The sequence below is a fragment of the Microbispora sp. CSR-4 genome, from assembly GCF_008033685.1.
Classification (GTDB): Bacteria; Actinomycetota; Actinomycetes; order Streptosporangiales; family Streptosporangiaceae; genus Microbispora.
In genome coordinates, this window is record NZ_VJVX01000001.1 from 453,161 (window position 1) to 508,173 (window position 55,013).

At 71.9% G+C, this 55,013-nt stretch carries 58 protein-coding genes and 1 riboswitch (2 of these 59 running past the window's edge); of the genes, 26 read left to right on the forward strand and 32 right to left on the reverse strand.

Annotated features, from left to right (window positions below):
* Positions 1-255 carry the 3' portion of a hypothetical protein gene (locus FLV34_RS02120; protein ID WP_142644922.1) on the forward strand. The gene continues 243 nt to the left of window position 1, outside the view, so only the last 255 of its 498 coding nucleotides appear in the window; the start codon falls outside the window, past its left edge; it ends in the stop codon at positions 253-255.
* Positions 256-351: 96 nt separating this feature from the next.
* Here FLV34_RS02120 and FLV34_RS02125 read toward each other — a convergent pair whose 3' ends face one another.
* The 7 genes from FLV34_RS02125 to FLV34_RS02155 all read right to left on the reverse strand — a co-directional run bounded on the left by FLV34_RS02125 (position 352) and on the right by FLV34_RS02155 (position 6,638).
* Positions 352-1,551 (reverse strand): hypothetical protein, encoded by a 1,200-nt coding sequence (locus FLV34_RS02125; protein WP_147942227.1) that lies wholly within the window; start codon positions 1,549-1,551, stop codon positions 352-354.
* A gap of 346 nt (positions 1,552-1,897) precedes the next feature.
* A complete protein-coding gene (locus tag FLV34_RS02130) occupies positions 1,898-2,674 on the reverse strand; it encodes an endonuclease/exonuclease/phosphatase family protein (RefSeq protein WP_147942228.1) in 777 nt (258 codons plus the stop codon).
* A gap of 4 nt (positions 2,675-2,678) precedes the next feature.
* Positions 2,679-3,623, reverse strand: a complete 945-nt coding sequence (locus FLV34_RS02135) for an ROK family glucokinase (RefSeq protein WP_142644919.1) — start codon at positions 3,621-3,623, stop codon at positions 2,679-2,681.
* Positions 3,624-3,818: 195 nt separating this feature from the next.
* Entirely contained in the window at positions 3,819-4,265 is a 447-nt protein-coding gene (locus FLV34_RS02140; RefSeq protein WP_142644918.1) for a DUF5304 family protein, read from the reverse strand.
* Complete coding sequence (locus tag FLV34_RS02145) at positions 4,262-5,422, reverse strand: ArsA family ATPase (RefSeq protein ID WP_142644917.1); 1,161 nt, start codon at positions 5,420-5,422, stop codon at positions 4,262-4,264. Before FLV34_RS02145 ends, FLV34_RS02140 begins: the two co-directional genes overlap by 4 nt.
* Positions 5,419-5,856, reverse strand: coding sequence for an SRPBCC family protein (locus FLV34_RS02150; protein WP_142644916.1), 438 nt, complete (start codon positions 5,854-5,856; stop codon positions 5,419-5,421). Before FLV34_RS02150 ends, FLV34_RS02145 begins: the two co-directional genes overlap by 4 nt.
* A gap of 14 nt (positions 5,857-5,870) precedes the next feature.
* Positions 5,871-6,638: a metallophosphoesterase gene (locus FLV34_RS02155; protein WP_147942229.1), complete on the reverse strand. Its 768-nt coding sequence runs from the start codon at positions 6,636-6,638 to the stop codon at positions 5,871-5,873.
* 239 nt (positions 6,639-6,877) lie between these two features.
* Here FLV34_RS02155 and FLV34_RS02160 point away from each other — a divergent pair, with 239 nt between their 5' ends.
* Positions 6,878-8,677 (forward strand): long-chain fatty acid--CoA ligase, encoded by a 1,800-nt coding sequence (locus FLV34_RS02160; RefSeq protein ID WP_142644914.1) that lies wholly within the window; start codon positions 6,878-6,880, stop codon positions 8,675-8,677.
* 306 nt (positions 8,678-8,983) lie between these two features.
* Positions 8,984-9,817 (forward strand): SAM-dependent methyltransferase, encoded by an 834-nt coding sequence (locus FLV34_RS02165; RefSeq protein ID WP_147942230.1) that lies wholly within the window; start codon positions 8,984-8,986, stop codon positions 9,815-9,817.
* A gap of 138 nt (positions 9,818-9,955) precedes the next feature.
* Here FLV34_RS02165 and FLV34_RS02170 read toward each other — a convergent pair whose 3' ends face one another.
* The 5 genes from FLV34_RS02170 to FLV34_RS02190 form a co-directional block, all read right to left on the reverse strand.
* Positions 9,956-11,065, reverse strand: coding sequence for a glycosyltransferase family 4 protein (locus FLV34_RS02170; RefSeq protein WP_142644912.1), 1,110 nt, complete (start codon positions 11,063-11,065; stop codon positions 9,956-9,958).
* 93 nt (positions 11,066-11,158) lie between these two features.
* Positions 11,159-12,067: a hypothetical protein gene (locus FLV34_RS02175; RefSeq protein WP_142644911.1), complete on the reverse strand. Its 909-nt coding sequence runs from the start codon at positions 12,065-12,067 to the stop codon at positions 11,159-11,161.
* 104 nt (positions 12,068-12,171) lie between these two features.
* Positions 12,172-12,792, reverse strand: a complete 621-nt coding sequence (locus FLV34_RS02180) for a C40 family peptidase (RefSeq protein ID WP_142644910.1) — start codon at positions 12,790-12,792, stop codon at positions 12,172-12,174.
* Between the two features lie 71 nt (positions 12,793-12,863).
* A riboswitch (cyclic di-AMP (ydaO/yuaA leader) is annotated at positions 12,864-13,018 on the reverse strand.
* Between the two features lie 313 nt (positions 13,019-13,331).
* On the reverse strand, positions 13,332-14,294 hold the full coding sequence (locus FLV34_RS02185) for a C40 family peptidase (protein ID WP_142644909.1): 963 nt from the start codon (positions 14,292-14,294) through the stop codon (positions 13,332-13,334).
* Positions 14,295-14,443: 149 nt separating this feature from the next.
* Entirely contained in the window at positions 14,444-15,760 is a 1,317-nt protein-coding gene (locus FLV34_RS02190) for an NYN domain-containing protein (RefSeq protein WP_147942231.1), read from the reverse strand.
* A 493-nt stretch (positions 15,761-16,253) separates the two neighbouring features.
* Here FLV34_RS02190 and FLV34_RS02200 point away from each other — a divergent pair, with 493 nt between their 5' ends.
* Both FLV34_RS02200 and FLV34_RS02205 read left to right on the forward strand, forming a co-directional pair.
* Entirely contained in the window at positions 16,254-17,975 is a 1,722-nt protein-coding gene (locus FLV34_RS02200) for a DEDD exonuclease domain-containing protein (RefSeq protein ID WP_147942233.1), read from the forward strand.
* Positions 17,976-18,042: 67 nt separating this feature from the next.
* The gene (locus FLV34_RS02205) at positions 18,043-18,330 is read left to right on the forward strand and encodes an Lrp/AsnC family transcriptional regulator (RefSeq protein ID WP_142616764.1); all 288 of its coding nucleotides are present in this window, start codon (positions 18,043-18,045) and stop codon (positions 18,328-18,330) included.
* A gap of 105 nt (positions 18,331-18,435) precedes the next feature.
* Here the strand turns inward: FLV34_RS02205 and trpD are convergent, their stop codons facing one another.
* The gene (trpD, locus tag FLV34_RS02210; RefSeq protein ID WP_142644906.1) at positions 18,436-19,485 is read right to left on the reverse strand and encodes an anthranilate phosphoribosyltransferase; all 1,050 of its coding nucleotides are present in this window, start codon (positions 19,483-19,485) and stop codon (positions 18,436-18,438) included.
* A 276-nt stretch (positions 19,486-19,761) separates the two neighbouring features.
* Positions 19,762-20,157 (reverse strand): response regulator transcription factor, encoded by a 396-nt coding sequence (locus tag FLV34_RS02215; RefSeq protein WP_142644905.1) that lies wholly within the window; start codon positions 20,155-20,157, stop codon positions 19,762-19,764.
* Positions 20,158-20,319: 162 nt separating this feature from the next.
* Between FLV34_RS02215 and FLV34_RS02220 the strand changes: the two genes are divergently transcribed.
* The 6 genes from FLV34_RS02220 (at position 20,320) to FLV34_RS02245 (ending at position 25,732) form a co-directional block, all read left to right on the forward strand.
* Complete coding sequence (locus tag FLV34_RS02220) at positions 20,320-20,937, forward strand: heme-copper oxidase subunit III (protein WP_142644904.1); 618 nt, start codon at positions 20,320-20,322, stop codon at positions 20,935-20,937.
* Between the two features lie 17 nt (positions 20,938-20,954).
* Positions 20,955-21,764, forward strand: coding sequence for a c-type cytochrome (locus FLV34_RS02225; RefSeq protein ID WP_142644903.1), 810 nt, complete (start codon positions 20,955-20,957; stop codon positions 21,762-21,764).
* Complete coding sequence (locus tag FLV34_RS02230; RefSeq protein ID WP_142644902.1) at positions 21,761-22,840, forward strand: ubiquinol-cytochrome c reductase iron-sulfur subunit; 1,080 nt, start codon at positions 21,761-21,763, stop codon at positions 22,838-22,840. Before FLV34_RS02225 ends, FLV34_RS02230 begins: the two co-directional genes overlap by 4 nt.
* Complete coding sequence (locus FLV34_RS02235) at positions 22,837-24,468, forward strand: ubiquinol-cytochrome c reductase cytochrome b subunit (protein WP_147942234.1); 1,632 nt, start codon at positions 22,837-22,839, stop codon at positions 24,466-24,468. Before FLV34_RS02230 ends, FLV34_RS02235 begins: the two co-directional genes overlap by 4 nt.
* 266 nt (positions 24,469-24,734) lie before the next feature.
* On the forward strand, positions 24,735-25,004 hold the full coding sequence (locus tag FLV34_RS02240; RefSeq protein WP_147942235.1) for a hypothetical protein: 270 nt from the start codon (positions 24,735-24,737) through the stop codon (positions 25,002-25,004).
* 299 nt (positions 25,005-25,303) lie between these two features.
* Positions 25,304-25,732, forward strand: coding sequence for a hypothetical protein (locus FLV34_RS02245; RefSeq protein ID WP_369074147.1), 429 nt, complete (start codon positions 25,304-25,306; stop codon positions 25,730-25,732).
* A gap of 2 nt (positions 25,733-25,734) precedes the next feature.
* Here FLV34_RS02245 and FLV34_RS02250 read toward each other — a convergent pair whose 3' ends face one another.
* The 4 genes from FLV34_RS02250 to coxB form a co-directional block, all read right to left on the reverse strand.
* Complete coding sequence (locus FLV34_RS02250) at positions 25,735-26,910, reverse strand: Ig-like domain-containing protein (protein ID WP_168065535.1); 1,176 nt, start codon at positions 26,908-26,910, stop codon at positions 25,735-25,737.
* Positions 26,911-27,044: 134 nt separating this feature from the next.
* Positions 27,045-27,440, reverse strand: coding sequence for a cytochrome c oxidase subunit 4 (locus tag FLV34_RS02255; protein ID WP_142644898.1), 396 nt, complete (start codon positions 27,438-27,440; stop codon positions 27,045-27,047).
* The gene (gene ctaD / locus FLV34_RS02260) at positions 27,437-29,101 is read right to left on the reverse strand and encodes a cytochrome c oxidase subunit I (protein WP_260617001.1); all 1,665 of its coding nucleotides are present in this window, start codon (positions 29,099-29,101) and stop codon (positions 27,437-27,439) included. Before ctaD ends, FLV34_RS02255 begins: the two co-directional genes overlap by 4 nt.
* Positions 29,098-29,793 carry a cytochrome c oxidase subunit II gene (gene coxB / locus FLV34_RS02265; RefSeq protein WP_240970787.1) on the reverse strand — a complete coding sequence of 232 codons (696 nt, stop codon included), beginning with the start codon at positions 29,791-29,793 and terminating at the stop codon, positions 29,098-29,100. The genes ctaD and coxB overlap by 4 nt, the downstream gene beginning before the upstream one ends.
* 322 nt (positions 29,794-30,115) lie before the next feature.
* Between coxB and FLV34_RS02270 the strand changes: the two genes are divergently transcribed.
* A complete protein-coding gene (locus FLV34_RS02270; protein ID WP_142644895.1) occupies positions 30,116-31,249 on the forward strand; it encodes a cysteine desulfurase family protein in 1,134 nt (377 codons plus the stop codon).
* Positions 31,249-31,563: a sulfurtransferase TusA family protein gene (locus FLV34_RS41255; protein ID WP_168065533.1), complete on the forward strand. Its 315-nt coding sequence runs from the start codon at positions 31,249-31,251 to the stop codon at positions 31,561-31,563. Before FLV34_RS02270 ends, FLV34_RS41255 begins: the two co-directional genes overlap by 1 nt.
* A 10-nt stretch (positions 31,564-31,573) precedes the next feature.
* Here FLV34_RS41255 and FLV34_RS02280 read toward each other — a convergent pair whose 3' ends face one another.
* Both FLV34_RS02280 and erpA read right to left on the reverse strand, forming a co-directional pair.
* Entirely contained in the window at positions 31,574-32,560 is a 987-nt protein-coding gene (locus FLV34_RS02280; protein ID WP_142644894.1) for a carbohydrate kinase family protein, read from the reverse strand.
* Between the two features lie 180 nt (positions 32,561-32,740).
* Entirely contained in the window at positions 32,741-33,094 is a 354-nt protein-coding gene (gene erpA / locus FLV34_RS02285) for an iron-sulfur cluster insertion protein ErpA (RefSeq protein WP_079313357.1), read from the reverse strand.
* A 195-nt stretch (positions 33,095-33,289) separates the two neighbouring features.
* On the opposite strand from erpA, the gene nadA reads away from it, so the two are divergent.
* The gene (nadA, locus tag FLV34_RS02290; protein ID WP_221889844.1) at positions 33,290-34,444 is read left to right on the forward strand and encodes a quinolinate synthase NadA; all 1,155 of its coding nucleotides are present in this window, start codon (positions 33,290-33,292) and stop codon (positions 34,442-34,444) included.
* Positions 34,445-34,606: 162 nt separating this feature from the next.
* Here nadA and FLV34_RS02295 read toward each other — a convergent pair whose 3' ends face one another.
* The 5 genes from FLV34_RS02295 to FLV34_RS02315 are packed head-to-tail and all read right to left on the reverse strand — an operon-like array spanning position 34,607 to position 37,981.
* Positions 34,607-35,425, reverse strand: coding sequence for a maleylpyruvate isomerase family mycothiol-dependent enzyme (locus tag FLV34_RS02295; RefSeq protein ID WP_147942237.1), 819 nt, complete (start codon positions 35,423-35,425; stop codon positions 34,607-34,609).
* Between the two features lie 16 nt (positions 35,426-35,441).
* On the reverse strand, positions 35,442-35,990 hold the full coding sequence (locus FLV34_RS02300; RefSeq protein ID WP_142644891.1) for a hypothetical protein: 549 nt from the start codon (positions 35,988-35,990) through the stop codon (positions 35,442-35,444).
* A gap of 13 nt (positions 35,991-36,003) precedes the next feature.
* Positions 36,004-36,894: a zinc metalloprotease HtpX gene (htpX, locus tag FLV34_RS02305; RefSeq protein WP_142644890.1), complete on the reverse strand. Its 891-nt coding sequence runs from the start codon at positions 36,892-36,894 to the stop codon at positions 36,004-36,006.
* Positions 36,894-37,172, reverse strand: a complete 279-nt coding sequence (locus tag FLV34_RS02310) for a hypothetical protein (protein WP_142616785.1) — start codon at positions 37,170-37,172, stop codon at positions 36,894-36,896. Before FLV34_RS02310 ends, htpX begins: the two co-directional genes overlap by 1 nt.
* Positions 37,169-37,981: a PspA/IM30 family protein gene (locus tag FLV34_RS02315; protein WP_142644889.1), complete on the reverse strand. Its 813-nt coding sequence runs from the start codon at positions 37,979-37,981 to the stop codon at positions 37,169-37,171. Before FLV34_RS02315 ends, FLV34_RS02310 begins: the two co-directional genes overlap by 4 nt.
* Positions 37,982-38,128: 147 nt before the next feature.
* On the opposite strand from FLV34_RS02315, the gene FLV34_RS02320 reads away from it, so the two are divergent.
* Positions 38,129-38,773, forward strand: a complete 645-nt coding sequence (locus tag FLV34_RS02320) for a DUF3043 domain-containing protein (protein ID WP_142644888.1) — start codon at positions 38,129-38,131, stop codon at positions 38,771-38,773.
* A 236-nt stretch (positions 38,774-39,009) separates the two neighbouring features.
* Here the strand turns inward: FLV34_RS02320 and FLV34_RS02325 are convergent, their stop codons facing one another.
* Entirely contained in the window at positions 39,010-40,221 is a 1,212-nt protein-coding gene (locus FLV34_RS02325) for a hypothetical protein (protein ID WP_142644887.1), read from the reverse strand.
* Between the two features lie 63 nt (positions 40,222-40,284).
* Between FLV34_RS02325 and FLV34_RS02330 the strand changes: the two genes are divergently transcribed.
* Positions 40,285-41,283 (forward strand): aldo/keto reductase family protein, encoded by a 999-nt coding sequence (locus tag FLV34_RS02330; protein ID WP_142644886.1) that lies wholly within the window; start codon positions 40,285-40,287, stop codon positions 41,281-41,283.
* A 79-nt stretch (positions 41,284-41,362) separates the two neighbouring features.
* Here the strand turns inward: FLV34_RS02330 and FLV34_RS02335 are convergent, their stop codons facing one another.
* Positions 41,363-41,569 (reverse strand): hypothetical protein, encoded by a 207-nt coding sequence (locus tag FLV34_RS02335; RefSeq protein ID WP_079313380.1) that lies wholly within the window; start codon positions 41,567-41,569, stop codon positions 41,363-41,365.
* Positions 41,570-41,733: 164 nt separating this feature from the next.
* Here FLV34_RS02335 and FLV34_RS02340 point away from each other — a divergent pair, with 164 nt between their 5' ends.
* Together FLV34_RS02340 and FLV34_RS02345 are read left to right on the forward strand one after the other, a co-directional pair.
* Complete coding sequence (locus FLV34_RS02340; RefSeq protein ID WP_142644885.1) at positions 41,734-42,780, forward strand: bifunctional adenosylcobinamide kinase/adenosylcobinamide-phosphate guanylyltransferase; 1,047 nt, start codon at positions 41,734-41,736, stop codon at positions 42,778-42,780.
* A gap of 18 nt (positions 42,781-42,798) precedes the next feature.
* On the forward strand, positions 42,799-43,752 hold the full coding sequence (locus FLV34_RS02345) for an adenosylcobinamide-GDP ribazoletransferase (protein ID WP_142644884.1): 954 nt from the start codon (positions 42,799-42,801) through the stop codon (positions 43,750-43,752).
* Between the two features lie 63 nt (positions 43,753-43,815).
* Here FLV34_RS02345 and FLV34_RS02350 read toward each other — a convergent pair whose 3' ends face one another.
* From FLV34_RS02350 to FLV34_RS02360, 3 genes are all read right to left on the reverse strand, one after another.
* Positions 43,816-44,793, reverse strand: coding sequence for a CPBP family intramembrane glutamic endopeptidase (locus FLV34_RS02350; RefSeq protein ID WP_187280516.1), 978 nt, complete (start codon positions 44,791-44,793; stop codon positions 43,816-43,818).
* A 64-nt stretch (positions 44,794-44,857) separates the two neighbouring features.
* Positions 44,858-45,865 (reverse strand): DUF1648 domain-containing protein, encoded by a 1,008-nt coding sequence (locus tag FLV34_RS02355; RefSeq protein ID WP_147942238.1) that lies wholly within the window; start codon positions 45,863-45,865, stop codon positions 44,858-44,860.
* The gene (locus tag FLV34_RS02360) at positions 45,862-46,221 is read right to left on the reverse strand and encodes a GntR family transcriptional regulator (RefSeq protein ID WP_142644882.1); all 360 of its coding nucleotides are present in this window, start codon (positions 46,219-46,221) and stop codon (positions 45,862-45,864) included. The genes FLV34_RS02355 and FLV34_RS02360 overlap by 4 nt, the downstream gene beginning before the upstream one ends.
* 136 nt (positions 46,222-46,357) lie before the next feature.
* On the opposite strand from FLV34_RS02360, the gene FLV34_RS02365 reads away from it, so the two are divergent.
* The 6 genes from FLV34_RS02365 to lipB all read left to right on the forward strand — a co-directional run bounded on the left by FLV34_RS02365 (position 46,358) and on the right by lipB (position 53,377).
* The gene (locus tag FLV34_RS02365) at positions 46,358-47,878 is read left to right on the forward strand and encodes a leucyl aminopeptidase (RefSeq protein ID WP_260616999.1); all 1,521 of its coding nucleotides are present in this window, start codon (positions 46,358-46,360) and stop codon (positions 47,876-47,878) included.
* Between the two features lie 154 nt (positions 47,879-48,032).
* Positions 48,033-49,412, forward strand: a complete 1,380-nt coding sequence (gene lpdA / locus FLV34_RS02370; protein WP_142644880.1) for a dihydrolipoyl dehydrogenase — start codon at positions 48,033-48,035, stop codon at positions 49,410-49,412.
* 33 nt (positions 49,413-49,445) lie between these two features.
* A complete protein-coding gene (gene sucB / locus FLV34_RS02375) occupies positions 49,446-50,930 on the forward strand; it encodes a 2-oxoglutarate dehydrogenase, E2 component, dihydrolipoamide succinyltransferase (protein WP_147942239.1) in 1,485 nt (494 codons plus the stop codon).
* A 108-nt stretch (positions 50,931-51,038) separates the two neighbouring features.
* Positions 51,039-51,929 carry a TIGR01777 family oxidoreductase gene (locus tag FLV34_RS02380; protein ID WP_147942240.1) on the forward strand — a complete coding sequence of 297 codons (891 nt, stop codon included), beginning with the start codon at positions 51,039-51,041 and terminating at the stop codon, positions 51,927-51,929.
* A gap of 33 nt (positions 51,930-51,962) precedes the next feature.
* Positions 51,963-52,703: a peptidase E gene (locus tag FLV34_RS02385; RefSeq protein WP_147942241.1), complete on the forward strand. Its 741-nt coding sequence runs from the start codon at positions 51,963-51,965 to the stop codon at positions 52,701-52,703.
* A gap of 2 nt (positions 52,704-52,705) precedes the next feature.
* Positions 52,706-53,377, forward strand: coding sequence for a lipoyl(octanoyl) transferase LipB (gene lipB, locus FLV34_RS02390; RefSeq protein WP_260616998.1), 672 nt, complete (start codon positions 52,706-52,708; stop codon positions 53,375-53,377).
* A gap of 3 nt (positions 53,378-53,380) precedes the next feature.
* Here the strand turns inward: lipB and FLV34_RS02395 are convergent, their stop codons facing one another.
* Entirely contained in the window at positions 53,381-53,668 is a 288-nt protein-coding gene (locus FLV34_RS02395; protein WP_260616997.1) for a DUF6204 family protein, read from the reverse strand.
* An 11-nt stretch (positions 53,669-53,679) separates the two neighbouring features.
* Entirely contained in the window at positions 53,680-54,318 is a 639-nt protein-coding gene (locus FLV34_RS02400) for a TetR/AcrR family transcriptional regulator (protein WP_142644876.1), read from the reverse strand.
* An 82-nt stretch (positions 54,319-54,400) separates the two neighbouring features.
* On the opposite strand from FLV34_RS02400, the gene FLV34_RS02405 reads away from it, so the two are divergent.
* Both FLV34_RS02405 and lipA read left to right on the forward strand, forming a co-directional pair.
* Complete coding sequence (locus FLV34_RS02405) at positions 54,401-54,751, forward strand: hypothetical protein (RefSeq protein WP_168065529.1); 351 nt, start codon at positions 54,401-54,403, stop codon at positions 54,749-54,751.
* Between the two features lie 135 nt (positions 54,752-54,886).
* Positions 54,887-55,013, forward strand: partial view of a lipoyl synthase gene (lipA, locus tag FLV34_RS02410; protein WP_142644874.1) — the 5' portion only. It continues 815 nt past the right edge of the window; 127 of the gene's 942 nt are visible here — the first part of the coding sequence; its start codon is at positions 54,887-54,889; its stop codon lies beyond the right edge, outside the window.

Sequence of the window (55,013 nt, forward strand, 5' to 3'; positions counted from 1 at the left end):
GGCGACGACGATCATTTCATCCCGCCGCCCCCTCCGCCGCTTCCGCACGGCGACACCCTCAGCCGGCTCTCCTGGCTGGCGCTGTTCGGCGGCCCCGCCTACCTGCTCCTGGCCGCTCTGCTTCAGTGGCCCATGGACGGCTGGATCGTGTTCGCCGCGGTGTCCGCGTTCATCGCGGGGTTCGTGATCCTCGTCGTACGCATGGGCGACGGCCCGCCCGCCGACTCCGGCTGGGACGACGGCGCGGTCGTCTGACCACGGCTCGGCCGTCTGACCGGGGCGAGGCCGTCTGCCGCGGCCGGTACGTCGGAGCACGCCCCGGGCCGGGCCCGGGCTCCGGGGTGCCCGTGTTCATTCGGTCTCGCCGGCCGCCTTCACCGTGTGGCCGTCGGCGGGAGGCGGGCCGAACCGCTCCACGAGGTCGGTGTAGCGGCCCTTGCCGTCCAGGACGTGACCGACCGCCATGGTGAGATCGCCGACGTGCGCGACCGCCTGCAGCCGCACCGTCCGATCGCCGGCCGGCTTCGGGCCTCGAAGCGTGGTCCAGTGCGATCCGTCGTATCGGAGCAGGAAGCCCTCGCCCTCGTGCTTCGGGTCGTACCCCGAGATCCAGAACCTGCCGTCGCTGTCCCCCGTGACGCCGTACAGCTCGGCGCGCCGCTCCGGCGGCGTCACGCGCTTCCACTGCTTGCCGTCCCAAGCGAGCACCAGCGGCGCGATGCCGCCGTCGCGCTGGTAGACGCCGCCGACCGCGACCGCACGCTTGCGGCCGTCGGCGTACACGTCCCGCAGGAAGCCACCCTTGATCGCCGGCAGGTCGGCCTGTTTCCACCCGCTGCCGGTCAGGTGCATGGCCAGCGGGCCGGAGCCGGTGTCGCCCACCGCCCAGCCGTCCGACCGGCCCGCGAACGCCACGCCGTACATCGCGCCCACGGGGCCCTGGACGGTCTTCCAGGTCGTGCCCTTGGCGGATCCGCCGCTGCTCAGCAGGAACGCCTTGCCGTCCCGGCTGCCGACCGCGACCACCCGCCCGGAGGAGGCCGCGACACCGCCGAGCCAGTCGCCGGTGCGCAGCTGCGGCACGCCGACGCGGTCGAACCCGTCACGCGAGCCCTTGGCGACGTACGGCAGGCCGTCGTGGCCGTCGCCGACGGCCCAGACCTCGGAGGCGGAGGCGGCGGCGACCGACCGAAGGTGGCCGGCGCCGGTGGCGTCGCCCCTGATCGGCACCTCGCTCCAGGAGGAGCCGTTCCAGTGGGTGATGATCCCCTGGTTGCGCCAGAAGTCCCAGGCGTTCTGCTGGCCCACGGCCCAGATGTCCGTGGCCGACAGGCCGGCCACGTCCGACAGCGAGCCGTCGGGCTGGAGCCGTCCGGTGGAGGAGCCCGCGTCCTGGGCGACCTCGTCCCCCGACGGGCCGCGCCCCACCTGGGCACGGACGATCCCTGCGTACGCGTGCGCGACCGATGTGGCGCACGGGAGGAGTCCGGCCAGCAGGCCGGCGGACAGCACACACAACGGCACCGCACGCCGTGTGAGGCGGCGGGTCATGAAACGATCGTACGGGTGACCGGGCACTCCCCGTCACACAGGTCGCGAATCCGGTCACCCCGAGATGCGGAAACGCGGCCCTGCCGGCGGTCTCCGCGCCCACCTGGAAGCCGCGGCACCCCGCCGGAATCCCCACCGCCCGAATCCCCACCGCCCGAATCCCCACCGCCCGAACCTCCACCACCCGAACCTCCACCGCCCGGCCCGCCGGGGCCGGTTCAGCCGTGGAGGCGCTCCCGGCCGCGTCAGGCCCCCGGCGGCCGCGACGCCCACCCGCGGCGGGTCCAGGCCCTGGCCGCAGTCGTGCGGGCGCTCCCGGCCGGGTCGGCCCCGGCGGACGGCCGCGTCAGGCCCCGGCGGACGGCGTCACGGCGATCTCGGCGACGACCGGCAGGTGGTCGCTCGCGGCGGACAGGTCCCCGGGCCGGACGTCCGCGCCGCCGTACGACACGACGGTCAGGCCGGGCCCCGCGAAGATCGCGTCGATGCGCACGCGGGGATCGCGGGCCGGGAACGTCGCGCCCGCCCGGCCGTCCTCTCCGTCCGTCCCGATCCGCGGCTCGGCGTCCCGCACGGCGGTGAAGCAGTCCGTGTAGCGTCCCGAGAGAAGACGCCAGACCGGGGAGCCGGGAACCTCGTTGAGGTCCCCGGCGAGCACCGGCGCGGCCCCGGACTGCCGGGCCGCGCGCTCCAGGATCGGCATGATCTGGGCGGCGTGGCGCAGCCGCGCCCCCGCCACGAGGTCGAGGTGGGCCGAGCACACGGCGTACCTCTCCCGGTCCTTCTCCACCGTCTTCTCCACGACCTTCTCTACGACCTTCTCTACGACGGCGAGCGCGACGGACCGCCACTCCAGCCCGGGAAACCACCGCAGGCGGTGCCCATGCCCGCGCAGGAGCCGTACGGCCGGGGAGATCAGCACGGCGGTCCCGCCCACGCGGCCTCCGGCGGCCACGGACAGGCCGGCCGCGCGGGCCAGCGCGCGCCGCTCCCGCCGCCAGCCGGGCAGGCGGGGCGCCTCCTGCAGGCACAGCACGTCGGGCCGCAGGGCCCTGATCACCCGGACCAGCGCCCTGCGGTCGTCCTTCAGCCCCCGGACGTTGTAGGTGGCGACCCGCAGCACGCCGTCAGCGGAGCCGGGCCAGGTCTCCGGCGCCCACCAGCCCCGCCGAGGGGCCCATCTCGGCCACCCTGATCTCGGCGAGCGGGCGGTGGCCCCGGCCGGTCAGCCGCGCGGCGAACTCCTCGCGCACCCGGTCGGCGAACAGGTCCGCCGCGCCGGAGACGCCGCCGCCGATGATGAAGCACCCGGGGTCGAGGACCGCCGCCATGTCGGCCAGCCCCTGGGCGAGCCACTGGGCGAGCGACTCGAAGGCGGCCAGCGCCGCCCTGTCGCCCTGGCGCGCGGCCTCGGTCACGTGCTCGCCCTGGATGCCCTCGGCCGTGCCGCCGCCGAGCCGCAGCAGGTGGGCGGCGCCCTCCGGGTCGGCCTGCGCGTTGTTGCGCGCGTCCATCAGCAGCGAGGTGCCGCTGGCGTACCGCTCCCAGCAGCCGTTGTTGCCGCAGCCGCAGGGGCGGCCGCCGGGCACCGCCTGCATGTGGCCCAGCTCGGCGCCCATCCCCCACCGGCCGCGGTAGAGCTGGCCGCCGAGCACGATGCCGCCGCCGATGCCGGTGCCCACGGTCACGCACACGACGTGGCTCTCGCCCCGGCCCGCGCCGAACCGGTATTCGCCCCAGGCCATCGCGTTGGCGTCGTTCTCGACGACGACCGGCAGGCCGACCAGGTCGGCCACCTTCTCGCGCAGCGGCTCCTCGCGCCAGGCGAGGTTGGGGGCGAAGCGGATGACCGAGCGGGTCTCGTCGACGAAGCCCGCCGCGCCGATGCCGACGGCCTCGACCTCGTGCCGGGCCGCGAGCTCGGTCACCGCATCGGCGATCGTGAGCGCCATCTTCTCGGGACTGCCCGCCGGGCTGTGCCGCAGGCCGCGCTCGATGATGGCGCCGTGCTCGTCGACGACACCATACGCGATCTTGGTACCGCCCACGTCCACGCCGATGGTCAGCGCCATTCGTCATCCTTCCACCCGGTCCGGTTCTCATCCGGATCCGCTTGTCGCCCGGACCCGCTTCGCGGCCACGTCCGCTTCGCGCCCGGGTCCGTTTCCGGCCCGGGCTGCTACGGCCCGAGCCTGCACGCCGCGCCGATTGAAGCCGATCAGACCGGGTTGTGGCAATCCCGCCGCCGTCCGCCCTCGACCGGCCCGTCAGCCCAGGTCGATGTGCTCGACCTTCGAGTCGCCGGGCCGCCGCTCCCCGTCCGGGCGTTCCTTACCGCCCGTCATGGGGCGTTGCAGGGCGTCGACCGCCTCCCGGAACGCCGCGAACAGCTCTCCGCCCGCCGCGATCAGGTGGCCGGTGACGTCGCCGCCGGACTCGCGGCGTGCCGCGATGACCCGGCACACCGGGCAGGCCCGGCAGACGTACTCGTCGTGGTCCTCCGCGACCGCCTCGCTCCAGACGTCGTCGCTCCGGCCGCCCGCCCCGGCGCCGCCGAAGGCGGATCCGAAGCCGCTCACACCGCCCTTCACGAGCGCCTTGCCGAACTCCCGGCCCATCCGCCGCTGCACGGCGTCCAGCAGCTTCATCGCCTCCTCCGCCGCCGACCCGAGCGGGTCCTGGCGGCGGGGAGTGGTGTCGTTGGAATCCGTCATTTCGCCCCTCCTGCCTGGAACCGTACCCGGAGCCGGCCGTCCCGGAGCACCGCCGAGGAGATCTCACGCCGGGCGAGGGCGGCGGGCAGGGTGATGACGCGCCGGTAGGACCCGGCGGTGACGATGATGTCGTCGCCCTTGCGGGCGAGATCGAGGTCGTCGCGGTCGGCCAGCGGCAGCGACAGCGTCAGCTCGTCGGTGGTGAACGTCAGCGGCGGCTCGACGCCGGGACGCGCGAAGGGGTCGCGGTCTCCGTACATCCGCGCGGCGAGGTCCGAGAGGGCGGCGGTGCCGACCGGCTCCGCCGGGAGATAGGGGACGGTGAGGACGGGCAGCGGCGCGAACGACTCGTGCACCGCGGCGAGCTGCCTGCTCTGGGCCTCCACCCATCCCAGCCGCCACTCGTCGGCGCCCTCCGCCGGGAAGACCCGGTTGGCGATCACCGCGTCGACGCGGTAGCCGTACAGGCTGAGCGAGGTGAGGGTGCGCCGGGCCTCGGCGACGACCACGGCCTCGGGGGTCAGCACGAGCCGCACGGACGCGTCGTCGCCGGTCAGCAGCGCGCGCACCTCCAGCAGGCCGCGGTGCAGCCGCTCCCCCGCCGAGACGACCTCGCCCTCGGGGACGCTCACCTTGGCGACGTGCCGGATGACCGGCGACAGCGCCCTGAGCATCCGCCTGCCCGTGGGGAGCAGGCGGTTGACGTGCCAGTCGAGCGCCTCCGGCAGCGCGAGCAGGCGCAGCGTCTCGGCGGTCGGCGCGCAGTCGACGACGATCACGTCCCAGCGGCCGGTGCGTGCCTGCTCGCGCAGTTCGAGCAGCGCGAGGATCTCCTCCGCGCCGGGCAGCACGGTGATCTCCTCGGCGGTGACCTCGTCGAGACCGAGCTCGGCCAGCACGTTGCCGGCGTAGTCGCGTAACTCTCCCCAGTGCCGTTCAAGCGACCTCTGGGTGTCCACCTGCTGCAGGTGCAGGCCGGGCGCGGCCTCGACCGGCTCCGACGAGGGCGGCACGCCGAGCGCGTCGGCGAGCGAGTGCGCGGTGTCGGTGGACACGACCAGCGTCTTGTTGCCCCGCCCGGCGGCGAGCGTGGCGGTCGCGGCGGCCGCCGTGGTCTTGCCGACCCCGCCCTTCCCCGTGAAGAGGAGGATTCTCATCGGCTCTCGACGCGCCGCTTGAGCCCTTTCAGCGCGGTGTCGACGATGACCTTCTCGGCCTTGCGCTTGATCATGCCGATCATCGGGACCTTCAGGTCCACCGCGAGGTCGTAGGTGACCTCGGTGCCGCCGCCGTTCTCGGTCAGGCGGTAGCTGCCGGTCAGGCCCGACAGCATCTTCCCGGCCTCGACCATCCGCCAGGTCACGCCCGCGTCCTCGTCCCAGTCGTACCCGAGGACGTAGTCGTCGCTGATCACGCCCGCGTCGAGGACGAAGCGGACCCGGGAGGCGCGGCCGTCCGCGCCCGTCTCCAGGACCTCCACCTTCTTCACCTGGCCGGCCCACTCCGGATAGGCGGGGAAGTCGGCGATGACGGCCATGATTGTCGACCGGCCGGCGCCGATCGTGATGCTCGACGAAGTGCGATCAGCCATGCGCCAACCGTACTTCACCATTCCAGGGCGAAAGGCGTGCCACGGCCGCGGAAATGGCCGACGTTGACGCATTCCGTGCGACCTATGCGGGTGCGGCCGACCAAGGGCTGGTGGACGTGGCCGAACAGCGCGAAGCGCGGCTGCGTCCTTTTGATCGCCTCCAGCGTGGCCTCGCTCCCCCGTTCGAACCGCCGGGCCACCACGTCGTACAGCAGGTCGGGGACTGCGGGCGGGATGTGGCAGCACAGCACGTCCACCTCGCCCACCGCCTCGACCTTGCGCGCGTACTCCTCGTCGTCGATCTCGTACGGCGTGCGGTATCTGGTGCGCAGGCCGCCGCCGACGAACCCGAAGGTCAGCCCGCCGATCTCGGCCACCTCGCCGTCGAGTACCCGCTGGCCGGGCCGCAGATGGTCGGCCCACAGGCGCGGCATGTCCACGTTGCCGTACGTGAGGTAGGCCGGAGTGGGCATGGCGGTGAAGATCTGCTCGTACTGGCGGCGGACCGCCGCCTCGATGTGGTCGCGGGGGTCGCCGTCGAGGGAGGCCCACAACCCGGACGACAGTTGCCGCGCCTCGTCGAAGCGGCCCGCCGTGCGCAGTCCCACGTACTCGCTCGCCTTCTCCGCGCCGAACAGGTCGGGGAAGATGCCCTGCGAGTGGTCGGCGTAGTCGATGAACAGGAGCAGGTCGCCGAGGCAGATCAGGGCGTCGGCCCCGTCACCCGCACGGGCGAGCGCGTCGGCCCGGCCGTGGACGTCGCTGACGACGTGGATGCGCATGCCGACATGGTAAACGGCCGCTTTACCTAGCATCCGCTTGGGTAACGGGAAGGTGTCGGGCCCACCGCGCGGGGGACACTGATAGCGTCCGCGTGCTCCCCCGGATAACGCCTGGGTGACGAACCTACCCATGCGTAACATCGCACGGTAGCGTCCGGTGAGACACGAAGAGTTATGCCCGCAACGCGGTCCCCGCCCTGCGCAGGGGGATCGCGCGGACGTGCGCGAAGGAGTGACCCGTGCGCGAGTTCAGCGTTCCCGTGCTGGTGGACGTGCCCCCGTCCGCCAATTGCACCGACGTGGTGTTCCAGCGCGGTGTGGACGAGCCGGACGCCGTCATCATCCGCCGCAAGGAGAGCGAGGACCCGGCCGCGCCGTGGACACCGGTCACCGCCGCGCAGTTCAGGGACCAGGTGGCGGCCGTCGCCAAGGGGCTGATCGCCGCCGGGATCGAGCCCGGCGACCGGGTCGGCCTGATGTCGCGCACCCGTTACGAGTGGACGGTCGCCGACTACGCCATCTGGGCGGCCGGCGCGGTCGGGGTGCCGATCTACGAGACCTCCTCCGCCGACCAGGTGAAGTGGATCCTGACCGACAGCGGCGCCAAGGCCGCGTTCGTGGAGACGGCCGCGCACGAGGAGACCGTACGCGAGGCCGTGCCCGAGCTGCCGCTGCTGTGGCGCATCGACGGCGGCGCGTTCGCCGAGCTGGAGCGCCTGGGCGCCGACGTGTCCAACGACACGCTCGCCGAGCGCAGGGCGAGCCGGGGCGGACGCGACCTCGCCACGATCATCTACACCTCGGGCACCACCGGCATGCCGAAGGGCTGCCGCCTGACCCACGACAACCTGCTGTTCACCGCGCGCAACGTCTCGCGCGGGCCGCTGGAGTCGATGTTCGACGTGGAGGGGCGGGCCGCGCTGCTCTTCCTCCCCCTGGCGCACAGCTTCGCCCGGATCATCCAGGTCGTCCTGATCGAGACCGGCACGGTGCTCGCGCACAGCCCGAACATGAAGAACGTGGCCCCCGACCTGCGGGAGTTCAAGCCCACGTTCCTGCTGGGCGTGCCGCGCGTGTTCGAGAAGGTCTACAACGCCGCCGAGCAGAAGGCCAACGCGGAGGGCAAGGGCAAGATCTTCCACGCCGCCGTACGGGCCGCGATCGAGTGGAGCAGGGCCGAGAGCTCCGGCGGTGCCGGCCTCGGCGCCCGGCTCAAGCACGCGGCCTTCGACAAGCTCGTGTACGGCAAGCTGCGGGCGGCCACGGGCGGCGCGCTGACGGCGGCCGTCTCCGGCGGCTCGGCCCTCGGCGAGCGGCTCGGCCACTTCTTCCGCGGCGTGGGCATCGAGGTGTTCGAGGGCTGGGGGCTCACCGAGACCAGCGCGCCCTCGACCGTCAACATCCCGGGCGCCAACAAGATCGGCACGGTCGGCAAGCCGTTCCCCGGCGTGAGCATCCGGATCGCCGACGACGGCGAGATCCTCGTGAAGGGCCGCCACGTCTTCGACGGCTACTGGAACAACGAGCGCGCCACCAAGGAGGCGATCGACCCGGAGGGCTGGTTCCACACCGGGGACGTCGGGCAGCTCGACGAACACGGCTACCTGAGCATCACCGGCCGCAAGAAGGAGATCCTCGTCACCGCGGGCGGCAAGAACGTCGCCCCTGCGCCGCTTGAGGACGCCATCCGGGCGCACCGCCTGATCAGCCAGGTCATGGTCGTCGGCGACGGCAGGCCGTTCATCGGGGCGATCGTCACCCTCGACCACGAGGCGATGGAGCAGTGGAAGGAGGCCAACAGCCGCTCCGGCGCGTCCATGGCCGAGCTGTGCTCCGACCCGGCCGTCATCGCCGAGGTGCAGCAGGCGGTGGACGACGCCAACCGGATGGTCTCCAAGGCCGAGCAGATCAAGAAGTTCAGCATCCTCGACATCGAGCTGAGCGAGGAGAGCGGCCACGTCACGCCGAAGCAGTCGATCAAGCGACACGTCGTGGCCCGCGACTTCGCCAAGCAGATCGACGAGCTGTACGGCGACTGAGCGGCGACCTGGACACCGCGGGTGCGCCGGGCGCGCCGACGGAACTCCTGAAAGTTTCATCGGCGTCGGCGCACCCTCCGGACGGCGCGGGCCGCGGTCGCGCGAGAGGACCGGGACGGCCGGGGACATGCGGTGATCAGCCCCCTATGGGAGTGGGTCTTCTTCGCCGCCGGTGACGGACGACCTGCGGCGACGCCGCGCCGGCCCTGTTGACCACCGGAAACATCGCAGCCGTCCCGCAGCAGCGCGTTTCGCTTGGTTATGCTCCAAGCGCATCCATGATCATTGTCTGGAGAGGGGCGGGCGATGAGCGACAGAGCCGGCAGATGGAACTGGACGCACCGCGATCCCGACTACCTCCCCCCGGAGATCGACACCACGAAGCCCAGCATCGCGCGGGTGTACGACGCGTTCCTCGGCGGCAAGGACAACTTCGCGGTGGACCGCGCGGTCGCCACGGAGGGCATGCGGCACTTCCCCGACCGCGGCGAGGGCGCCCGCAACAACCGGGCCATGCTGTTCCGCGGCGTGAAGTACATGGCCGAGCAGGGCATCGACCAGTTCCTCGACATCGGCTCGGGCCTGCCCACGATGGACAACACCCACTCGGTCGCGCAGCGGATCGATCCCGCCGCGAAGGTCGTCTACGTGGACAACGACCCCATCGTGCTGGCCCACGCGCGGGCGATCCTGCAGACCGACAAGCGCACCCGCGTGATCACCGCGGACATGCGCGAGCCCGAGGTGATCCTCGGCCACCCCGAGGTCGATGGCTTCCTCGACTTCTCCCGCCCCATCGGCCTGCTGCTGGTCGCCGTGGTCCACCACCTCGCCGACGAGGAGGACCCCGACGGCCTCGTGGACACCTACAAGGCCCGCCTGGCACCCGGCAGCTACATGCAGCTCACCCACTTCTGCTCCTGCGCGCCGGAGATGCGCGAGCTGGAGGCGGTGCTGCTGCAGATGCTGGGCACCGGCCGCGCCCGCGACATGCCCGAGATCGTGCGGTTCTTCGACGGCCTCGAACTGATCGAGCCCGGCGTGGTGCACGTGCCCGAGTGGCGTCCCGAGAAGCCCGTGAGCTACCCCCTCGACCTCGGCGGCATCTGCGTCGCCGGCGGCGTGGGCCGCAAGCCCTGACCGGCCGGAACGACCTCGCGGGCGTGCCCACGAGGCGGCCGCACAGCGGGCGTGCTCCCGGCTGAGGCAGCCACAAAGCGGGCATGCTCCCGGCTGAGGCAGCCATACAGCGGGCCGTGCCCACCGGCTGAGGCTGCCTCACAGCAGCGCGGCGAACCGGGCCGCGACGAGGTCCCAGCGCCACTCCTCCTCGATCCAGGCCCGGCCCCGCTCGCCCATCGCGCGGGCGCGGGCGGGGTCGGCCAGCAGATCGCCCACCGCGGCGGCCACCGCCGTGTGCGACGTGCCGTCGACCACCAGGCCCGTCTCGCCGTGCCGTACGGCGTCGGGGGCGCCCCCGGAGGAGCCCGCGACCACGGGCAGCCCGGTGGCCGACGCCTCCAGATAGACGATGCCGAGGCCCTCCACGTCGAGCCCGCCGAACCTGCTGCGGCAGGGCATGGCGAACACGTCGCCCGCGTCGTAGTAGGCCGGGAGGGACGCCCAGGGCACGGACCCGGTGACGACCACCGAGCCGCGCAGGCCGGCCCCCGCCGCCGTCCGTTCCAGCGACCGCCGCAGCGGGCCGCCGCCGACCAGCAGCAGGACCGCGCCGGGAACCCGCCGCAGAACGAGCGGCCAGGCCCGCAGCAGCACGTCCTGGCCCTTGCGCGGCACCAGCCGGGAGACGCACACGACCACCGGCCGGTCGCCCAGGCCGAGGGACGCGCGGATCCGGTCGCCGCCCGCCCCCGGACGATAGAGGGTCGTGTCCACGCCGGGCGCGAGCCGTACGAGCCGGGAGGCGGGCACGACCCGGGCGATCCGGCGGCGGGTGTACTCGCCGAGATAGGTCACGATGTCGGCCCCCGCCCCGATGCGGCGCAGCAGGGCGCGCGCGCCCGGCAGGCGGGCCCACGACGCCTCGTGCCCGTGGGTGAGCATGACGATGCGGCCCGCGCCCGCGGCGCGCAGGCCGGGAGCCAGCAGCCCCAGCGGCGCCGCCGCGCCGAAGACGACGGTCGCGCCGTCCTCCACCAGCGCCGCCGCCCGTCGCGCCACCGCGCGGGTCGGCAGCATCAGCGAGGAGGGATGCCGGACCACCTCGTACGGCTGGCGGGCGTCGAACTCCTCACACCCCTTCCAGCGCGGGGCGTACACGACCACGGAGCCGGGCGGCCTGCGCACGGCGAGGCCGTGCACGAACGCCTGGATGCCGCCCGGTCTGGGCGGGAAGTCGTTCGTGACGATCAGCGTCCGCTTCGTCATCCTCACCCCCGCTGCCGGCGTGATCACGCGGTCCCCCCGCGCCGCCCGAGAACGCATTGTCGCAGTCCCGGCCGGGTCGTCGCGGTCGGACGATCAGGTCCGGGCGAGCTGCTCGCGCGACCACGACCGCCAGGCGCGGGTCAGGTCGCCGGCGGTCAGCCCGAGCTCCTCCCGCAGGGCGGCGCCGATCTCCTCGCGCAGCGCGGCGCGATAGAGGGCGACCAGCCTCGGCTCGCCGAACCGGGCCGCGATGTAGCGGCAGGCGAGCCACGCCTCCTCGTACGCCTGGGCGGGCCTGGCGGCGAAGTCGGCGGGCCCCGGCAGGCCGCCGAGCGCCGCCCTCCCGGCCGCGACGTCGGCGGCCAGCTCGGCGGCGACCGTACGGACCGGCAGCCCGCTGTCCAGGTAGCCCACGTAGTCGGCGAAGCCCTCCATGAGCCACATCGGCACCGTGCGGCGGCCGGCGGTCGCGACGTGCGTCAGCTCGTGGGTCATGACGACCAGGCGGCCGGTCGCGGACAGGCGGGCGAACGCGGCCGGCTGCACGATCACCCGGTCGCCGGTGGCGACGGCCGCCAGGCCGTCCACCTTCGCCGGCGCGGCCAGCACGGCGGCCTGCTCCTCGGTGCGCGGCACCAGGACCACCGCGCCGCCGAGCCCGCCCCAGACCCTCGTGACCGTACTGCCCGCGCGGCCGGCCAGCGCGGCGATCTCGGCGACCAGCGGCCGGGGCGACCCGACGACGACGGCGCGCTCGCCGCGGGCGACCGAGGCGCCGGTCCACATGCCGGGATGCTCGCGTACGGCGGCGCGGGCGTCGAGCCGCAGGGCGCGCAGCGGGTCGGGCGGCGCCGCGGCGGCGGGCCCGGCCAGCAGCGCGGCCAGCGCGACGGCCACGGCCGCGATCCGGCGGGGAGTGGCCCCGGCGGGTCCGGGCCGGCTCCGGCCGGCTCCGGCACGCACGCCCGGCGCGCACGCGGGCACGCCGCTCGTGACAGTCACGCCGTGCATGGTAGCCAGCGCATGTCACGGCCCCGCCCACCTCGGCGAGGTGGACGGGGCCGTAAGGACGGCGCCGGTCGAGGGGGCTTGGTGACCGGTGCCCGTCAGACGCCCGGCCGGACGGCACCCACGAAGGTGCTCCTCCGGTAGGCGTCCAGCTTGTCGATCCTGACCCGCGTGCCGCTGTGCGGGGCGTGGATCATCCTGTTGTGCCCGACGTACATGCCGACGTGGCCGCCGCCGCTGGTGAAGATGAGGTCACCGGGCTCGAAGTGCCCCCAGGACACCTTCTTCCTGACCGCGCTGCGGATGGACCACGTCGTGCGCGGCAGCCGTACGCCGGCCTTGCGCCAGGCGTACTGGACCAGGCCCGAGCAGTCGAACGCGCCCGGTCCCGTGGCTCCGTAGCGGTAGGGGTCGCCGATCTGCTTCTCGGCGGCCTTCACCGCGCGCCGGGCCCTGGCCCGCTGGAGCGAGGCCCTGCTGATCTTCCGCTTGGCGGTGTGCCTCTTGGTCCGCTTCTTCGCGGCGGCGTTGCGGGCGGCGGTCTTCGCGCTCTCCTCGGCGCCCGTCTTCGTGGCCGTCTTCGTGGCCGTCTTGGTGGCCGTCTTCGTCGCCGTGGCCGTCGTGACGACCGTGACCGTCGCCGGGTCGGCCGCCGGGTCGGCCGCCGTGCCGGCTGCCGCCGCCGGATGTGCTCCAGCGACACCTACGGATGCCGTCAACGCGGCACCACTAACGGCAATTCGGGCAAGACGGGACAGACTGGGGGTGGTAGACAGGATCTCTCCTCGGGTCTTCCGCTCACGCCTACCGGGTTAGCTGACGGGTTCGGGCGGGGAAGTCGCCCTACGGCGCGCGATGCGCCGATTCACCCCGGACCTTCGCGTGAAGGTCGGTGGTTCCCCGGCTCCGTGCCTCCTGACTGCACGGACTCGGCTGGCCATCGGCGTCGGGGGGATCCCACGGGGGAGGGTGATGAAGGACGCCGATGCCGCTGGATGACTGCGACCGGCCGGCCGGACCGGGACGCACGGCGGCGAGGCGTGCTCGCCGCGGCCCAGAAGCTACCCAGGACTCGCGGCGTTCGGCAAAGCGCTCCAGCCGGATAAAGGTCGCATAACGAAGGCCGCGGAGAAGAAATCGCAGCTTACCCACACCGCGAATGCGCCAAATGTGACCCTGCCCACAATTTGCACAACAAGCGCCGATGGGGTCACATTTGCCGCGTCAGTCACAGATCGTCACGGAGACGGCGGGACCGTCAGGGGCGCACGGCTCCGATCGCGTGATACTCGGCGAGTGTGACGACTTTCACAACATCGCCGGTCTGCGGGGCATGAACGACCTTCCCGTCGCCGGCGTAGATGCCGACGTGCCCGTATCCGGCGTGCCAGAGCAGGTCGCCCGGCTGGAGGTCGTCGAGCGAGACCCGGCGGCTCGCGCCCCAGGCCCACTGCTCGTAGCTCGTCCGGGGCAGCCGGACGCCCGCCGCCGCCCACGCGGCCTGCACGAGCCCGGAGCAGTCCCAGGCGCCCGGTCCGGTGCCCCCGTAGCGGTAGGGCTTGCCGATCTGCTTGTAGGCGAACTGGAGGGCGGCCAGCGCGTTGCCGGACGCCGGCCCGTTGTAGACGACGCCGGCGCTGTTGGGGTTGCCGGGGTTGAACGTCCCGAGCGAGCGCAGCAGCTTCATCTGCTCCCGGACGAGCTTGTCGACCTTCTCCTTCTCGTCCGCCAGCTCGTCCTTGACGTCGGCGGCCTCCTTGTAGACCTGCTTGCTCTGGTTGCGGCGGTTCTTGAGGTCCTTGATGGCGCCCTCGTACGCCTTGAGCCGCCCGGCCCGCTCGGCCGACATGTGGTTGAGCGTGGCGAGGCCGCTGAGCATGGCGTCGGGGTTGGAGCTGTAGAAGACGCCGCCCCACGACCCCATGTCGCCGACCTGGTAGCTGCTGACGGCCATCGAGACCAGCCCGGAGCGTAACTCCTCGACCCGGGCGTTCTGCTTCTTGTAGTCCTCGTTGATCGTGAGGTACTTCTGCCGGGCCTTCTTCCACTTCTCGTTGGCCGCGTTATAACGGTCCACGAGCTGGTCGGCCTGCGCGTTGAGCTTGCTCAGCTTCGCTTTCACCTGCGCGACAGTGGGCTTCGGATCCGCCTGCGCGCCCGTCATCGGAGTGAGCAGGACCACGGCGGCCAGACCGGCGGCCACCGGCACACGCCCTCGCACTGAGCCCCCTTGAGGATAAACCTCTTTGATCGACGAAACCTGCGGCGCGACTCTATCTAGGCGATCTTGAAGCTTCAACCTATTCGCAGGTATTCGCGGCAGTCGTCACCTACTGTGACGTCGCAGGTCCGGGGCGTGCGCGGGACGCGTCAACCGCGGCCGAGACGGCGCAGCAGCAGGATCGAGGGCACCGGCCGGGCGCCCATGCGGCGCACCGACTCGGCCACCTCCCGGTCGGAGGAGACGACCGCGATGGCCCGCCCCGGCGGCTCCGCCCGCACCAGCGTGCGGATGAGGTCGTCGGCGATCTCCCCGGGCGCGCTGAACATCACCCGCACCCCGCGCGGCGCGGACACCTGGACGGGCCCGTTCAGCTCGGCGCCGTCGAACACGCACGTCACCTCCGCCCGCGTCTGCACGGCGAGCCCGCCGAGCCCGGTCAGCAGCCGGGCCCGCTGGTCGGCGAGGGTCAGCGACGGATAACCGGTCTTGGTCACGTTGTAACCGTCGACGATCAGATGCAGGTGAGGGATGGCCAGGAGCTGGTCGAGAAGCTGCGGGTCGTCGTTGGCCAGCGCCCGCGCGGGCACGGCCGTCACGCCCGGCTCGCCGGGCACCACCGCGTTCACGTAGTCGGCCGGCCTGCTGATCGTCGTGGGCAGGCCGAGCTCCTTGCGCAGCCCGGAGGCGGCGTCCTGGAGCGCGTCAAGCAGCACCCGCACCCGGGCGTCCTCGATGCTGCGGCCCTCGCGGGCGGCCCTGCGGCTGGCCTCGAGCTGGCGCTCGGCGTCCGCCAGGCGCTCCTTGAGCCGGCGCAGCTCGGTCTCGGCCGCGCCGTTGGCGCTCGCGGCCCTGGCACGCGCCTCGGCCGTCTCGGCCTCCAGCTCGGCCGCCCTGGTCTCGGCGGCCTTGACCCGCTCGCGGGCGTCGTGCAGCTTGCGCCGCAGGTCGGAGTTCTCCGCGCGGGCGGCCTTGAGCTGCTCGCGCACCCGGTCGATCTCCTCCTTGGCGGAGGCACGCTGCGCCGCGAGCTGCTCGCGCAGCCGCGTCTCCGCCTGCTCCCGCTGGGTGCCCGCGGCGGCGGCCTGCTCAAGGTCGGTCCGCGCCTGCTCGACCAGGTCCGGCCAGCCGGGCGGGCGGGTCAGGTAGGCCGCCGCCGCGACCAGCACCGGCTCGGCCGCCGGGGGCACCGTGCCCTCGGCCAGGCTCCCCACCAGCTCGGGCCAGGCGGTCTCCACCGCCTCGGCCACCCGCTCGCGGAACTCCTTGTCGTTTTCCAGCTGGGCCGCGATCGGCGCGCTGCCAAGACGGGCGCGCTTGCGCGGGTCGAACCTGGCGATGTTGCGCAACGGCGGCGGCACGGCCGCGGCGGGCATCGAGCCCAGCACCTGCGCGGCGACCTCCACCACGTGTAAACGGACCTGCTCGGGCAACGGACGAGACAGGCCTTCTCCGGCTGAACTCATCTCGTCGCTCCTCGGCCGTGTCCTACAGATCTTCTGCCCACTGGGGTCGCCCCGGCGGCGCCTCGCGGTGCTGTCGCCCCCGAATGCGAGAACGTCCCGATATCCGGCGTCCCCGAGGCGTGAGCCTCACGGCGCGCCCACCGGACCGCCCTCCCACGGCAAGATCTGCGAGACACTCCCATGTTCCTGTCTTCTTTTAAGGGTACGGCCGTCACACCGTGACCATGTCGCGTTCATGATCTGTCACGACGCCCGCCGGGGCCGGGACCCGGCGACGCACAACCCCTTCGCGGACGGCCCGATTCCCGTCCGTACGCTTTCGGCGGTGTTCACACGCTTCGCCGGGGCCTGGAGCGACGAGCTGGTCTACGCGATGCCGGCCCGCGAATGGCGCGCCGCAGCGGCCTGGGCGCAGCCGCCCGCCTGACCGTCGCTTGACCTCCGCATGGGGTGGGTGCGGCAATTGTCGGTCGGGACTTCTATGGTCTTGGGCGTGGATGCGGTACAGGGCACGCTGGACGAGCTCGGCACTCCCCTGCGGGAGGTCACGTTCGTCGTCTTCGACCTGGAGACCACCGGCGGGTCGTCCGCGGAGCACGCCATCACGGAGATCGGCGCGGTGAAGGTGCGCGGCGGCGAGGTGATCGGCGAGTTCGCCACGCTGGTCGACCCCGGTGGCCCGATCCCGCCGTTCATCTCCGTGCTGACCGGCATCACCGACGCGATGGTCGTGGCCGCGCCGAAGTTCTCCGAGGTGCTGCCGAGCTTCCTGGAGTTCATCGCGGGCGCCGCGCTGGTGGCGCACAACGCGCCGTTCGACATGTCGTTCCTGAAGGCGGCGTGCCAGGTCAACGGCTACCCGCCCCCGGCCAACCCGGTGGTGGACACCGCCGACCTCGCGCGCCGCGTGCTGACCCGCGACGAGACGCCCAACTGCAAGCTGGCCACCCTCGCGCGGGTCTTCCGCAGCTCCACCGAGCCCTGCCACCGGGCGCTGGCCGACGCGAAGGCCACGGTCGACGTGCTGCACGGCCTCATCGCCCGGGTCGGGTCGCTCGGCGTGCACACGCTGGAAGACCTGCGCGGCTTCGTGCGCGCTCCCACGCCGGAGCAGCAGCGCAAACGCCACCTCGCCGACGGGGTGCCCGGCGCGCCCGGCGTCTACATCTTCGAAGACGCCAACGGCGAGGCGCTCTACATCGGGAAGAGCTCCAACCTGCGCAACCGCGTGCGCAGCTACTTCACCGCGAGCGAGACCCGCTCCCGCATCCGCGAGATGGTCGGCATCGCCGAGCGGGTCAGGACGATCGTCTGCGCCACCGCGCTGGAGGCCGAGATCCGCGAGCTGCGGATGATCGGGGCCACCAAGCCGCGCTACAACAGGCGGTCCCGCTTCCCCGAGCGGGTGGTCTGGCTCAAGCTGACCGACGAGGCGTTCCCGCGGCTCAGCGTCGTGCGCGAGGTGAAGGACGACGGCGCGACCTATCTCGGCCCGTTCGGCAGCAGCCGCACCGCCGACGACGCGCGGACCGCCATGCACGAGGCGCTGCCGCTGCGCCAGTGCACCGAACGGCTGTCGCCCCGCGTGCGCCGCCCCGCCTGCGCGCTCGCCGAGATCGGCCGCTGCGGCGCGCCCTGCGAGGGCCGCGAGAGCGAGGAGAGCTACGCCCGCCACGTCCGCCGCGCCCGGCACGCGATGGAGCTCGACGCGGAGGCGGTCTTCTCGGCGATGGAGGCGCGCATGAGCCGCCTGTCGGCCGAGCAGCGCTATGAGGAGGCGGCCGTCGACCGGGACCGCCTCGCGGCCTACGTCAGGACCGCCGCGCGCATGCAGCGCCTGCGGTCCCTGACCGGCATCCCGCAGATGGTCGCGGCCAGCCCCGCCTTCGACGGCGGCTGGGACATCCACGTCATCCGGCACGGCAGGCTCGCCGCGGCCGGCGTGATGCCCAGGGGCGCCCACCCCACGCCGTACGTGGACGCGCTGGTCGCCACGGCGGAGACCGTCGTCCCCGGTCCCGGGCCCACCCCGGCCGCCAGCGCCGAGGAGACCGAGTGCGTGCTGCGCTGGCTCGACTCCCCCGGCGTGCGCCTCGTCCAGGTCGACGGCACCTGGAGCCTCCCCGCGTACGGCGCCGGGCGCCTGGTCGAGCGCATCGAGCGCGCCTACCGGCACCAGCGCGGCGACCGCCGTGAGGGACGGCCCCTGCGGTGAGGCCGCGGGGGTGGCACTAAGGTCGGGGGCGACAGACCCGAGCCGCGAGACAGCAGGAGAGACGCGCATGGTCACCGCGATCGTCCACATCAAGGCGGACGTCGACAGGATCCCCGAGGTCGCCCAGGCCATCGCCGAGATCGAGGGCGTCAGCGAGGTGTATTCGATCACCGGCGAGTTCGACCTGCTGGCCATGGTCAGGGTCGGCCGATACGACGAGGTGGCCGAGGTCGTGCCCGGCCGCGTCAACAAGGTGCCGGGCGTGCGGCACACCGAGACGCACATCGCCTTCCGCACCTACTCCCGTCACGACCTGGAGGCGGCCTTCTCCATCGGCCTCGCCGACGCCGACTGAGACCCCGCCCGGCGGCGCGGCGGTTCAGGCCGGACCCGGCACGTCCCCGTCACGGCGGACGGCCGGGCCCTCCCGCGGTGGAGGCGATCCCGATCGGGAGCGCGATCAGCCCTTTCCGCCGAGCGCGCTGCTGATCTCGATCCAGCGCTCCAGGGTCTGCGCGGCCCTGCCCGAGTCGACCGCCTCGGCCGCGCGGGCGTACGCCGCGCGCAGGTCGCCGGTCAGGTCGTCGCCCGGGCCGTCGTAGGCGACCAGGCCGGCCGCCGCGTTCAGCAGCACCGCGTCGCGCACCGGCCCCGTCTTGCCGCGCAGCAGGTCGCGCACCGCCGCCGCGTTGAACTCGACGTCGCCGCCGCGCAGGTCGCCCGGCTGGGAACGGGGGATGCCGAGGTCGGCCGGGTCGATCGTCGTCTGGGTCGCGGTGCCGTCGCGGACGACGAAGACAGTCGACGGGGCCGCGGTGGACAGCTCGTCGAGGCCGTCGTCGCCCCGGAAGACCAGCGCCGACACGCCGCGCTCGGCGAAGACCCCGGCCATGACCGGCAGCATGCGCGCGTCGAACACGCCGATCGCCTGGGCGGCGGGGCGCGCGGGGTTGGCCAGCGGCCCGAGGAAGTTGAACACCGTCGGCACGCCGATCTCCTTGCGCGGCGGGCCGGTGAAGCGCAGCGCCGGGTGGTAGACGGGCGCGAAGCAGAAGGCGATGCCGGCCTCCACGGCGACCCTGGCGGTGGTCTCCGGCGACAGGTCGAGGGCGACGCCCAGGTGTTCGAGCACGTCGGCCGCGCCGCACAGCGAGGAGGCCGCCCGGTTGCCGTGCTTGACGACCCGGGCCCCGGCCGCCGCCGCGACGATGGCGGCCATGGTCGAGACGTTGACGGTGTGCGCCCGGTCGCCGCCGGTGCCGACGATGTCGACCACCCGCCCTTCGACCGTGAGCGGGGTCGCGCGCTCGAACATGGTGCGGACAAGGCCCGTCACCTCGGCGACGGTCTCGCCCTTGGCCCGCAGGGCGACGGCGAAGGCGGCGATCTGCGCCGGGGTGGCCGACCCCGACATGATCTCCCCCATTACCCAGGCCGTCTCGTCGGCCGTGAGGTTCTCGCCCGCCAGCAGGGCGTTCAGCGTGGAGGGCCAGGTGGTGCGCGTGTCCATGGTGGGCTCCGCGGATTCGATGTGGAGTCGGGTCGGCGTGTCGGCTGTGCGGCGCGGCCGGAAGGCCGGGACGCGGGGCCGGGCGCGACCGCGCCCGGCGTCCAGGGTCAGGGTGTGCCCGGCGCCGGCGCCCCCGCTTGCGGGCCCGCCTGACGACGCGCCGGGGCTCCCGCGCCTTCGTTGGAGCGCCCGGTTCGGTGTGCCCCGCCCGGCGCGCCCGATTCGGCACGTCCGGCTGAGGGCACCCCTTCACGGGCGCGGCTCGGGGCGCGCGGCTCAGTGCGCCTTGGTGAGGCTGAGACGGCGCCGCATGAGGTCGGCCACGGCCTCGGCCAGGACGACGGGGTCGATGGGCTGCGCGACGACGGCGTCGGCGCGGGACCAGTTGGCCAGCCAGCGATCGTCCCTGCGGGCGATCAGCAGCAGGATCGGGGGGCAGTTGTGCACCTCGTCCTTGGCCTGCCGGCTGACCCCCATCCCGCCGGCCGGCTGCGCCTCGCCGTCAAGGATGGCGACGTCGATGTCGCCGGAGTCGAGGTGCTTGATCACGGCCGGCTGGGTCGCGCACTCGACGATCTCGACGAGGGGCACGTCCGCGGCGGGGCGCCGCCCGATGGCCAGCCGCACCTTCTCCCGGGTGCTTGCGTCGTCGCTGTAGACGAGAACCCTCATTTCACGCTCACTGTCGAATCGCGGGGTATGGTCATCGTGATGCTACCGGCGCGGCTGCAGGGCTCGCAGCCCCGGGGCGATTGCGATGACATGCCCGTTTCGTAGGCGCAGATGGACCCTAGCGGGGGGTCGTGGGGCGACCCGACCTGGGGAGCCGCAATAATGCTGGGCGTGGCGACAGCATCCGCAATTACTACGACGACGAGACCGCACGGGTCCAGCCGGCCGAACCTGGTTCAGGTCGGCACCATCGTGTGGTTGTCCTCTGAGCTCATGTTCTTCGCGGCGCTGTTCGCGATGTACTTCACCATCCGGTCGGTCAGCCTGGGGCAGGGCACTCACTGGCCCGAGGCGGACCTCAACGTCCCGTTCGCGACCTTCAACACGACCGTCCTGGTTCTGTCGAGCGTCACGTGCCAGCTGGGCGTGTGGGCCGTCGAGAAAGGCCAGGTCAAGAAGCTGCGATTCTGGTATGTCGTAAGCTTCCTGATGGGTGCGTTCTTCGTGGGCGGACAGCTCTGGGAGTACGGAAACCTGGCGAAGGAGGGTCACATCCTCTCGCACTCTCCGTACGACTCGGTGTTCTACCTGACCACGGGCTTCCATGGCTTGCACGTGACGGGTGGTCTGATCGCGTTCCTCTTCATCCTGGGACGCACGTACGCCGCGAAGCGCTTGACGTATGAGCAGCAGACCAGCGCGATCGTCGTGTCCTACTACTGGCACTTCGTCGACGTGGTCTGGATCGGCCTTTTCGCGACCATCTACATCATCAAATGATCGGAACGGGGATTTCGGTGAATTCCATCACCGCCCGACGGCGCCATCCCCTCGCGCGAGTCGCCGTCGTGGCGCTCGCGCTGGGCCTGCTCGGCGGCGGCTATGCGCTCGCGGCGCCGAACGGCAGCACCGCGGACGCCGCGATCGCGTCCGGCAAGGCCGACGACGTGGCGCAGGGCAAGAGCCTCTTCGTGGCGCACTGTGCGAGCTGCCACGGCATGAACGCCGAAGGCACCAAGAAGGCTCCGACGCTCATCGGCGTCGGAGCCGCCGCTGTGAACTTCCAGGTGAGCAGCGGCCGCATGCCGGCCGCCGACGCGGGTCCCCAGGCTCCGCGCAAGCCGCGCGCCGAGTGGGCGACCGACCAGGCCGTCGACCAGCTCGCGGCGTACGTCCAGTCGCTGGGCGGCGGCCCGACGGTGCCCAGCGCCGAGCAGGTCGACCCGGCCAAGGGCGACCCGGCCAAGGGCGGCGAGCTCTTCCGCGCCAACTGCATCCAGTGCCACAACTTCGTGGGCGCCGGCGGCGCGCTGACCTACGGCAAGTACGCGCCGCCGCTGAACCCGGCGACGCCGACGCAGATCTACGAGGCGATGGCCACCGGCCCGCAGGCGATGCCGGTGTTCAACGACTCGACGATCACGCCGGAGCAGAAGCGTGACATGATCGCGTACATCACCCACGTGCGGTCGCAGGTCGACCCGGGCGGTTCGGGTCTGGGCCGTATCGGTCCCGTCACCGAGGGCCTTGTAGCGTGGGTCGTGGGTCTCAGCCTCCTGATCCTGGCCTCCATCTGGATCACAGCGAAGAAGCGACGGGCGGCATGACAGAGCAGAACGAGTTCCCCGAGAGCGGCCGGGTGCCGACGCGCGTCCTCGGCACTCCGCCCGCGGACGCGCCGATCGTCGACACCGACCCGGTCCACGCGCCCGAGGGCGTTCCCGGCGTGATCCCGCAGGACCCGGTCAAGGCCCGCAAGGCCGAGCGCCTCGTCGCTCTGCTGTTCCTGGTCACCTTCCTGGCCGGGGCCGGCTTCATCGCCTCGTACGTGATCTTCCAGGTCGGCACGATCGACAGGACGGCCACGTCGAACCTCGCGCTCGGCGGCACCCTGGCCCTGGCCCTGCTCTCGCTGGCCGCGGGGCTCACGGTCTGGGTCCGGCGGATCATGCCGAAGTACAACCTCGTCCAGGAGCGCCACGAGATGCGCTCCGACGACGACACGCGTGAGTACGTCCAGGAGACCTTCCTCCAGGGCGCCGACGAGAGCGGTTTCGTCAAGCACAGGCTGCTGCGCCGCACGCTGCTGCTGGCCGCCGCTCCGCTGGGCCTGGCGCCGCTGGTGCTGCTGAAGGACCTCGGCCCGCTGCCGGGGACCTCGCTCAGGCACACCGTCTGGGGCGAGCCCACCAAGGACGGCAAGCCGCGCCGCCTCGTGGTCGAGGGCTCCGGCCAGCCGATCCGCGCGGCCGACTTCAACTCGCCCGGCGGCATCCTCTCCGTGGTCCCCGAGGGCTACGAGGAGGACCTGAACGCCCTGGCCAAGGCGACGCTGATCCTGCTCAAGTTCCGTCCGGAGGAGCTCAAGTCCGGCACGAACCTGAACTGGACGCACGACGGCATCGTCGCCTACTCCAAGATCTGCACCCACGTGGGCTGTCCGGCGGCGCTCTACGAGCAGACGACGCACCACATCCTGTGCCCGTGCCACCAGTCGACCTTCGACGCGGCGGACGGCGCGAAGGTCGTCTTCGGGCCCGCCGCGCGGCCACTGCCGCAGCTCCCCATCGGAATCGACGAGGAGGGCTACCTCGTCGCGAAGTCCGACTTCGACGTCCCGGTCGGTCCCAGCTTCTGGGAGCGCGGCGACGCCGAAGCCGAAGTTAGGGAGAAAGCATCATGAACGCTCCCCCGAAGGCCATCACAGGCGTCTCGACGTTCGTCGACGACCGCATCGGCGCGGGGAACTTCCTCAAGCGCAACCTGAGGAAGATCTTCCCCGACCACTGGTCGTTCCTCCTGGGGGAGATCGCTCTCTACTCGTTCATCATCCTGCTGCTGACCGGTACGTTCCTGACGTTCTGGTTCAAGCCGGGTATGGCCGAGACGACATACACGGGCAACTACGCCCCGCTGTACGGCGTGAAGATGTCGGAGGCCTACGCCTCGGCGCTGCACATCAGCTTCGACGTCCGCGGTGGTCTGCTCATGCGGCAGATCCACCACTGGGCGGCGCTGCTGTTCGTGGCCGGCATGACGGTGCACATGCTCCGTGTCTTCTTCACCGGCGCGTACCGCAAGCCGCGCGAGCTCAACTGGATCATCGGCATCCTGCTGCTCTCGCTGGCGCTCCTTGAGGGCCTCACCGGCTACTCCCTCCCCGACGACCTGCTCTCCGGCGCCGGTCTGCGGATCACCGAGGGCGTCATGCTGGCGATCCCGATCGTGGGCACCTACCTCCAGTTCTTCCTGTTCGGCGGCGAGTATCCGGGCCACGACGTCATCTCGCGGTTCTACTCGATCCACATCCTGCTGATCCCGGGCATCCTGCTCGCGCTCGTCACGGCCCACATGATCCTGATGTGGGTGCAGAAGCACACGCAGATGCCGGGCAAGGGCAGGACCGAGAAGAACGTGGTGGGCGCCCCGTTCTACCCGGCCTTCATGATCAAGGCGGGCGCGTTCTTCCTGTTCACGTTCGGCGTCATCGCGCTGCTCGGCACCTTCGCCCAGATCAACCCGATCTGGCTGTTCGGGCCGTACACGCCGGCGGACATCTCGGCCGGTTCCCAGCCCGACTGGTACATGGGCTTCCTGGAGGGCGCGCTGCGTCTCATGCCGGCCTGGGAGATCAACTTCCTCGGCCACACGGTGACGTTCAGCGTGCTGATCCCGGCGCTGGTGCCGCTGGGCATCGTCATGACGGGCCTGGCGCTCTATCCGTTCCTGGAGCAGTGGGTCACGGGCGACCGCCGCGAGCACCACGTCGCCGACCGGCCGCGCAACAACCCGCACCGTACGGCCATCGGCATCTCGGGCATGACCTTCTACGGCATCCTGTGGCTGCTGGGCGCCAACGACGAGATCTCGGCGAACTTCCACATCAGCCTGTACACGACGACCTGGTTCGGGCGGGTCGCGATCTTCGTCGGCCCGGCGATCGCGTACTGGATCACCTACCGGATGTGCATCGGCCTCCAGCGCAAGGACGCCGAGGTGCTGTCCCACGGCGTGGAGTCCGGCGTCATCAAGCGGATGCCGAACGGCCAGTACATCGAGATCCACACGCCGCCGGCGGAGGACATCGCCGAGCACATCCGCGGCAAGAAGGAGATCCCGGTGCTCGAAAGCGCCGAGGACGGCGAGGGCATCCCGCCCAAGAGCGCCCGCAGCGCCCTCGGCCGGCTCCGGGCCAAGCTGAGCGAGGCGTACGGCACCGACCACGTGCCGCTGACCGACGGCCACCACGAGGAGGGCCACGAGGGGGAGCACGCGGGCGTCGGCGCAGGCGACCGCAAGGAGCTCCACTGACGGGCACCTGACCTACCGGCACGAAGCGGCCCGGCTGGGGGAACCACTCCCCCGCCGGGCCGTTGCGTTTCTGTGTTTCCCGCGTCGCTCATCGGGGTGCTCGGACCCGCCGGTCGTGCCGGAGGCGCGCGATGAGTCGTGCCGGAGGCGCGCGATGAGTCGTGCCGGAGACGCGCGATGAACACAACCCTCGTCACGCTCTGGTCGCTCCGCTCCCGCGCGCTCCTCACTCCAGACACACCGGCGCGCCCCCTCCGGCTCGCTCGGTGTTTCCGCGTTTCGCCGATCACGGTCAGGACGAGGACCTGCGCGCCGCAGCCCTCGGTGATCAGCCGGGTGGCCTCGATCCCGTGCGCCTGCCCTTCGGCACGATCGGGCTCGGCGCGGACCCCATGGCCCCCGGGTTCGGCGCCCGGATCTTCGCCGCGGGCGACGGTGGTCACAGCGACTATCTGGACGACGGATCGCCCGCTCTGGCGAGCATCGCCCGGATCCTGCCGGGGCATGCTCCCACCGGGGTGAGCCATGCTCCGTGACCTCGTCCAGCGCGTCGAGGCGGCGACACCCGGCGGGCGCGACCGGGCCGTCGACGCGCTGCGCGCCGTCGCCATCGCCGGTGTGGTGGCGGGCCACTGGCTGGTGACCGCCCCCGTCGCCGACAGCGGCATGCTGCGCGTCACCAGCCCGTTGAAGTACATGCCGCGGCTCGCGCCCGCTTCCTGGCTGTTCCAGACCATGGCCGTGTTCTTCTTCGTGGGCGGGCGGGTGGCCGTCGAGAGCCACGGCCGCGCGCGGGCCAGGGGCGAGGGCCACGGGCCGGTGGGCCGCCGCCCGGATGGGCCGGCTGTTCCGCCCTGCGGTGCCCCTGGTGGGCGTGTGGAGCGCGGCGGCGGTCGCGATGCTCGCGTGGGGGGCCGATCCGGGCACCGTCCACGCGCTGGTCAAGCTGGTGTGGTCGCCGATGTGGTTCCTGCTGGTCTTCGCCGCGCTGACGGCGGCGACCCCGCTCGCCGCCCGGCTGCACCCGGTGTGGCCGCTCGCGGCCGTCGCCCTGGCCGACCTCGTCAGGTTCGGCCTGGACGGGCCGTCCTGGACGCACGGAGTGGGCTGGACCAACGTGGGGACCGGCTGGCTGGTGCCGTACTGTCTGGGCGTCCTGTGGGCGCGCGGGCGGCTGGACGGCCGCCTGACAGGGTGGGCGCTGCTGCTGGGGGGGGCCGCCGCCACCGCCGTTATCCGAGACGGGCCGCCCGTACGGCGGTGAGCTCACAGGCTCTCGGAGGGAGCGGCACGCAGGCTGCTCCGCTTGAGCCACTGCGGCCAGGAGTCCTGCCAGTAGCTCCAGCCGTTGGTGGCCTCCAGCCTGCGCGGCGTCCCGGTCACGATGATCGGGTCGCCGATCAGGGTGTTGTTCTTGAACCACTTGGCGTTCTCCGGGCTGACGTTCACGCAGCCGTGGCTGACGTTGGAGTTGCCCTGGTCGCCCACGGACCACGGAGCGCCGTGGACGTACTCGCCGGTGTTGGAGATGCGGACGCTGTTGTACACCGTCGTCTGGTAGTAGCCGGCCTGCCCGGGGCCCGCGTCCGGCGACGTCATGACCGTGACGTCCTCCCTGGACATCGCCACGTGGATGCCGCTGGTGGTGTGGTGGCGGAGCACGTCGCCCATGCCCGCGCTGATCGGCATGTTCTTGATCTGCTTGCCGTCCCGCTCGATCTTCATGTGGTGCGTCTGGGTGTTGGCGACGCTGATCTGCGAGCGGCCGATCTCGAAGTTCCTGACGTAGTCCTGCTTGCCGTACATGCCCTCGCCGCCCCTGACGCCGGCCAGGCGCGCGGTGACGCGGACCTTCGTGTACGTCGGCCAGTATTTCTCCGGGCGGAAGACCACGTTCTTGTCGTCGAGCCAGTGCCAGGCGCCCTCGATGGGCTTGGACGCCTGCACGATCAGGTTGCGCTCGACGGACACGCGGTCGGTGACCGGCTTGTCGAAGGTGATGATGATCGGCATGCCGACGCCGACCTTCAGGCCGGTGTCTTCCTTGTTGGGCAGCAGGGTGGAGATGCCGAAGATCTTGGCGGCCTGCTTCGTGGTGAAGCGGACGGTCCTGGTCGTCGAGCCGCCGGGCCCCGCCGCCGTCGCCTCGACGCTGTAGGACGTCCCCGGGGCCATGGAGCGCTCGCTGCGCCACTGGGTGCGGTCGGGGCTGAACACGCCCGCGACGGGCTTTCCCCCGGCCTGTACGGCCACGTGGGTGAGCGTGCCGCTCGCCGCACCGATGAGGATCGGCAGCTCGGGCGGCAGGCCCGCGGCGCCGTCGAGCGGGCTGATGCTGATCGCCGTCCGTGGGCCTTGGTCTTCATCCCGTCCGCTCGACGTGGAACATCCGGCAACCATCACGAGAAGGGCCAGCGCCCCCGCCCCAGCACGCACGTCCATCCCCCTAGCGTCGCTTTCCGGGGGTTATTCCCTGATGACGTACCGTTCGGGCAGTCCGGGGACCGCATGGCGGCAAAGAACACGACGGCCGGCCGGCGAGATCGCCGACCGGCCGTCAGAGGCCCTTCACCCGCTCAGTGCGAGAAGTTGCCCCGGTAGTACTGGAACACGAACCCGATCATGCTCATGACGGTGCAGAACAGGCCGATGAAGAACAGCCACCAGCCGACCGCGAAGCCGAAGAACGTCAGCGCGGCCGACAGGCAGACGAACAGCGGCCACCAGCTGTGCGGGCTGTAGAAGCCGATCTCACCCGCGCCGTCGCTGATCTCGGCCTCCTTGTTGTCCTCCGGCTGGTCGCCGATGCGGCGCGCCGTGAACAGCAGGTAGTAGCCGATCATGAGAGCCAGGCCGACGGAGATCGCCATGGCGGTGGTGCCGGTCGGCTCCTTGGACCAGAACCAGTAGACCACGTCCGCGGCGGCGAAGAAGACGCCGCAGAGCAGGAACATCCACCCCTGGATCTTCATCGGGACTCCTCCACCAGCTCAGGCTTGGCGGTGATGTGCGGGTACTTGAGGTCGAACGCCGGGCGCTCGGACCGGATCCGAGGCAGCGACGTGAAGTTGTGCCGCGGCGGCGGGCAGGAGGTCGCCCATTCGAGCGAGCCGCCGAAGCCCCACGGGTCGTCCACCGTGACCTTGGGCGCCTTACGCCACGTCACCCACACGTTGTAGAAGAACGGCAGGGTGGACAGGCCGAGCAGGAGCGCGCCGGCCGAGGAGACCATGTTCAGGTCGGTGAAGCCGTCGGTCGCCGAGTAGTCGGCGTAGCGCCGGGGGAAACCGATGACGCCCAGCCAGTGCTGCACCAGGAAGGTCAGGTGGAAGCCGAAGAACAGCAGCCAGAAGTGGAGCTTGCCGATCTTGTCGCTCAGCATCTTGCCGGTGAACTTGGGCCACCAGAAGTAGAAGCCCGCGAACATCGCGAACACCACGGTGCCGAAGACCACGTAGTGGAAGTGGGCCACGACGAAGTAGGTGTCGCTGATGTGGAAGTCCAGCGGGGGCGACGCCAGGATGACGCCGGTCAGACCGCCGAACAGGAAGGTCACCAGGAAGCCGACCGCGAACAGCATCGGCGCCTCGAACGACAGGTGTCCCCGCCACATGGTGCCGATCCAGTTGAAGAACTTCACACCGGTCGGCACGGCGATGAGGAACGTCATGAACGAGAAGAACGGCAGCAGCACCTGCCCGGTCACGAACATGTGGTGGGCCCACACGGTGACCGACAGGCCCGCGATGGCGATGGTCGCGCCGACCAGGCCGATGTAGCCGAAGATCGGCTTGCGGCTGAAGACCGGGAGGATCTCGGTGATGATGCCGAAGAACGGCAGCGCGATGATGTAGACCTCGGGGTGACCGAAGAACCAGAACAGGTGCTGCCACAGCATCGCCCCGCCCGTGGGCGAGTCGAAGATGTGCGCGCCCAGCTTGCGGTCGGCCTCGAGAGCGAGCAGCGCGGCCGCCAGGACCGGGAAGGCCAGCAGCACCAGGATGCTGGTCAGCAGGATGTTCCAGGTGAAGATCGGCATCCGGAACATCGTCATGCCGGGGGCCCGCATGGTCAGGATCGTGGTGATGAAGTTCACCGCGCCGAGGATCGTGCCCAGACCGGACATCGCCAGGCCCAGCACCCACATGTCGCTGCCGAGGCCCGGCGAGGTCACCGCGTTCGACAGCGGCGCGTACGCGGTCCAGCCGAACGACGCGGACCCGTTCGGGGTGAAGAAGCCGCCGACGGCGATCAGACTGCCGAACAGGTAGAGCCAGTAGCTCACCATGTTCAGCCGGGGGAACGCCACGTCGGGCGCGCCGATCTGCAGCGGCATCAGCTCGTTGGCGAAGCCGGCGAACAGCGGCGTCGCGAACATGAGCAGCATGATCGTGCCGTGCATCGTGAACAGCTGGTTGAACTGCTCGTTGGACACGAACTGCAGCCCCGGCTGCGCGAGCTCGGCCCGCATCACCAGCGCCATGAGGCCGCCGATGAGGAAGAACACGAACGACGTGATCAGGTAGAGGTGCCCGATCACCTTGTGGTCGGTCGAGGACAGCCACTTGGCGATGACCGTGCCCTTGCGGTACGGCCGCGCGGCGAGGCCGACCGGTTGCTGGATGGCGGTCACTGCGCACTCCCCGCCTGGCTCTTGATGTACTGGTCGAACTCGGCCTGCGGGACGAGCTTCACGGAGAACAGCATCCTGCTGTGGTCGGTGCCGCAGAGCTCGGCGCATCGGCCGACGAAGACGCCCGTCTTGTCGAGCGTCGTGATCTGGAACTTGTTGTGCACGTTGCCCGGGAAGACGTCCTGCTTGAACAGGAACGCCGGCACCCAGAACGAGTGGATGACGTCGGGCGAGTGCAGGTCGAACTGGACCTGGGTGTTGACCGGCAGCACGAGCTGCGGACCCTGCGGGTTCTCCGGGCTCTGCTTGCTGAGGTCGACCGGCACGCCCGCGACCACGGCCTTCTGGCCCTGGTATTCGGTCGTGAAGCGCCAGCTCCACTGGTAGCCCTCGACGGCCACCTTGACCGGGGCGTCGTTGCTGATCCGCGTGATCTCGGTCTCGTCACGTGCCGTGAAGTAGAAGAAGACCGCGACCATGATGACCGGGACCACCGTGTAGAGGATCTCGATCGGCAGGTTGTAGCGCACCTGCGGAGGCAGCTGATCGGGGCTGTTCTTCTTCTTGCGATGGAAGATGCACGCCCACAGGATCAGTCCCCAGACGACCACACCGGTGGCGAGAGCCGCGATCCAGCTCCCGTTCCAGAGCGTCTGGACGATGCCGGCCTGCTTGGTGACACCTTCCGGCATGCCCCCACGGGACCACTGATCGATCGCCTGGTTGCTACACGCCGTCCCGGACGCCACCAGCAGCGCCAGGGCGGCGGCTCCGGGCAACCGGCGGCGTGCCCACGGTCGCCGTGTCGTACGGCGGGTCGGACTCACGGATCGCCTACCCCACAGATGAAGCCCAAGAGTTCCTCTCCTGGGCGATTTTTCCAATTGACCATTGGGTGAGACCTGCGCCAACCTTGCGGCCGGTCTGCCCTTTACTTGGTTGAGTTCACGCTGGGGGACACATTAGCGCGGACCGGCGCCGCCCCTCTGAGCAGCCCCCGTTAATGTCCTAACTGTGGCCTACCTGGACGCGGCTTCGACCGAACCTCTCCATCCCGCGGCCCGTGACGCCCTGCTGGCGGCGATCGACGCCGGTTGGGCCGATCCCGCCCGCCTGTACGGCACGGCACGCCGGGCCCAGATGTTACTGGAGCGCGCGCGGGCAGAGGTAGCCGAACTGATCGGCGCCCGGCCCGACGAGGTGTCGTTCACCGCCTCGGGGACGCAGGCGGTGCACCTGGGCGTGCTCGGCACGCTGGCCGGCCGCCGCCGGGCCGGGAACCGCCTCGTGGCGGGCGCCGTCGAGCACTCCAGCGTCCTGCACGCGGGCGCCCTCCACGAGCGCGACGGCGGCGAGGTGGAGATCGTCGGCGTGAGCCGTACGGGCCGGGTGGACGCGGACGCGTTCGCCGAGGCCGTCGCGCGGCCCGGCACGGCCCTGGCGTGCCTGCAGACGGCCAACCACGAGGTGGGCACCCTCCAGCCGGTCGAGGAGGCGGCGCGGGCCTGCCGGGAGGCGGGCGTGCCGCTGCTGGTCGACGCCGCGCAGTCGGCGGGCCGCCTGCCGGTCCCGGAGGGCTGGTCGGTCCTGACCGCGAGCGCGCACAAGTGGGGCGGCCCGGCCGGGGTGGGCGTGCTGGCGGTGCGCAAGGGCGTGCGCTGGCGCTCGCCCTTGCCCGAGGACGAGCGCGAACGGCGGCGCGTGCCCGGGTTCGAGAACGTGCCCGCGATCGTGGCCGCCGCCGCGGCGCTGCGCGCCCGGGCCGAGGAGGCGGAGGCCGAGGGCCGGCGGCTGTCCGCCCTGGTCGACAGGATCCGCGCCGAGGTGCCCCGGCTGGTGCCCGACGTGGAGGTCGTCGGCGACCCCGTCCTGCGGCTGCCGCACATCGTCACCTTCTCCTGCCTGTACGTCGAGGGCGAGGCGCTGCTCACCGAGCTCGACAAGGCCGGTTTCGCCGTCTCGTCCGGGAGCTCCTGCACGGCGAGTACGCTTCGTCCATCGCATGTTCTGGAGGCGATGGGCGTGCTTACGCATGGGAATGTGCGGGTATCGCTGCCCCGTGGCGCGTCCGAGGACGACGTCGATCGTTTCCTCGCGGTGCTTCCGGACATCGTGCGGCGGATCCGGTCGAGCTTGGGGGTGCACTGATGTGGCGCAGACGGACGGGCGGCGCCCGACGGTCTCCTGAGGCGGCTGCGGCCGAGCCCGCCCCGCCGGTCCAGCCGGCGGAGCCGCCCGCGCTGACGATCGACGCGCTGGGCCGCAAGTGCCCGATCCCGATCATCATGCTGGCCGAGCGCATCAACCAGGTGGCGACGGGCGGCGTGGTCGCCGTGCTGGCCGACGACCCCGCCGCGTTCACCGACGTCCCGGCCTGGTGCCGGTTGAAGTCACACGAGCACGTGGGGAGCTACGAGCTGCCGCAGGGCGGCTGGTCCATCCACGTGCGCCGCAACTACTGAGCGCCCGCCGTCAGGCGTAGTGGCAGCGGGCGTGCTGCCCCACCTCTCCGGCCGCGTCGGCGCCGTACGCCGCGGCGAAGCGCTCCAGGAAGACGCGCTGGCTCAGCTCGTACTCCTGGCAGCCGACCTGCTCCAGCACGTGGGTGGCGGTGAGGTTGCCGATCTGGCCGCAGCGCTCCAGCGACAGCCCCCAGGCGAGGCCCGCGAGGAACCCGGCGCGGAAGGCGTCGCCGACGCCGGTCGGGTCGGCCTTGCCCAGCTCGGGAGCCGGCGAGATGTGCAGCGACGGCTCGCCCTTCCGGTCGATCCTGGCGCCCTTCGGCCCGAGGGTGGTCACCCGGACGCCGACCCGGTCGAGGATCTCCTCGCCCGACCAGCCGGTCTTCTGCTCGATCAGCCCGAGCTCGTAGTCGTTGCTGAACAGGTACGCCGCGCCCTCCACGAGCTGGCGGATCTCCTCGCCCGGCATGCGGGCGAGCTGCTGCGACGGGTCGGCGGCGAACGGGATGCCCCGCTGCCGCGCCTCGTCGGTGTGCCGCAGCATCGCCGCCGGGTCGTTGGGGCTGATCAGGACGAGGTCGAGCCCGCCGAGACGGTCGGCGATCGGGCCCAGCTCGATCTCCCGCGCCTCGGCCATCGCGCCGGTGTAGAACGAGGCGATCTGGTTGTGGTCCTCGTCGGTGGTGCACAGGAAGCGCGCCGTGTGGTGCAGCTCGGAGACGTGCACCGATTCGCAGTCGACGCCGTGGCGCTCCAGCCAGGAGCGGTAGTCGGCGAAGTCGGTGCCCACGGCGCCGACGAGGACCGGGGTGAGCCCGAGGCAGCCCATGCCGAACGCGATGTTGGCCGCGCATCCGCCACGGCGGATCTGCAGTTCGTCGACGAGGAACGACAACGACACCCGGTCGAGCTGCTCGGCGATGAGCTGGTCGCCGAAGCGGCCGGGGAACGTCATCAGATGGTCGGTGGCGATTGAGCCGGTGACGGCGATGCGCACGGGGTCATTCTCCTCGTTGTCAGCATCAGGGAGACAAGGGCGGGGACGTTGATCCCGCCGAACCTTCTGAGCGTACCGTCTCCGGCATGACGACGCCCCGTACGGAAGCGATCCGTACGGGGCGTTCGACCCACCCTTGAGCGCGGCGCGACCCGGCGCGCGCCGGGCACGCGCTCGCTGTCAGTTGAACGAGTCGCCGCAGGCGCACGACCCCGTCGCGTTGGGGTTGTCGATCGTGAAGCCCTGCTTCTCGATCGTGTCGACGAAGTCGACCGTGGCCCCGATGAGGTACGGCGCGCTCATCCGGTCGGTGACGACGTTCACGCCGCCGAAGGTGGAGACCACGTCGCCGTCCATCGACCGGTCGTCGAAGAAGAGCTGGTAACGCAGGCCGGAACAGCCACCCGGCTGGACGGCCACCCGGAGCTGCAGCCCTTCCTCGCCCTGCTGCTCGAGCAGGCTCTTGACCTTGGCCGCGGCCGCGTCAGTCAGGATCAGGCCCTGCTGCGTGGTCTCGCTGCTCTCAACCGTCATGTGCTGACTCCCGCGTCTGCGCCAACCGCCCTTCGGGGCGGTTCGATTGGTTCTGACGTCCTACTAGACGCTACCAACACCCGTGCAGCCCTACACATTCCAGATGCCCCACAGGCGACCGCGCGACGAACCAGGCGACGTGATGTGTAATGATTAGTCGTCAGTTAGACGATAAGTCCCCGAGGGGGTGTGGTCGTGACGATCACCGAGACCGGCCTTCCGCTCTTCATCCTCGGCCGGGGCACCGACCCGCACAGCGAACGCGGCGTCGACTGCCCGGGCGAGCTGCCTCCAGCGTCCGATCCGACCCTCGTGGAGCGCGCCCGCGTCGCCAAGGAACGGCTCGGCGACCGGTTGTTCGTGCTCGGTCACCACTACCAGCGTGACGAGGTCATCCAGTTCGCCGACGTGACCGGCGACTCGTTCAAGCTCGCCCGCGAGGCCGCCGCCCGCCCCGAGGCGGAGTACATCGTGTTCTGCGGTGTCCACTTCATGGCCGAGTCGGCCGACATCCTGACCAGTGACACCCAGAAGGTGGTGCTCCCCGACCTGGCCGCCGGCTGCTCGATGGCCGACATGGCGACCTTCACCCAGGTCGAGGACTGCTGGGACGCCCTGGAGGACGCCGGCATCGCCGACCAGGTGGTGCCGATCACGTACATGAACTCCAGCGCCGACATCAAGGCGTTCTGCGGACGGCACGGCGGCGCCGTGTGCACCTCCTCGAACGCCAGGCGAGCCCTCGACTGGGCCTTCGAGCAGGGCGAGAAGGTGCTGTTCCTGCCCGACCAGCACCTGGGCCGCAACACGGCCGTGCTGGAGATGGGGCTGTCGCTGGACGACTGCGTGGTCTACAACCCGCACCGCCCGAACGGCGGCCTCACCCGGGAGCAGCTGGAGAACGCGAAGATGATCCTGTGGAAGGGCCACTGCTCGGTCCACGGGCGCTTCTCCGCCGCATGCGTGGACGAGGTGCGCGAGCGCATCCCCGGGGTGAACGTGCTCGTGCACCCCGAGTGCCGCCACGAGGTCGTGACCAAGGCCGACTACGTCGGTTCGACCGAATACATCATCCGCAAGCTGGAGGAGGCCCCGGCCGGGTCCTCGTGGGCCGTCGGCACGGAGCTGAACCTGGTGCGCCGGCTGGCGAACCGGTTCCCCGACAAGACCATCACGTTCCTGGACCGGACCGTGTGCTATTGCTCCACCATGAACCGCATCGACCTGCCGCACCTGGTCTGGGCGCTGGAGTCGCTGGCCGACGGCGAGGTGGTCAACCAGATCACCGTCGACGAGGACACCACCCACTGGGCCAAGGTCGCCCTCGACCGCATGCTGGCCCTGCCGTAACCGTCGTAACAGCGGCCCCATGACGCAGGGCGCCCCCGGATCTCCCGGGGGCGCCCTGCGTTTCCGTGCTTCTCCATGTCGTCCGGGGTGTCCGGGGTGTCCGGGGGTTGTCCCGGCGTTCCACGGCCCCTGCCGCGGATCCGGTCCGTGCGGATCCCGGCCTCAGATCTTGGCGCGCTCGCGCCACCAGTCCAGCAGGGCCGTGTCGCCCTCGACCGCGCCGGGCTCGCGCCGTCCCCACAAGGTCAGCATCAGGTCGCCGGTCGTCTCCGCGCGCACGGTGACATTCGCGCTGACATTCGCGGTGACATCCGCGCTGACATCCGCGCTGACATCCGCGGTGCCATCCGCGGTGACCGCATCCGGCACGCCGAGCCGCTCGTACGCGAACCCCTGGGGCATGAGCCGTACGAGCCAGGCCCCGCCCGTCTCCGCCCGCCAGGAGATCGTCTCACCGTCGCCCTTCAGCTCGGCGATCTGGGAGCGCCACCGGGCGTGCGGAAGCGTGTCGAAGAACTCCGCGACCCCGTCGGCCGCGACGTCCTCGTCCACCTCCGGGGTGATCCCGAGGGCGATCTCGGCGTCGGCGCGGTGGACGACGGTCTCGTGGAGCTGGCGGCGCGACCAGAACCGGGCGGTGCGGTTCGGCGTCCAGTTCCACACCTCGGTCTCCGGGTCGCGGCTCTTCAGCGCCTCGGTGAGCCGTACGGCTCCCGCCTCCAGCCAGTCGGCGTGGCCGGCGAAGTCCTCGGGGAAGCCGTGGTCCATCGCCGCGCGGTCGTACCGGCGGACGGCGGCGTCGCGCACCATCGCGGCGGCCCACCGGTGGATGGCCCCCGTGTGCTCGACCAGCTCTCTGAGGTCCCATCCCGGGCAGGTCGGCACGGGTGTCGTCCCGTCCCGTCCCCGTACGGCCTCGGCCATCCGGCCGATCTCCGCGGCGGCGGCCTCGGTGTGCCGCAGGTGGGTCCACTCGGTCATGGGGGCTCCCAAGGAGTCAGAGGCCCGGGGCGCCCCAGACGGGAAACCAGCTCGCGAGTTCGGGTTCGATCGGGAGCTCGCGGTCCAGGACGCCGCGCACCTGCAGTTCCAGCGCGTTGTCGCGGCGCGGTTCGCCCATGGGGGCGAAGGGGTAGAACGTGCCGCGCTTGTAGAGATACACGATCGCCAGCTTCCGGTGGGAGGGGTCGGCGAAGGTGACGAGCGAGCACAGCAGCGAAGGGCCGAACCCGGCCGACTCCAGGGACGAGTTGGCGGCATGCAGGTCGGTCACGAGCCCGGCCACGTCGGGGTTGCGCACCTGCAGCCAGGTGTAGCCGTAGGAGTCCCGGGAGACCTCGACCCTGCCCATCAGGGCCTCGATGTCCTGTTCGAGCCGGGCGAAGGCGCCGCCCTCGGCGGCGCGGAAGCACACCGACCCGGTGCCCGCGGGGGCGAAGCCGGTGGCGGCCTGCAGCGTCACGGCGGCCGACGGCAGGGCGAACAGTGCGTCCAGGTCGGGCCTGGCGGGCTTGGAGCGGCCGAGCAGCGAGTCGAACCAGCCCATCAGCGTCCCCTCATCAGCGGCCCAGCGCGGCGGCGATCCTGGCGAGCTGGTCCAGCCGGCGCTCCAGCGGGGGGTGGGTCGACAGCAGCGAGGCGATGCTCTGGCCGGAAACGGCGGGCGCGAAGAAGAAGGCGTTGAACGGCTGCGCCTCGCGCAGGTCCCTGGTCGGGATCCTGCCGATCTCGCCGCTGATCTTGACCAAAGCGCTGGCCAGGGCGCTCGGCTGCTGCGTCAGCAGCGCGCCCGCGCGGTCGGCGGCCAGCTCGCGGTAACGCGACAGCGCCCGCGTCAGCAGGAAGCTGACGGCGTAGACCAGGCCCGAGACCGCGAAGATGATCAGCCCGATCGGGGGCCCGTTGTCGTTCCGCCGGCCGCCCAGACCGGTGTAGAGCGCGAAGCGCGTCATCAGACCGGCCACGACCCCCAGGAACGAGGCGATCGTCATCACCGCCACGTCGCGGTGGGCCACGTGCGACATCTCGTGGGCCAGCACGCCTTCGAGCTCCCGCGTGTCGAGCCTGCGCAGGATGCCGGTGGTCACGCAGACCACCGAGTTCTTCTGGTTGCGTCCGGTGGCGAACGCGTTGGGGAGATCCGAGTCGGCGATCGCCACGCGGGGCTTCGGCATCCCCGCCATCGCGCTCAGCCGGTCGATGATGCCGTGCAACTCGGGAGCCTCCTGCGGGGAGACCTCCCGCCCGTGCATCGCGAACAGCGCGATCTTGTCGGACAGGAAGTACTGCGCCAGCAGGAGGCCCCCGGCGATCACGAGCACGGTGACCGCACGTACGCCCACCGCGACCAGGACGGCCACGAACGCGACGTAGAGCAGGCCGAGCAGGAACATCGTCACGGTCATCCGGACGGTGAGGCCGCGATCTGGGGCGAAGCGCGTGGAGGCCATCAGCCAGGGATGAGCCCGGTGTCCCCGAGCATCTCCCGCACTTCCTCGATCGAGGCGTCGGCCGGCGGCAGGATCAGCTCGGACGGCTCCAGCGAGTCGTCCGGCAGGGCCTTGCCGACATGCCGCACCTTGTCGAGGAGCGCGTGCAGCTTGGTGCGGAACTCGGTCTCGTCGCCCGACTCGATCGCGGCTTCCAGCTCGCTGTCGAGCTCGTTGAGGACGTCGATGTCGGCGGCGCCGATCTCGACCTGTCCCTCGCCCATGATTCTGACGATCACAGTCCCTCCCCCGGCTGGCGCAGCTGCTGCGTGTGCTGCTGCTGGGTGGACGGGGCGGCCTGGCCCTGCTGGCCCGGCTGCCCCTGCTCGATCGCGCTCCTGGGCGCCGGGCCCTGGCCGAGCTCGGCCTTCATCCTGGCGAGCTCCAGCTCGATGTCCGAACCGGCGCCCATGCGGTCGAGCTCCGCCTGGATGTCGTCGCGCTGCCCGGTGAAGTCGTCGAGAGCGCCGCTGGCGAGCAGCTCGTCGATCGCGCCCGCGCGCGCCTGCATCTGCGCGGTCTTGTCCTCGGCCCGCTGGATGGCCAGACCGACGTCGCCCATCTCCTCCGAGATGCCGGAGAACGCCTCGTTGATCCGCGTCTGGGCCTCGGCCGCCGTGTAGGTGGCCTTGATGGTCTCCTTCTTCGTGCGGAAGGAGTCGACCTTGGCCTGGAGCCGCTGGCTGGCGAGGGTGAGCTTCTCCTCCTCGCCCTGGAGGTTGCTGTACTGGATGCGCAGGTCGGCGATCTGGGCGTTGAGACCGTTGCGGCGGGTCAGCGCCTCGCGGGCCAGATCCTCACGCCCGGCCGACAGGGCCTGCCTGCTCTGGTTCTCCAGCTTCGCGGCCTGCCCTTCGAGCTGGTTGATCTGCAGCTCCACCCGCTTGCGGCTGGTGGCCACGTCGGCCACGCCCCGGCGGACCTTCTGCAGCAGCTCAAGCTGGCGCTGATAGGAATAGTCCAGCGTCTCCCGCGGATCCTCCATCTTGTCCAGGGCCTTGTTGGCCTTGGACTTGAAGATCATGGAAAGTCTCTTCATCACGCTCATGCGCGTCGGCCGTCCCCTTCTCCAAGGTTGTGCATGGGTGACCCCAGCCGTCTCAAACCCCTTGTCAGGCGGCGCTGCCGCCTGGGTTCACCCTACGCATAACGCGCGAGGGCGTCACTAAGTTGCACTCCCGGTAGGCTGAGCGACGTGTTCCGACGTCGCACTCAGACCTCTGCGGAGGACTCCCCCGTCCCTGTAGAGGATCCTAAGCCCCACGGCACCCCGGGTAAGGGCCGTCCTACCCCGAAGCGGAGCGAGGCGCAGGGCCGCCGCCGCTCCCCGGTGACCGCTCCGGCCAACCGCAAGGAGGCCTACCGCCTGGCACGCGAGCGCGACAAGGCGCTGCGCGCCAAGCAGCGCGAGGCCATGCTGCGCGGCGACGAGCGCGCGCTCCCGGCACGCGACCGCGGCCCGGTGCGCAAGTTCGCGCGCGACTGGGTGGACTCGCGGCGGCTGCCGGGGCAGTACTTCCTGCCCGTCGTGTTCGTCATCATGCTGCTGTCGATGGTGCCGTTCCCGATCCCGGTGCGTTCGGCCGTCATGCTGCTCTACACGCTGTCCCTGCCGGTCGTGATGGTGCTCGTGCTGGCGAGCTCCTTCTACGTGGCCGGGAGGGTGAAGAAGGAGGCGGCGGCGAAGTTCCCGGGCGAGGACCTCAAGGGCGTGGGCTTCTACGCCGCGATGCGCTCGTCCCAGATGCGCCGCCTGCGCTTCCCGAAGCCGAACGTCCTGCCCGGCGGGCTGCCGGTCGCCGTCAAGAACACGACCGGCACGGCCGGCGCGAAGAAGTGACCCGCACGACCGCCTGAACCACACAGTCGGATTCGGGCCATCGGGTTCGGGCTGTCTTACCCGGGGTGCCCAGGTCGCCCGGGCCTGGGCCGCCCGGGTGATCCGGCCTGCCCAACGCGGGTTGTTCACCCTTCCCGCCCTGTTCGTCCGGGCCGCCCGGGTGATCCGGCCTGCCCAACGCGGGTTGTTCACCCTTCCCGCCCTGTTCGTCCGGGCCGCCTGGGTGTCCGGCCCGGTCAACGCGGCTGTCCGGCCCACTCCCAGTCGAGGACGCCCCCGCGCACCACGGGGGTCCACCCGCCCACCGGGCCGCCCTCCGCGAGGCCGTCCGCCGTGGCCTTGAGCAGCGCGTAGTACGACGGCCACTCGTTCTCGAAGTGGGGCGCATCCCGGTCCGCCGAGCCCACCCCGCCCGTGGCGGAGTCCGTCACGAGATAGTCGCCGTCGTCGGAGTTGCAGGCGAAGGGGATGCCCCCGCCCATCCGGCACGCCTCGGGCCAGGAGGAGACCAGCCCGCGGGCGCCCAAGAGTGCGTAAGAGGGCGAGAACCGGAACCCGGCCGTTCCCCGGGCTCCGTCGTGGCGCAGCAGCGAGGCCCGCAGCGAGTCGGGGATGCGCGTCCCCATCCGCGCCTCGGCCGTCGCCACCAGCCGCCGGGTGGCCGGGCCGTTCAGCGAGGCGTACGTCCTGGGCGCGTGCGCCTTCAGCCACCTCTCTATCCGGCGCCACTGCCGGTTCACCGCGGTCGTCACGCGCCGGGAGACCGGCCGTACGACGGGGGTCGCGGACGCCCTCCGGACCCCGCACTTGGGAGCGGGGGACGGCGCCTGTGACACGGCCTCCGCGCCCACGGGAGCGGTGGACGGCACGACGTTGCCGACCAGGCCGCACGTGTCCGCGAGGCAGGGCTCGGCGTGCTCCTCCACGTATCCCTCCCCCACCGTCTCACCACCGGAAGGCACGTGGTTCCCCGCCATCGTGCAACCGTCCGCGAGGCAGGGGCCGGCGGGGTCTCCCGCGTACGCGGTCGAGCCGGACGACGCCCCGGGCCGCGTGCCGAACACGGCGCTCTCCAGCGCCTGCGACGTGAGCACGAGCAGGCCGAGCGCGACGAGCCCGGCCGTCCAGCGGCGCGCCCTGCGCCCGTGCGGCCCCCGCAGCCGCGCCAGCCCGTCGAGGAGACGCGCGACCGGCGCGCCGGCCTCCGGCCGGTCGTACCTCGCGAGATCCTCGCTCGTGGGCCATCCGAGCACGGGCTCGGAGCCGCGCCCGGCCGGCTCTCCCGTCTCCTGCGGCGAGGCGGCCGGCCGCGCAGCCGGGACCGGGCGAGGAGCGGCCTGTACGGCGATACGGCGGCGGCGGACGGCGACGAACCCTATGGCGACACCGGCGACCAGCGCGACGGCCAGAGCCAGCCGCGCGGGGCGAGAAGCGATCAACCGGCGCACGCCGGGCACCCTACCGCCAACTACCCGGAAGAGTGACTCGGTGTCGTGATCTAAGGTCGGACCATGGAATACCGTCATCTTGGCCGCAGCGGCCTCATGGTCAGCGAGATCAGCTACGGCAACTGGATCACCCACGGGTCGCAGGTGGAGGAGGACGCCGCCGTCGAGTGCGTCCGCGCGGCTCTGGACGAGGGCATCACGACCTACGACACCGCCGACGTCTACGCCGGGACCAGGGCCGAGGAGGTCCTCGGCCGGGCGCTGAAGGGCATCCGCCGCGAGTCGCTGGAGATCTTCACCAAGGTCTACTGGCCGACCGGCGAGGGCAAGAACGACCGTGGCCTGTCCCGCAAGCACATCATGGAGTCGATCAACGGGTCGCTCCGCCGGCTGCAGACCGACTACGTCGACCTCTACCAGGCGCACCGCTTCGACTACGAGACGCCGCTCGAGGAGACCCTGCGGGCCTTCGACGACCTCGTACGCCAGGGCAAGGTGCTCTACGTCGGCGTCAGCGAGTGGACGGCCGACCAGATCGCCCGCGCCTTGAAGATCGCCGACGAGATGGGCTTCGACCGCCTGGTGTCCAACCAGCCGCAATACTCGATGCTCTGGCGGGTCATCGAGGCCGAGGTCGTGCCGCTGTGCGAGAAGGAGGGCCTGGGCCAGATCGTCTGGTCGCCCATCGCCCAGGGCGTGCTGACCGGCAAGTACCTGCCCGGCCAGCCGCCGCCGGCCGGATCCCGCGCCACCGACCCGTCCGGCTCGGGCTTCATCGGCCGGCTGATGGACGACGAGCTGCTGCGCCGGGTGCAGGACCTCAAGCCGATCGCGGCCGACCTGGGGCTCTCGATGGCCCAGCTCGCCGTGGCGTGGGTGCTGCAGAACCCCAACGTGTCGTCGGCCATCATCGGGGCCACCAAGCCCGAGCAGGTGCGCGACAACGTCAAGGCCGCGGGTGTGAAGCTCGACGCCGAGGTGCTCAAGAAGATCGACGACGTGCTCGGCCCGGTCGTGGAGCGCGACCCGGCCAAGACCGTCAGCCCGCCGGCGCGTCCGTGACGCCGTCCGCGGTCATGCCGGATCGGTGATCGTCGCGGGGGCCTGGCCACGATCGTCGTGGTCCCGGCCCCCGCGGGGCTCACTCGGCGCGCAGGGACATACCCGAGTATTCGACCCGCTCGTCCTCCATCAGCGTGACCTGCTCGACACCGGCCTCGAGCAGCTCGCGCCAGCTCTCCCCCAGCCACGACTCCGCGTCCGACTGGCTGGAGAAGATCTCCCGGGGCAGCGGCCGGTCCGTGACCTCGCCGCCGTTCGCGTCCTCGTAACGCCACCGCCAAATCATGCGCACCCGCTCCTTCGGTTCCTCGCCGCCCCGCGCCGGGACTTCACGCCGGGGCCGGTGCGGCACAAAGACCGTGCAGCCGGACCCTATCCTCTCTTCCCTGCGTCCAACCTTCCCCACTGACGCGGGGCAGCCCGGCGACACGTACGCGGAAAGGGAGCGGCATGGAGATCCGCCTGGAGGGCACCGGCGGCCCGGAGGGCTGGCCCGTCCCCGGCTGTCCCTGCGCGTCCTGCGGCAGGCTCGCGCCCGGCCACCGGCGTCCGTCCTCGATCGTTCTCGACGGCCGCGTACGGCTGACGGACGGCCACCCGCCCGACGGGTACGTGATCCGCGAGACGGCCGACGGGCGCGAGGTCACCGGGCCCGACGGCGGCCGCCTGCTGTACGCCGTGGGCCCCGCCGGCGGCTCACCCGGCCGGGACACGGACGCGCCCTTCGACGTGGTGCTCATGGACCTGCCCGACCGCCCGGAGCGGCTGGGCGACCTGCGCCGCCGCGGACGGGTCACGCCCGCGACGCGGATCATCGCGGTGCACCTCGGCCACCGCGTCCCCGCGGAGAGCGAGCTGGCCCGCCGGCTCGGTTTCTGGGGCGCGGCGGCCGTCCCCGACGGGACCGTCGTGCGCACCGCGAGCGCGGAGGCGGCCCCGCGGGCGCTGCCCCGGCGGACGCTGCTGCTGGGCGGGTCGCGGTCGGGCAAGTCCGAGGAGGCCGAGCTCCGCCTGGCCGCCGAACCCGAGGTGACCTACGTCGCCACCGGCCCCTCGGGCGGCGACGACCCGGCCTGGCTCGCCCGCGTGCGCGCCCACCGTGAACGGCGCCCGGCGCACTGGCGAACCGTCGAGACGACCGACCTCGTGTCGGTCCTGTCCGGCGGCCCGGGGACGTTGCTCGTCGACGGGATCGGCACCTGGCTCGCCGCCGTGTTCGACGAGTGCGCCGCCTGGCCGGACGGCACGGCCTCGACCGGCCACCGCGCCGCCCTCGACCGGGTGGCGGAGCGATGCGAGGCGCTGACGGCCGCCTGGCGCGGCACCCGCGCCCGGGTGGTGGCGGTGAGCGACGAGGTGGGCCTCGGGGTGATTCCGGCCACCCCGGCGGGACGGCTGTTCCGCGACGCGCTCGGCCGGCTCAACCAGGCCCTCGCCCGCGAGTCCGAGGACGTCGCGCTAGTGGTCTCCGGCCGGGTCGTCCCGCTGCCCCTCTGACAACTACGATCTCCCCTCGTGCCCGGCGAACCCTCTCCCGTACGCGGCCCCGGCGCGGCCTGGCGGCTCGCGGTCGGGACCCTCACCGTCCTCCCCGTACGGCCGGTGGAGGTCGACCGCGCCGTGGCGGGACGCGCGATGTCGCTCGCGCCGTTCGTCGGCCTGCTGCTCGGCCTGGCCGCCGCCGTGGTGCTCGTGGTCGCCGGCGCTCTGTCGGGCTCGCAGCTGCTCGGCGCCGTCCTCGCCGTGGGCATGCTGGCGTGGCTGACCCGGGCCCTGCACCTGGACGGCCTCGCGGACCTGGCCGACGGGCTCGGCAGCGGCAAGCCGGCCGACGGCGCGCTCGACGTGATGAAGCGCTCCGACATCGGCCCCTTCGGGGTGGTCACCCTCGTGATCACCCTGCTCGTGCAGGTGGCCGTGCTGGCGCGGGACGACACGGCCGCCTGGGTCGCGCTCGTGGCGGCCGCGGCGACCGGCAGGCTGGCCGTCACATGGGCCTGCCGCGACGGGGTGCCCGCCGCCCGGCCCACCGGCCTCGGCGCGCTCGTCGCCGGCACCGTACGGCGCGGCGCCGCGCTCGGGGCCACCGCCGCGACGGCGGCAGTCGTGGTGGTGCTCGCCCTCGTGGCGGCCTCCGGCCCGTCGCTGCTGGAGTATTGCCGGCCGTCCGGTCTGCCGAACCCCTTCGGCGACGCTCCTCCCACGTTGGTCACCTACTCCGAGCTGACCTACGAGCCCCTCACCGGCACGGACCTGGGACCCGGCGGGCTGCTGCACCGCCTGTCGGTCGATCCCTACCTGACCACGACGGCCGGGCTGCTGCTCGCTATGGCCGCCGGGCTGGGGGCGGCGGCGCTGCTGCGCCGCCGTGCCGTACGGCGGCTGGGCGGCGTCACCGGCGACGTGCTCGGCGCCCTGGTGGAAACGGCCACGACCGTCACGCTGCTGGTCGCCGCCCTGCTGCTGTGAGGGGCGTGGACGCGCCGGTCGGCGCGGCACGGCTCAGCACGGCACGGCTCAGCGCGGCACGGCTCAGCGCGGCACGGCGACGGGGCGCAGCCGATAGACGGCGAGGACCAGCGCCGCGAGCAGCACCCAGCCGACGATCCCGGTGATCCCGGCGAGCGCCGCGTTCGGCGGGGCGTCCGCGTCGCCGAGGAGCAGCGCCTGGCCCGCCACGGCGTTGATCGAGCCGTGCGCGATGACCGCGGGCCACACGCTGCGCGAGCGCAGCCGCAGCCAGCCGAGCAGTGCGCCGAAGATGACGCAGAAGCCGATGAACACCACCGCCGCCCAGGCGCCGAGCGCCGGATAGTTGTAGCCCTTCAGCGTGAGGGGGGCATGCCAGAGGCCCCAGATCACCCCCGACAGCACCACCGCCGGCCACACCCGGGCGGGCCGCCACTTCGCCGGGCCCTGCGCCGGCGACCCGGATGCGAGCGCGGGCGCGGGGGTGAGCGCAGGGGTGAGCGCGGGGTCGCCGAGCAGGCGCGGCAGCAGCCAGCCCCGCCAGCCCCACTCCTCTCCGAACGCGGGGATCGCGTTGACGAACGGGGCGATCAGCACGCCCTGCACGACCTGCAGGGCGTACATGACCCGCGGGTCCAGCGGCACCTTGTCGAGGGCCGCGCCCAGTTGCTCGCGATAGAGGCTGAGCCCGGCGACATCGAGGCGCACCACGCCGACGGCGGCGCTGACGAGGAGGGCGAGGGCCACGAGCACCGGCACGCCGAGCAGCGCCGCCACCAGGAGCGGGGCCGTCGTGCTCCGGTCGGGCCCGAGCGTGAGCCCGGTCGCCCGCGCCCATTCCTTGAACGGCGTGCCGCGCCGCCGGACGAGCCACACGGCCAGCACGCCCAGGGACGGCGTGAACATCATCACCAAAGCGGTGAGCTGGAAGGCGACCGGGCTGAAGGGTCCCGTCCACAGGGGCGACGCGATCAGCCACGAGGCCCCGAACGCGACGAGGAGGAAGAGCCAGACGTCGGAGTGGCGCCGGATCACGGGCATCACCTTTCACCAGAGCTCGGATGGGGGGTCGGACGAAGGCGTGCCCGGCGCTCGGGCACGCGGGTCAGGGCGATCGGGTGCCGTGGCGGGCCACGAGGGCGTTGAGCAGGGCCGCGCCGCGGTCGGCGTCGTCCACGCTGATGGCGAGCTGCCCGCCGGAGGTGTAGCGCACGACCAGGCACGCGCCGCCGCGGACCATGATCGTGGCGCGCCCGGGGAGGCCTCGGTAGCCCCATCCGCCCACCTGGGACGGATAGCGCTCCTCCACCCAGGCGCGGTCGATCCGGTCGAGCGGCACCCGCCGCGCGGGCCACCGCAGCGGGCCGAACGCCACCCGCATGCCCTCGGAGCTCACCCTGACCGAGACGGTCGAGAATGCGAACCCGGCGAGGGCCACGACGGCGAGCACGGCGGCCGTCTGCCAGGCGTGGCCGGACAGGCCCATGAGCCTGAGCACGGCGAACGCGGCCGACGCGGCCAGCGCGGCGCCGGAGAGGACGAGCAGCAGCGGGGCCGACGCCGACGACACCCACACCACGCGCCGCCCCGGCGCGAGGTCGGGTACGGCCGCGTCCGGCGCGGGCGGCTGCTCGTCCGGCCCGCGACGTGCCGCCCAGCCCGCGAGCATCGCGCACGCGACGGCCACGGCGACGACGAGAATCGCCTGCCAGGTGATCGGAGCCGCGTCCTGCCACCGGGACCTGCCGAGGTTCGCGGCGATCGACACGGCCTGCACCCCGATCAGGAAGATCCCGCTCCAGGCGAGACCCGCGACGATCCCGGACCGGCCCGCCCGCGAGGTGACGAGGTGCCGCCGCCGCCCGAAGCCGAGGCACGACGCCGCGAGCACCGCCCAGAGCACCAGGGGGACGACCGTGAGGATGACGGCCGGAGCGGATCGGTCGGGCCCGCCGGACGGACCCCAATGGGTGGCCACCGGGTCCGGCAGGCGATCGGAGAACACCAGTGGCACCGCGACGAGCACGGCGGCCACCAGGATGAACCAGGCGGCGCCGGCCAGCAGGAATCGGGTGCGGAAGACGGTCGCGGAGGTGTCCTTCGTCTCGGTCATGCCATTTCCTTGCCGACGTCCTTGACCAGGGCCACGACGTCATCGGAGGTGAGGCCATACCTGGCGGCCTCGTCGAGCAGGTCGCGCACACGCGTCCGCAGCGCCGTACGGCCGTCCGGCCGCCGCAGCACGGACACGCCGCGCCCGCGGCGGAACTCCAGCAGGCCCTCGTCGCGCAGGTCGCGCAGCGAGCGCAGCACCGTGTTCGCGTTGACGCCCAGCGCGTGGGCGAGATCGCGGGCCGGCGGGAGCCGATCACCGGGGGCGATGTCCCCGGCTCCGATCGCGCGCCGTATGGCGGCGGCCACCTGTTCGTGCAGGGGCCGCGGATCGTTGAGATCGAGCGTGAGCAACATAGTGCTAGTGACATTAGCACCATAAGCCGGAAAGGTCGAGATGGTGCTACTTTTATTGGCACCATCGGGATTACCGATAGGTAGGATGAACCCTCGTTTATGCGTAGCCGAGTCAGCCCAGCTAGCATCGGCTCACGTGACCACAGTGCGCATAAACGCATCTGACGCGGTCTCCATCGAGACCAGTGCTCTCATAATCGGCGTCCACACGACCCCGGAGGGTCCACGCCCGGCTCCCGGAGGCGAAGGCCTCGACCAGGCCCTGGACGGACGACTCGCCGAGATCCTCACCACAATGGGGTTCACCGGCAAGGCCGAAGAGGTCGTGAAGATCCCCACTCTCGGGGCGCTGCCCGCGCCCGTCGCCGTCGCCGTGGGCCTCGGCGACGCGCCGCAGGACGGCGCCGAGGGCGGCTACGACCTGGAAACCCTGCGCCGCGCGGCGGGAGCGGCCGTCCGCTCGCTCGCCGGCACGGCGTCCGCCGCGCTCGCCCTGCCCGCCCGTACGGCCGCCGAGGTGGAGGCCGTGGCGCTGGGCGGTCTGCTGGGCGCCTACGACTTCACGCGCTACCGCACCAACGGCGACCGCAAGCCGCCCGTCGGCGAGCTGACCGTGCTGTCCGGCGCGGCCGGGGCGGAGGAGGCCGTCGCGCACGCGACGACGCTCGCCGGCTCGGTCACCCTCGTCCGTGACCTGGTGAACACGCCGCCGTCCGACCTGTGGCCCGCGCGCTTCGCCGAGATCGCCCAAGAGACCGGGGGGGAGGCCGGTCTGTCGGTCGAGGTGCTCGACGAGGTCAGGCTCAAGGAGGACGGCTACGGCGGCATCATCGGCGTCGGCCAGGGCTCGGTCAACCCGCCCCGCCTGGTCCGCGTCGCCTACGGCCACCCCGAGGCCACCCGGAAGGTCGCGTTCGTCGGCAAGGGCATCACCTTCGACTCCGGCGGCCTGTCGCTCAAGCCCTCCGCGTCCATGGACTGGATGAAGTCGGACATGGGCGGAGCGGGAGCCGTGTTCGGCGCGCTCCTCGCGATCGCGCGGCTGGGCCTGCGCGTCAACGCGGTCGGCTACCTCTGCCTCGCGGAGAACATGCCCTCGGGCAGCGCTCAGCGCCCCTCCGACGTCCTGCACACCTACAGTGGCAAGACCGTCGAGGTGCTCGACACCGACGCCGAGGGCCGCCTGGTGCTGATCGACGGCATCGCCCGCGCCGCCGAGGACCAGCCCGACGTGATCATCGACGTCGCCACCCTGACCGGCGCCCAGATCGTGGCGCTCGGGTGGCGTACGGCCGGCGTGATGTCCAACGACGACGACCTGCGCGAGGAGATCGTCCGCATCGCCGGCGAGCAGGGCGAGGCCGCCTGGGGCATGCCGCTGCCCGCCGAGCTGCGCAAGGGGCTCGACTCCGCGGTGGCCGACATCGCCAACCTCCAGCCCGAGCGGTGGGGCAGCATGCTCGCCGCGGGCATCTTCCTGCGGGAGTTCGTGCCCGCGGGCGTCCGCTGGGCGCACGTGGACATGGCCGGGCCGGCGTTCAACAAGGGCGAGCCGCACGGCTACACGCCCAAGGGCGGCACCGGCGCGATGACCCGCACGCTCGTCGCCGTCGCCGAGCGCTACGCGGGGAACGGCACGTCCGCGCAGGCTGTTTAAACGATAAAGAGCCCCGCGGGCTGTTCGGAGAAGGAAGCCGGCCCCGACGCGGCGTGCCCGCGCGGGCCAGGGCCGGGGCCACGATCTTCCAGGACAAGTGAAAAGATGCTGCCGGGTCCACCCGGCGGTGCGAATACGACCAAGGAGCATTCCAGTGGCTGATGGCAGCGGCCCCTACGACATCGTCGTCCTAGGTGGCGGTAGCGGTGGATACGCCTGTGCCCTGCGGGCGGCCGAGCTCGGCATGAACGTCGTCCTCATCGAGAAGGACAAGGTCGGGGGCACGTGCCTGCACCGCGGCTGCATCCCCACCAAGGCGCTGCTGCACGCGGCCGAGCTCGCCGACCAGGCTCGCGAGGGCGAGTCGTTCGGCGTCCGCACCCGGCTGGAGGGCATCGACGTCCCCGGCGTCCACGCGTACAAGGACAAGGTGATCGGGGGCCTCTACAAGGGTCTCGCCGGGCTCATCAAGAGCAAGAAGATCACCGTGGTCGAGGGCGAGGGCCGCCTGGCCGGCCCCGGCCGCGTCGTGGTCGGCGACCAGGTCTACGAGGGCCGCAACGTCGTGCTGGCGACCGGCTCGGTGCCGAAGTCGCTGCCCGGCCTCGACATCGACGGCGAGAAGGTGATCAGCAGCGACCACGCGCTGGTCCTCGACCGCGTCCCGTCCTCGGTCGTCATCCTGGGCGGCGGCGTCATCGGCGTCGAGTTCGCCAGCGTGTGGCGCTCGTTCGGCGCCGAGGTCACGATCGTCGAGGCGCTGCCGCACCTGCTGCCGCTGGAGGACGAGTCCAGCTCCAAGCTGCTGGAGCGCGCCTTCCGCCGCCGCGGCATCAAGTACGAGCTGGGCGCCCGCTTCGAGAGCGTCAAGACCACCGACACCGGGGTCGTCGTCTCCCTGGAGAACGGCAAGACCCTCGACGCCGAGATCATGCTCGTCGCCGTCGGCCGCGGCCCGGTCTCGGCCGGCCTCGGCTACGAGGAGAACGGCGTCGCGATGGAGCGCGGCTACGTGCTGGTCAACGAGTTCTGCCAGACCAGCGTGCCGGGCGTGTACGCCGTGGGCGACCTGATCCCCACGCTGCAGCTCGCCCACGTCGGCTTCGCCGAGGGCATCCTGGTCGCCGAGCACATCGCCGGGCTCAACCCGGTGCCGATCGACTACGACGGCGTGCCGCGCATCACCTACTCCGAGCCCGAGGTCGCATCGGTGGGCATCTCCACGTCGGTGGCCCGCGAGCGTGGTCACGACGTCGTCGAGCTGAGCTACAACCTCGCCGGCAACGGCAGGAGCAAGATCCTGCAGACGCAGGGCGAGGTCAAGGTCGTCGCCGAGCGCGACGGCCGGGTGCTCGGCGTCCACATGGTCGGCAGCCGGGTGGGCGAGCTGATCGCGGAAGCCCAGCTGATCTTCAACTGGGAGGCCACGCCCGTCGACGTCGCCCAGCTCATCCACCCGCACCCGACGCAGTCCGAGGCTCTCGGCGAGGCCATGCTGGCCCTGGCCGGCAAGCCGCTGCACGTCCACAACTGAAGCCCTCCTAGCGAACGCGAGAGAAGACACACCATGCCGGTCTCCGTAACCATGCCCCAGCTCGGCGAGAGCGTTACCGAGGGCACCGTCACCCGTTGGCTGAAGAAGGAAGGCGACCGCGTCGAGGCCGACGAGCCGCTCCTCGAGGTGTCGACCGACAAGGTCGACACCGAGATCCCGTCGCCGTCCGCCGGCTACCTCACCAAGATCATCGTCGCTGAGGACGAGACGGTCGAGGTCGGCGCCGAGCTCGCCCTGATCGACTCCGAGGCGGGCGCCGCTCCGGCCGCCGCCGAGCCGGCGGCTCCGGCTCCCGCTCCGCAGCCCGAGCCCGAGCCTGCTCCGGCCCCCGCGCCGGCCCCGCCGGTCTCGTCGATCCCGCAGCCCGCGCCCGCCGTGGTGACGCCGCCGGCGCCCCCGGCGCCCGCCCCGGCTCCGCAGGCCCAGGCCGCCCCGGCCCCGCAGGCCCCGGCCGCCCCGGCTCCGCAGGCCCCGGCCGCGCAGCCGAGCGAGCCGGCCCCGCTGCCCTCGTCCGGCGAGGGCCCGTACGTCACGCCGCTGGTCCGCAAGCTCGCCGCCGAGCACGGCGTCGACCTCGACTCGCTGACCGGCACCGGCGTCGGCGGCCGGATCCGCAAGCAGGACGTGATCGAGGCCGCCCGCGTCCAGCGCGAGCAGGCCGCGGCCGCCGCTGCCGCCACCCCGGCCCCGCAGGCCCCGGCCGCCCCGGCCCAGGCGCCCGCCGCCCCGGCCGCCGCCGCGCCCGCCGCGTCGGAGGTGCGGGTGGACACCACGCTGCGCGGCCGTACGGAGAAGATGTCGCGCCTGCGGCAGACCATCGCCAAGCGCATGGTGGAGTCGCTGCAGGTCTCGGCCCAGCTCACCACCGTGGTCGAGGTCGACGTCACCCGCATCGCCCGCCTGCGCGAGCGGGCCAAGGAGGAGTTCCAGCGGCGCGAGGGCGTGAAGCTGACCTTCATGCCGTTCTTCGCCCTGGCGGCGGTCGAGGCGCTCAAGCAGCACCCGAAGCTGAACGCGACGATCAACAGCGAGACGAACGAGGTCACCTACTTCGACGTCGAGCACCTCGGCTTCGCGACCGACACCGAGCGCGGCCTGCTCGTCCCGGTGATCAAGAACGCGGGCGACCTCAACATCGCCGGGCTCGCCCGGAAGATCGCCGACCTGGCCGAGCGCACCCGCACCAACAAGGTGAGCCCGGACGAGATCACCGGCGGCACGTTCACGCTGACCAACACCGGCAGCCGGGGCGCGCTGTTCGACACGCCGATCCTCAACCAGCCGCAGGTCGGCATGCTGGGCACCGGCGCGGTCGTCAAGCGCCCGGTCGTCGTGGACACCCCGGAGGGCGAGGTCATCGCGGTCCGCTCGATGGTGTACCTCGCGCTCAGCTACGACCACCGCCTGGTCGACGGCGCCGACGCGGCCCGCTTCCTCACGACGATCAAGCACCGTCTCGAGGAGGGCCGCTTCGAGGCCCAGCTCGGCCTGGCGTAGCCGTACGCCGCAGGCGGCGCGAGCCGCACTCCCGGACACCACAGGGCCGTCCCGCGCTCGGCGGGGCGGCCCCGTTCGTTTCCGGGTAGTGATCCGTGCGTGGAGACGATGACGACAGTGGTGACAGGCTCCTCGGGGCTGCTCGGAACGGCCCTGGTGAGCGCGCTGCGCGCCGACGGGCACCAGGTGCGCCGTCTCGTACGACGCGCGCCCGCCGGGCCCGACGAGTGCTTCTGGGACCCGGAGGGCGACGTGCTCGACCCCGCGGCGCTCGAAGGCGCGGACGCGGTCGTCCACCTGGCCGGCGCCGGCATCGGCGAGCGCCGGTGGACCGAGGCGTACAAGCGGGAGCTGGTCGGCAGCCGGGTCAGCGGCACGCACGTCCTCGCCACCGCGATGGCCCGCGCCGAGCGCGGGCCGCGGGTGCTGCTGTCCTCCTCCGCGATCGGCTTCTACGGCGACACCGGGGATCGCGCCGTGGACGAGTCCGCGCCGGCCGGCACGGGCTTCCTCGCCGATCTGGCACGCGCCTGGGAGGCCGCCACCGCGCCCGCCGAAGAGGCGGGCGTGCGGGTGACGCTGCTGCGCAGCGGGATGGTGCTCAGCGGCCGGGGCGGCGCGCTCGCCCGGATGCTGCCGATCTTCAAGATGGGCGCGGGAGCCGTGCTCGGCAGCGGCAGGCAGTACACGTCGTGGATCTCACTGCCCGACTGGGTGGACGCGGTCCGCTTCCTGCTCGCGCACGACCTGACCGGGCCGGTGAACCTCACGGCTCCCGAGCCGGTGACCAACGCCGAATACACCGCCGCGCTCGCCAGGGCGCTGCGCCGCCCGACGATGCCGCTGCCCGCCCCGCGTCTCGCGCTGCGCCTGGCGCTCGGGGAGTTCGCGGACGAGGCCCTGCTCGCCGGTCCGCGGGTGCTCCCCCGGCGGCTGCTCGACGCCGGTCACCGGTTCGCCCATCCCACCATCGGCGAGGCGCTGGCCGCCGTACTCTGAAGAGTCACTCGATCCGGGAACAGGAGCATGGGCATGAGCCGCATCGGGCAGTCGCACATCGTCGCCATCGGAGGCGGATCGTTCCGGCAGACGGAGCGATACGGGTTCATCGAGCCGACCGCCCTGCTGCGTTACGTCCTCGACCTCACCGGTCAGGACCGGCCCAAGCTCGGCCTGCTCGCCACCGCCACCGGCGACGACGCCGACTGGCTGCTCAAGATGTACGGCGCGTTCGCCCGCTGGGACGTCGAGGTGAGCCACCTGACGGTCTTCCCGATGCCGAACGTCGAGGACCCCCGCGAGTGGATCCTGGAGCAGGACGCGATCTACGTGAGCGGCGGCAGCGTCGCCAACCTCGCCGCCCTGTGGCGGCTGCACGGCCTGGACGAGGCGTTCGCCGAGGCGTGGCGGGCGGGCATCGTGCTGTCCGGGCAGAGCGCCGGCGCGCTGTGCTGGCACGTCGGCGGCAACACCGACTCGTTCGGGCCGAAACTGCGGCCCTGGGCCGAGGGCCTGGGCCTGCTGCCGTACTCGTGCGGCGTCCACTACAACTCCGACCCGCAGCGCCGGGCGCTGCTGCACGAGTCGGTCGCGTCGGGCGAGCTGCCCGAGGGGTACGCCGCCGACGAGGGCGTGGCGCTCCACTACGTGGGCACCGAGTTCATCCAGGCCGTGACCACCGACCCGCAGGGGTACGCCTACCGGATCGAGCGGGACGGGTCCGCAGTGAAGGAGCTGCGTATCGAGCCCCGGCTGCTGACCTCTACGCTGTGAACGTGAAGGGCGATGGGAACGTGAAGGGCGTGGCCATCGTCCGCCTCGGCGTCGACGTACCGTACGAGCAGGCGTGGACCCTGCAGCGGCGGCTGCACGCCCGGCGGGTGGCCGACGAGATCTCCGACCTGTGCCTCATGCTGGAGCACGCCCCCGTCTACACGGCGGGCAAGCGGACGCTGCCGCACGAGCGCCCGGTCGACGGCACTCCGGTCATCGACGTCGACCGGGGCGGGAAGATCACCTGGCACGGCCCGGGGCAGCTCGTCTGCTACCCCATCATCCGCATCGGCGACGTGACCTCCTACATCCGGTTGCTGGAGGAGGTCCTGATCCAGGTCTGCGCCGACTTCGGGCTGACGGCGCGCCGCGTGGAGGGCGCCGGCGGGGTGTGGGTGCCCGGCGACCCCGCGCACGGGCTGCCCGACCGCAGGATCGGCACGATCGGCATCCGGGTCTCCGGCGGGGTCACCATGCACGGCTTCGCGCTCAACTGCGTCAACGACCTGAGCTGGTACACCCGCATCGCGGGCGACGACGCCGGGGTCACGTCGCTCGCGGCCGAGACCGGGCGGCGGATCATGGTCGACGAGGTCATCCCGTTCGCCGGAAAGCGCCTCGCCGAGGCCCTGGGCGAGGAGCCGTACGACCTGTACGAGGAGGACCTCGCCTGACGCCTACGCGCCGCGGCCCTTCCGGCGGATCTTGATCTGCCGCATGTCGGTCACCGCCAGGTGCAGGATCTCGTACGGGTGCCCGTGCGCGTCCAGCGCGGCCATCGCCCCCAGTGCGGCCTCGTCCTCGCCGTCGTCCGGCCCGGCGGGCACCTGGCAGCGGAAGGTGAAGGCGGACACGCTCGCGTCGTGGGTGAACGTGCCGCCCTCGATGTAGCCCATGCCGCCCGCCGCCGTCACCGCCGCCCGCCCGGCGTCGTCGAGCCCGGTGAACTTCCCTCTGATCGTCACTCTGAACACGGTCATCCCTCTCGTACGGCATAGGCGCGGACGCGCTCGCCCAGGACGCTCTCGGCGACGTCGAGCAGCTCCAGCACGGCGTCCGCGATGGCGTCCGGGCTCTCCCCCGCCGTCGTACGCCGCCCGATCTCGGCGTACACCAGCGAGTGGAGGCAGCCGATGTGCCAGGCGACCACGCGCGGCAGCGGATCGCCGGCGTCCGCGCCGGTCTCCTCGGCCAGCTCGGCCGCCAGCTCGTCGGTCATCCGGCGGCCGAGGTCCTCCAGGCGGGCGGTCAGCGTGGGGGCGGCCCGCATCATCTCCAGCACGCGCCCGAATCCCGCGCTCAGCCCGACCGAGCGTTCGCGCCCGCGGATCTCCCGGCGCAGCCGGTCCAGCACCGCGCCGGCCGCCGACCGTCCCGGCGGCCGCTCCCGCACGATGTCGGCCAGCCTGCGCGGCGACGCCTCTTCCGGCGGGAGCACGAGGTCCTCCTTCGCCTGGAAGTAGTTGTAGACGGTGTTCACCGACACCTCGGCGGCCCGCGCGACCTCGGCCATCGTGACGTTGTCGAAGCCGCGCTCCACGAACAGCCCGACCGCCACCTCGGCGATGTGCTGCCTGGTCCGCCGCTTCTTGCGCTCCCGCAGTCCCTCGGCCATTGCTGCACTCTACTGCAAATTTGCAGTGCATTGCAGTTTTCGGTGTCTCGCCGGATGAGACGGCCTCGGACATACTCGCGGCATGAGCCTCTCCTCACCCCCCGGCGAGGTCCGTACCGATCTGCTCCCCCGCGACACCAGGAGGCGGTTCCTGCGGCTACGGGGCCGGCGACTCGACCGGCCCGGCCACACGGCCGCCAAACTGGCCTCACTCGCCCTCTCGGCCGTCGTCCACGCGGTGACCGCCGCCTTCCTGGCCGCCGGCGTGTTCATCGTCACCGGCTGGCGCGGGAACGTGATCGGCCGGCTGTGCGGCAGCGTCCCCATCGCCATCGGGATCTGGACCAGGCCCCGGGCGATCCGGCTCCCGGACGGCGCCGAGCTGTCCCGTCACCTCGCCCGCACGGTCGGGGAGCTGTCCCGGATCACCTGAACTCAGGTAATAAGCTGGGTTCGTGAACGAGCGTTCCGACAGGCACGCAGGCCCGCGTACGGCGCGGGGCCGCGTGCTCCCGCTCGGGCCCCGGGCCCGCGGCCCGCTACCGCGGAGTGCTGCGAAGGAAGTCGCATGACCGTCGCTCCTGAAGGCCGAAAGCTCCTCCGCCTGGAGGTGCGCAACAGCCAGACCCCCATCGAGAAGAAGCCGCCGTGGATCAAGACGCGGCTGCACAACGGCCCCAACTTCAACGAGATCA

Excerpts from the sequence above, each read along its gene's own strand:
- FLV34_RS02125 (WP_147942227.1), bottom strand. The coding sequence starts at position 1,551 with ATGACCCGCCGCCTCACACGGCGTGCGGTGCCGTTGTGTGTGCTGTCC.
- FLV34_RS02135 (WP_142644919.1), bottom strand. The coding sequence starts at position 3,623 with ATGGCGCTGACCATCGGCGTGGACGTGGGCGGTACCAAGATCGCGTAT.
- FLV34_RS02140 (WP_142644918.1), bottom strand. The coding sequence starts at position 4,265 with ATGACGGATTCCAACGACACCACTCCCCGCCGCCAGGACCCGCTCGGG.
- FLV34_RS02145 (WP_142644917.1), bottom strand. The coding sequence starts at position 5,422 with ATGAGAATCCTCCTCTTCACGGGGAAGGGCGGGGTCGGCAAGACCACG.
- FLV34_RS02150 (WP_142644916.1), bottom strand. The coding sequence starts at position 5,856 with ATGGCTGATCGCACTTCGTCGAGCATCACGATCGGCGCCGGCCGGTCG.
- FLV34_RS02155 (WP_147942229.1), bottom strand. The coding sequence starts at position 6,638 with ATGCGCATCCACGTCGTCAGCGACGTCCACGGCCGGGCCGACGCGCTC.
- FLV34_RS02165 (WP_147942230.1), top strand. The coding sequence starts at position 8,984 with ATGAGCGACAGAGCCGGCAGATGGAACTGGACGCACCGCGATCCCGAC.
- FLV34_RS02170 (WP_142644912.1), bottom strand. The coding sequence starts at position 11,065 with ATGACGAAGCGGACGCTGATCGTCACGAACGACTTCCCGCCCAGACCG.
- FLV34_RS02190 (WP_147942231.1), bottom strand. The coding sequence starts at position 15,760 with ATGAGTTCAGCCGGAGAAGGCCTGTCTCGTCCGTTGCCCGAGCAGGTC.
- FLV34_RS02205 (WP_142616764.1), top strand. The coding sequence starts at position 18,043 with ATGGTCACCGCGATCGTCCACATCAAGGCGGACGTCGACAGGATCCCC.
- trpD (WP_142644906.1), bottom strand. The coding sequence starts at position 19,485 with ATGGACACGCGCACCACCTGGCCCTCCACGCTGAACGCCCTGCTGGCG.
- FLV34_RS02215 (WP_142644905.1), bottom strand. The coding sequence starts at position 20,157 with ATGAGGGTTCTCGTCTACAGCGACGACGCAAGCACCCGGGAGAAGGTG.
- FLV34_RS02220 (WP_142644904.1), top strand. The coding sequence starts at position 20,320 with ATGCTGGGCGTGGCGACAGCATCCGCAATTACTACGACGACGAGACCG.
- FLV34_RS02230 (WP_142644902.1), top strand. The coding sequence starts at position 21,761 with ATGACAGAGCAGAACGAGTTCCCCGAGAGCGGCCGGGTGCCGACGCGC.
- FLV34_RS02235 (WP_147942234.1), top strand. The coding sequence starts at position 22,837 with ATGAACGCTCCCCCGAAGGCCATCACAGGCGTCTCGACGTTCGTCGAC.
- FLV34_RS02245 (WP_369074147.1), top strand. The coding sequence starts at position 25,304 with ATGGGCCGGCTGTTCCGCCCTGCGGTGCCCCTGGTGGGCGTGTGGAGC.
- FLV34_RS02250 (WP_168065535.1), bottom strand. The coding sequence starts at position 26,910 with ATGGACGTGCGTGCTGGGGCGGGGGCGCTGGCCCTTCTCGTGATGGTT.
- FLV34_RS02255 (WP_142644898.1), bottom strand. The coding sequence starts at position 27,440 with ATGAAGATCCAGGGGTGGATGTTCCTGCTCTGCGGCGTCTTCTTCGCC.
- coxB (WP_240970787.1), bottom strand. The coding sequence starts at position 29,793 with ATGCCGGAAGGTGTCACCAAGCAGGCCGGCATCGTCCAGACGCTCTGG.
- FLV34_RS41255 (WP_168065533.1), top strand. The coding sequence starts at position 31,249 with ATGTGGCGCAGACGGACGGGCGGCGCCCGACGGTCTCCTGAGGCGGCT.
- erpA (WP_079313357.1), bottom strand. The coding sequence starts at position 33,094 with ATGACGGTTGAGAGCAGCGAGACCACGCAGCAGGGCCTGATCCTGACT.
- FLV34_RS02295 (WP_147942237.1), bottom strand. The coding sequence starts at position 35,425 with ATGACCGAGTGGACCCACCTGCGGCACACCGAGGCCGCCGCCGCGGAG.
- FLV34_RS02300 (WP_142644891.1), bottom strand. The coding sequence starts at position 35,990 with ATGGGCTGGTTCGACTCGCTGCTCGGCCGCTCCAAGCCCGCCAGGCCC.
- htpX (WP_142644890.1), bottom strand. The coding sequence starts at position 36,894 with ATGGCCTCCACGCGCTTCGCCCCAGATCGCGGCCTCACCGTCCGGATG.
- FLV34_RS02315 (WP_142644889.1), bottom strand. The coding sequence starts at position 37,981 with ATGAGCGTGATGAAGAGACTTTCCATGATCTTCAAGTCCAAGGCCAAC.
- FLV34_RS02330 (WP_142644886.1), top strand. The coding sequence starts at position 40,285 with ATGGAATACCGTCATCTTGGCCGCAGCGGCCTCATGGTCAGCGAGATC.
- FLV34_RS02335 (WP_079313380.1), bottom strand. The coding sequence starts at position 41,569 with ATGATTTGGCGGTGGCGTTACGAGGACGCGAACGGCGGCGAGGTCACG.
- FLV34_RS02340 (WP_142644885.1), top strand. The coding sequence starts at position 41,734 with ATGGAGATCCGCCTGGAGGGCACCGGCGGCCCGGAGGGCTGGCCCGTC.
- FLV34_RS02350 (WP_187280516.1), bottom strand. The coding sequence starts at position 44,793 with ATGCCCGTGATCCGGCGCCACTCCGACGTCTGGCTCTTCCTCCTCGTC.
- FLV34_RS02355 (WP_147942238.1), bottom strand. The coding sequence starts at position 45,865 with ATGACCGAGACGAAGGACACCTCCGCGACCGTCTTCCGCACCCGATTC.
- FLV34_RS02360 (WP_142644882.1), bottom strand. The coding sequence starts at position 46,221 with ATGTTGCTCACGCTCGATCTCAACGATCCGCGGCCCCTGCACGAACAG.
- sucB (WP_147942239.1), top strand. The coding sequence starts at position 49,446 with ATGCCGGTCTCCGTAACCATGCCCCAGCTCGGCGAGAGCGTTACCGAG.
- FLV34_RS02380 (WP_147942240.1), top strand. The coding sequence starts at position 51,039 with ATGACGACAGTGGTGACAGGCTCCTCGGGGCTGCTCGGAACGGCCCTG.
- FLV34_RS02385 (WP_147942241.1), top strand. The coding sequence starts at position 51,963 with ATGAGCCGCATCGGGCAGTCGCACATCGTCGCCATCGGAGGCGGATCG.
- FLV34_RS02400 (WP_142644876.1), bottom strand. The coding sequence starts at position 54,318 with ATGGCCGAGGGACTGCGGGAGCGCAAGAAGCGGCGGACCAGGCAGCAC.
- FLV34_RS02405 (WP_168065529.1), top strand. The coding sequence starts at position 54,401 with ATGAGCCTCTCCTCACCCCCCGGCGAGGTCCGTACCGATCTGCTCCCC.